The 57,671-nt window shown below is 61.6% G+C and carries 50 protein-coding genes (2 of these 50 cut by a window edge); 28 read left to right on the top strand and 22 right to left on the bottom strand.

The features are described 5' to 3' along the window. From C6382_RS18120 to C6382_RS18110, 3 genes are all read right to left on the bottom strand, one after another. A protein-coding gene (locus C6382_RS18120; protein WP_167335151.1) for a ScpA family protein crosses the window boundary here: on the bottom strand, positions 1-455 show its 5' portion. Its footprint begins 244 nt before the window's first position; only the first 455 of its 699 coding nucleotides appear in the window; it begins with the start codon at positions 453-455; the stop codon falls past the left edge of the window. A gap of 128 nt (positions 456-583) precedes the next feature. Then, positions 584-1,213, bottom strand: coding sequence for an L-threonylcarbamoyladenylate synthase (locus C6382_RS18115; protein ID WP_107025739.1), 630 nt, complete (start codon positions 1,211-1,213; stop codon positions 584-586). A gap of 13 nt (positions 1,214-1,226) precedes the next feature. After that, the gene (locus tag C6382_RS18110) at positions 1,227-2,090 is read right to left on the bottom strand and encodes a PHP domain-containing protein (protein WP_107025738.1); all 864 of its coding nucleotides are present in this window, start codon (positions 2,088-2,090) and stop codon (positions 1,227-1,229) included. Between the two features lie 66 nt (positions 2,091-2,156). Here C6382_RS18110 and C6382_RS18105 point away from each other — a divergent pair, with 66 nt between their 5' ends. From C6382_RS18105 to C6382_RS18080, 6 genes are all read left to right on the top strand, one after another. Beyond that, on the top strand, positions 2,157-2,753 hold the full coding sequence (locus C6382_RS18105) for a septation protein A (RefSeq protein ID WP_107025737.1): 597 nt from the start codon (positions 2,157-2,159) through the stop codon (positions 2,751-2,753). 1 nt (position 2,754) lies between these two features. Beyond that, positions 2,755-3,054, top strand: a complete 300-nt coding sequence (locus C6382_RS18100; RefSeq protein WP_107025736.1) for a YciI family protein — start codon at positions 2,755-2,757, stop codon at positions 3,052-3,054. Between the two features lie 119 nt (positions 3,055-3,173). After that, a complete protein-coding gene (locus C6382_RS18095; protein ID WP_107025735.1) occupies positions 3,174-3,578 on the top strand; it encodes a translation initiation factor 2 in 405 nt (134 codons plus the stop codon). Between the two features lie 7 nt (positions 3,579-3,585). Next, positions 3,586-4,263: a response regulator transcription factor gene (locus C6382_RS18090; RefSeq protein WP_107025734.1), complete on the top strand. Its 678-nt coding sequence runs from the start codon at positions 3,586-3,588 to the stop codon at positions 4,261-4,263. 119 nt (positions 4,264-4,382) lie between these two features. After that, the gene (locus C6382_RS18085) at positions 4,383-4,796 is read left to right on the top strand and encodes a Spy/CpxP family protein refolding chaperone (protein WP_107025733.1); all 414 of its coding nucleotides are present in this window, start codon (positions 4,383-4,385) and stop codon (positions 4,794-4,796) included. Between the two features lie 67 nt (positions 4,797-4,863). Then, entirely contained in the window at positions 4,864-6,180 is a 1,317-nt protein-coding gene (locus C6382_RS18080; protein ID WP_107025732.1) for a HAMP domain-containing sensor histidine kinase, read from the top strand. Positions 6,181-6,287: 107 nt separating this feature from the next. Here C6382_RS18080 and C6382_RS18075 read toward each other — a convergent pair whose 3' ends face one another. Beyond that, on the bottom strand, positions 6,288-6,842 hold the full coding sequence (locus tag C6382_RS18075) for an NAD(P)H nitroreductase (protein WP_107025731.1): 555 nt from the start codon (positions 6,840-6,842) through the stop codon (positions 6,288-6,290). Between the two features lie 100 nt (positions 6,843-6,942). Here C6382_RS18075 and C6382_RS18070 point away from each other — a divergent pair, with 100 nt between their 5' ends. Next, entirely contained in the window at positions 6,943-8,397 is a 1,455-nt protein-coding gene (locus tag C6382_RS18070) for a TrkH family potassium uptake protein (protein WP_107025730.1), read from the top strand. On the opposite strand, the gene C6382_RS18065 is transcribed toward C6382_RS18070, so the two are convergent. Beyond that, positions 8,354-9,445, bottom strand: a complete 1,092-nt coding sequence (locus tag C6382_RS18065) for an AraC family transcriptional regulator (RefSeq protein ID WP_107025729.1) — start codon at positions 9,443-9,445, stop codon at positions 8,354-8,356. The two genes, C6382_RS18070 and C6382_RS18065, sit on opposite strands and share 44 nt — an antisense overlap. A gap of 160 nt (positions 9,446-9,605) precedes the next feature. Here C6382_RS18065 and C6382_RS18060 point away from each other — a divergent pair, with 160 nt between their 5' ends. Further along, positions 9,606-9,917 carry a DUF962 domain-containing protein gene (locus C6382_RS18060; protein WP_107025728.1) on the top strand — a complete coding sequence of 104 codons (312 nt, stop codon included), beginning with the start codon at positions 9,606-9,608 and terminating at the stop codon, positions 9,915-9,917. A gap of 62 nt (positions 9,918-9,979) precedes the next feature. On the opposite strand, the gene C6382_RS18055 is transcribed toward C6382_RS18060, so the two are convergent. Next, entirely contained in the window at positions 9,980-10,798 is an 819-nt protein-coding gene (locus C6382_RS18055; RefSeq protein ID WP_107025727.1) for a UDP-2,3-diacylglucosamine diphosphatase, read from the bottom strand. Positions 10,799-10,934: 136 nt separating this feature from the next. Between C6382_RS18055 and C6382_RS18050 the strand changes: the two genes are divergently transcribed. Together C6382_RS18050 and C6382_RS18045 are read left to right on the top strand one after the other, a co-directional pair. Then, positions 10,935-11,699: an AraC family transcriptional regulator gene (locus tag C6382_RS18050; RefSeq protein WP_107025726.1), complete on the top strand. Its 765-nt coding sequence runs from the start codon at positions 10,935-10,937 to the stop codon at positions 11,697-11,699. A 77-nt stretch (positions 11,700-11,776) separates the two neighbouring features. Beyond that, complete coding sequence (locus C6382_RS18045) at positions 11,777-12,661, top strand: DMT family transporter (protein WP_107025725.1); 885 nt, start codon at positions 11,777-11,779, stop codon at positions 12,659-12,661. Positions 12,662-12,667: 6 nt separating this feature from the next. Here C6382_RS18045 and C6382_RS18040 read toward each other — a convergent pair whose 3' ends face one another. Next, positions 12,668-12,952, bottom strand: coding sequence for a SelT/SelW/SelH family protein (locus tag C6382_RS18040; RefSeq protein ID WP_107025724.1), 285 nt, complete (start codon positions 12,950-12,952; stop codon positions 12,668-12,670). A gap of 70 nt (positions 12,953-13,022) precedes the next feature. Here C6382_RS18040 and C6382_RS18035 point away from each other — a divergent pair, with 70 nt between their 5' ends. Next, positions 13,023-15,212, top strand: coding sequence for a patatin-like phospholipase family protein (locus C6382_RS18035; RefSeq protein WP_107025723.1), 2,190 nt, complete (start codon positions 13,023-13,025; stop codon positions 15,210-15,212). A gap of 6 nt (positions 15,213-15,218) precedes the next feature. Here the strand turns inward: C6382_RS18035 and C6382_RS18030 are convergent, their stop codons facing one another. Next, a complete protein-coding gene (locus tag C6382_RS18030) occupies positions 15,219-15,653 on the bottom strand; it encodes a MarR family transcriptional regulator (protein ID WP_107025722.1) in 435 nt (144 codons plus the stop codon). 117 nt (positions 15,654-15,770) lie between these two features. Further along, entirely contained in the window at positions 15,771-17,912 is a 2,142-nt protein-coding gene (recQ, locus tag C6382_RS18025) for a DNA helicase RecQ (RefSeq protein WP_107025721.1), read from the bottom strand. Between the two features lie 246 nt (positions 17,913-18,158). Here recQ and C6382_RS18020 point away from each other — a divergent pair, with 246 nt between their 5' ends. Both C6382_RS18020 and C6382_RS18015 read left to right on the top strand, forming a co-directional pair. Then, entirely contained in the window at positions 18,159-18,752 is a 594-nt protein-coding gene (locus C6382_RS18020) for a YecA family protein (protein ID WP_107025720.1), read from the top strand. Positions 18,753-18,762: 10 nt separating this feature from the next. Further along, positions 18,763-19,128 (top strand): YbaN family protein, encoded by a 366-nt coding sequence (locus C6382_RS18015; protein ID WP_107025719.1) that lies wholly within the window; start codon positions 18,763-18,765, stop codon positions 19,126-19,128. A gap of 12 nt (positions 19,129-19,140) precedes the next feature. Here the strand turns inward: C6382_RS18015 and C6382_RS18010 are convergent, their stop codons facing one another. Further along, complete coding sequence (locus C6382_RS18010) at positions 19,141-26,232, bottom strand: retention module-containing protein (RefSeq protein ID WP_107025718.1); 7,092 nt, start codon at positions 26,230-26,232, stop codon at positions 19,141-19,143. Between the two features lie 518 nt (positions 26,233-26,750). Here C6382_RS18010 and C6382_RS18005 point away from each other — a divergent pair. From C6382_RS18005 to C6382_RS17995, 3 genes are read left to right on the top strand one after another with little or no spacing between them, the layout of a single operon-like run. Next, positions 26,751-28,124: a TolC family outer membrane protein gene (locus C6382_RS18005; protein WP_107025717.1), complete on the top strand. Its 1,374-nt coding sequence runs from the start codon at positions 26,751-26,753 to the stop codon at positions 28,122-28,124. Positions 28,125-28,162: 38 nt separating this feature from the next. Next, positions 28,163-30,310: a type I secretion system permease/ATPase gene (locus tag C6382_RS18000; protein WP_371919633.1), complete on the top strand. Its 2,148-nt coding sequence runs from the start codon at positions 28,163-28,165 to the stop codon at positions 30,308-30,310. Positions 30,311-30,321: 11 nt separating this feature from the next. Then, a complete protein-coding gene (locus tag C6382_RS17995; protein ID WP_107025715.1) occupies positions 30,322-31,677 on the top strand; it encodes an HlyD family type I secretion periplasmic adaptor subunit in 1,356 nt (451 codons plus the stop codon). Between the two features lie 61 nt (positions 31,678-31,738). Here the strand turns inward: C6382_RS17995 and C6382_RS17990 are convergent, their stop codons facing one another. From C6382_RS17990 to C6382_RS17980, 3 genes are all read right to left on the bottom strand, one after another. Continuing rightward, positions 31,739-32,338, bottom strand: coding sequence for a tRNA-uridine aminocarboxypropyltransferase (locus C6382_RS17990; protein ID WP_107025714.1), 600 nt, complete (start codon positions 32,336-32,338; stop codon positions 31,739-31,741). Positions 32,339-32,416: 78 nt separating this feature from the next. Next, a complete protein-coding gene (locus C6382_RS17985; protein WP_107025713.1) occupies positions 32,417-33,982 on the bottom strand; it encodes a PAS domain-containing methyl-accepting chemotaxis protein in 1,566 nt (521 codons plus the stop codon). A gap of 135 nt (positions 33,983-34,117) precedes the next feature. Then, entirely contained in the window at positions 34,118-35,011 is an 894-nt protein-coding gene (locus C6382_RS17980; protein ID WP_107025712.1) for a LysR family transcriptional regulator, read from the bottom strand. A 224-nt stretch (positions 35,012-35,235) separates the two neighbouring features. Between C6382_RS17980 and speB the strand changes: the two genes are divergently transcribed. Then, entirely contained in the window at positions 35,236-36,186 is a 951-nt protein-coding gene (gene speB / locus C6382_RS17975; RefSeq protein ID WP_028943195.1) for an agmatinase, read from the top strand. A 144-nt stretch (positions 36,187-36,330) separates the two neighbouring features. Next, positions 36,331-37,710, top strand: a complete 1,380-nt coding sequence (locus tag C6382_RS17970) for a sodium:solute symporter (RefSeq protein WP_107025711.1) — start codon at positions 36,331-36,333, stop codon at positions 37,708-37,710. A gap of 55 nt (positions 37,711-37,765) precedes the next feature. On the opposite strand, the gene C6382_RS24415 is transcribed toward C6382_RS17970, so the two are convergent. From C6382_RS24415 to C6382_RS17960, 3 genes are all read right to left on the bottom strand, one after another. After that, positions 37,766-37,891 (bottom strand): PA1414 family protein, encoded by a 126-nt coding sequence (locus C6382_RS24415; protein WP_256589133.1) that lies wholly within the window; start codon positions 37,889-37,891, stop codon positions 37,766-37,768. Positions 37,892-38,112: 221 nt separating this feature from the next. After that, positions 38,113-39,039: a DMT family transporter gene (locus tag C6382_RS17965; protein ID WP_107025710.1), complete on the bottom strand. Its 927-nt coding sequence runs from the start codon at positions 39,037-39,039 to the stop codon at positions 38,113-38,115. Between the two features lie 195 nt (positions 39,040-39,234). Continuing rightward, positions 39,235-40,560, bottom strand: a complete 1,326-nt coding sequence (locus C6382_RS17960; RefSeq protein ID WP_107025709.1) for a DEAD/DEAH box helicase — start codon at positions 40,558-40,560, stop codon at positions 39,235-39,237. A gap of 141 nt (positions 40,561-40,701) precedes the next feature. Between C6382_RS17960 and C6382_RS17955 the strand changes: the two genes are divergently transcribed. Further along, positions 40,702-42,003, top strand: coding sequence for a mechanosensitive ion channel family protein (locus tag C6382_RS17955; RefSeq protein WP_107025708.1), 1,302 nt, complete (start codon positions 40,702-40,704; stop codon positions 42,001-42,003). Here C6382_RS17955 and C6382_RS17950 read toward each other — a convergent pair. Both C6382_RS17950 and C6382_RS17945 read right to left on the bottom strand, forming a co-directional pair. Then, the gene (locus C6382_RS17950; RefSeq protein ID WP_107025707.1) at positions 41,944-42,822 is read right to left on the bottom strand and encodes a carboxylate/amino acid/amine transporter; all 879 of its coding nucleotides are present in this window, start codon (positions 42,820-42,822) and stop codon (positions 41,944-41,946) included. The two genes, C6382_RS17955 and C6382_RS17950, sit on opposite strands and share 60 nt — an antisense overlap. A gap of 122 nt (positions 42,823-42,944) precedes the next feature. Beyond that, positions 42,945-44,819, bottom strand: a complete 1,875-nt coding sequence (locus C6382_RS17945; protein ID WP_107025706.1) for a sigma-54-dependent Fis family transcriptional regulator — start codon at positions 44,817-44,819, stop codon at positions 42,945-42,947. A 257-nt stretch (positions 44,820-45,076) separates the two neighbouring features. Here C6382_RS17945 and C6382_RS17940 point away from each other — a divergent pair, with 257 nt between their 5' ends. The 5 genes from C6382_RS17940 (at position 45,077) to C6382_RS17920 (ending at position 50,445) form a co-directional block, all read left to right on the top strand. Further along, positions 45,077-46,135: an ATP-NAD kinase family protein gene (locus C6382_RS17940; RefSeq protein ID WP_107025705.1), complete on the top strand. Its 1,059-nt coding sequence runs from the start codon at positions 45,077-45,079 to the stop codon at positions 46,133-46,135. 22 nt (positions 46,136-46,157) lie between these two features. Beyond that, a complete protein-coding gene (locus C6382_RS17935; RefSeq protein WP_107025767.1) occupies positions 46,158-47,135 on the top strand; it encodes a thiamine pyrophosphate-dependent dehydrogenase E1 component subunit alpha in 978 nt (325 codons plus the stop codon). 35 nt (positions 47,136-47,170) lie between these two features. After that, positions 47,171-48,190, top strand: coding sequence for an alpha-ketoacid dehydrogenase subunit beta (locus C6382_RS17930; protein WP_107025704.1), 1,020 nt, complete (start codon positions 47,171-47,173; stop codon positions 48,188-48,190). Beyond that, complete coding sequence (locus tag C6382_RS17925; RefSeq protein ID WP_107025703.1) at positions 48,187-49,293, top strand: acetoin dehydrogenase dihydrolipoyllysine-residue acetyltransferase subunit; 1,107 nt, start codon at positions 48,187-48,189, stop codon at positions 49,291-49,293. Before C6382_RS17930 ends, C6382_RS17925 begins: the two co-directional genes overlap by 4 nt. An 87-nt stretch (positions 49,294-49,380) precedes the next feature. Then, positions 49,381-50,445 (top strand): 2,3-butanediol dehydrogenase, encoded by a 1,065-nt coding sequence (locus tag C6382_RS17920; protein WP_256589138.1) that lies wholly within the window; start codon positions 49,381-49,383, stop codon positions 50,443-50,445. Positions 50,446-50,540: 95 nt separating this feature from the next. On the opposite strand, the gene C6382_RS17915 is transcribed toward C6382_RS17920, so the two are convergent. Next, a complete protein-coding gene (locus C6382_RS17915; RefSeq protein ID WP_038613578.1) occupies positions 50,541-51,140 on the bottom strand; it encodes an FMN-dependent NADH-azoreductase in 600 nt (199 codons plus the stop codon). 133 nt (positions 51,141-51,273) lie between these two features. After that, positions 51,274-51,588, bottom strand: coding sequence for a 3-phosphoglycerate kinase (locus tag C6382_RS17910; protein ID WP_107025701.1), 315 nt, complete (start codon positions 51,586-51,588; stop codon positions 51,274-51,276). 49 nt (positions 51,589-51,637) lie between these two features. Between C6382_RS17910 and C6382_RS17905 the strand changes: the two genes are divergently transcribed. From C6382_RS17905 to C6382_RS17890, 4 genes are all read left to right on the top strand, one after another. Beyond that, complete coding sequence (locus tag C6382_RS17905; RefSeq protein ID WP_038613582.1) at positions 51,638-52,561, top strand: LysR family transcriptional regulator; 924 nt, start codon at positions 51,638-51,640, stop codon at positions 52,559-52,561. Positions 52,562-52,575: 14 nt separating this feature from the next. Then, positions 52,576-53,388: an alpha/beta fold hydrolase gene (locus tag C6382_RS17900; RefSeq protein WP_107025700.1), complete on the top strand. Its 813-nt coding sequence runs from the start codon at positions 52,576-52,578 to the stop codon at positions 53,386-53,388. Beyond that, positions 53,382-53,939: a peptidylprolyl isomerase gene (locus C6382_RS17895; protein ID WP_107025699.1), complete on the top strand. Its 558-nt coding sequence runs from the start codon at positions 53,382-53,384 to the stop codon at positions 53,937-53,939. Before C6382_RS17900 ends, C6382_RS17895 begins: the two co-directional genes overlap by 7 nt. 65 nt (positions 53,940-54,004) lie before the next feature. Beyond that, a complete protein-coding gene (locus C6382_RS17890) occupies positions 54,005-55,837 on the top strand; it encodes an ABC transporter ATP-binding protein (protein ID WP_107025698.1) in 1,833 nt (610 codons plus the stop codon). A gap of 12 nt (positions 55,838-55,849) precedes the next feature. Here the strand turns inward: C6382_RS17890 and C6382_RS17885 are convergent, their stop codons facing one another. After that, a complete protein-coding gene (locus tag C6382_RS17885) occupies positions 55,850-56,974 on the bottom strand; it encodes a GNAT family N-acetyltransferase (protein ID WP_107025697.1) in 1,125 nt (374 codons plus the stop codon). An 84-nt stretch (positions 56,975-57,058) separates the two neighbouring features. Then, positions 57,059-57,671, bottom strand: the 3' portion of a protein-coding gene (locus tag C6382_RS17880; RefSeq protein WP_107025696.1) for an OprO/OprP family phosphate-selective porin. The gene runs 701 nt beyond the window's last position; only the last 613 of its 1,314 coding nucleotides appear in the window; the start codon falls outside the window, past its right edge — the gene reads right to left on this strand; its stop codon occupies positions 57,059-57,061.

Raw genomic sequence — 57,671 nt, 5'->3', positions numbered from 1 at the left:
TCGCCGCGGCGCAGCACCTCGGCCATCGACATCAGCAACTCTTCCAGGCTGACTTCCGGCAACAGTTTGCGCGCCTTGGCTTGCGGCGCATCAAGGCGCGGCACGATGATCTCGCGCCCGACCCGACTCAGGCCATCAATGCCCTCGGCCGCCGCCTTGAAGCGCTCGTACTCCTGCAAGCGGCGAATTAGCTCGGCGCGCGGGTCACCCTCCTCTTCCTCGATCTCGGCCGATCGCGGCAAGAGCATGCGCGACTTGATCTCCGCCAGCATCGCCGCCATCACCAGGTATTCGGCAGCCAGCTCCAGGCGCACGGTTTTCATCAGCTCGACATAGCCCATGTACTGACGCGTGATCTCGGCCACGGGAATATCGAGAATGTCGACGTTCTGCTTGCGGATCAGGTACAGCAACAGGTCCAGCGGCCCTTCGAAGGCTTCGAGGAACACTTCCAGGGCGTCCGGCGGAATGTACAGGTCCACCGGCATTTCGGTCATAGCCTCGCCATAGACCAGTACCAGCGGCAATTCCTGCTGTGCGCCTGCTTGCGGGTCGCCGCTCGGCTCGGTAGTGGATGCCTGGCTCACGCTTCGACCATGAAGGGTGCCGGATCACCGCAACCGACGCGGATGACTTCAGGCTCATCACCGGCCAGATTGATCACGGTGGAGGCCTTGAGGTCACCAAAACCGCCGTCGATGATCAGGTCGACGTGATGCTCCAGGGCCTGGCGGATCTCGTAGGGGTCGGTCATCGGCTCGTCTTCGCCCGGCATGATCAGGCTGACACTCATCAGCGGCTCACCCAACTCCTCCAGCAATGCCAGGGCAATCGGATTGGACGGCACGCGCAAGCCGATGGTGCGGCGCTTCTCATGCAGCAACAGACGCGGCACTTCGCGGGTGGCGTTGAGAATGAAGGTATAGGGCCCCGGCACGTGAGCCTTGAGCAGGCGGAAGGTGGAAGTGTCGATCTTGGCGAACAGGCCCATTTGCGACAGGTCGCAACAGATCAGCGTGAAGTTGTGGTTCTTGTCCAGCTGTCGCAGGCGCCGAACGCGCTCCACGGCATTTTTATCGCCGATCTGACAACCCATTGCGTAGGAGGAGTCGGTTGGATAGATCACCACGCCGCCCTTGCGAATGATGTCGACGGCCTGCTTGATCAGGCGCGGCTGCGGATTCTCCGCATGAATCTGGAAAAACTGACTCACATTCTCTTCCTGTTCAGACGGCCGCGATAGGCTGCTCATGTTTGAATCGACGCCACAAAGGTGGCAGATCCTCTGGCAATGGCCGGTAGGCACCAATCTCACCCCAGGTGCCAGGGCCATGGAAGTCACTGCCGGCACTGGCCAGCAGACCGAACTCACGGGCCAGGATGGACATCGTGCCCACCTGTTCAGCCGGCATCATCCCGTTGACCACTTCCAGTGCCTGGCCGCCTGCTTGAATATAGTCGGCAATCAGCCGGCGGCGCTTGCTACGTGTTAATTCATAGTGCATCGGGTGCGCCAGGCTGACCCAGGCATCGGATTTGCGCAGGGTTTCCACGGTCTCATCGAGGGTTGGCCAGTGCAGCTTGACGTCCCCCAGCTTGCCGGCGCCCAACCACTTGCGAAAGGCCTCGGCGCGATCTTTGACGTGGCCTGCACGCACCAGGAACTCGGCAAAATGCGGACGTGCCGGGGCGTTCCCGCTGTCGCCCAGCTCCTGCTGGATGGCTCGCGCGCCCTCCAGCGCCCCCGGCATGCTTTTGAGCGTCAACCGCCGGTCGATTTCCTCGGCGCGCAACCAGCGCCCGCGGTGCAGCGACTCGACAGCTTCAAGCAAAGGCGCGGCGTCCAGGGCAAAGTTGTAGCCCAGCACATGGATGGTCGCGCCACCCCAGGTGCACGACAGCTCGATCCCGCTGACCCACTGCATGCCCAGGGCCTGCGCGGCGGCGCGGGCCTCAAGTTGCCCTTCAAGGGTGTCGTGGTCGGTCAGCGAGAGTATCCGCACGCCGTGCTCATGGGCCCGGGCGACCAGTGCCGTCGGTGACAGGGCACCGTCGGAGGCCGTACTGTGGCAGTGCAGATCAACATTCATAGGTGGCGCTTTCGCTGTCATTGATGTTTGTTATTATGCCGTCACATCCTGCTTCTGGCTGCCACTGTGAAACAATTCATCGATTTCATCCCGCTGCTCCTGTTCTTCATCGTCTTCAAGCTCGAACCTCGCGCCGTCGAATTTGCCGGTCACAGCGTCGAAGTCGGAGGCATCTTCAGCGCCACAGCGATGCTGATCATCAGTTCCCTGGTGGTTTACGGCGCGCTGTTCATCCGCCAGCGCAAGCTGGAAAAAGGCCAATGGCTGACCCTGCTCGCCTGCCTGGTGTTCGGTGGCCTGACCCTGGCCTTCCACAGTGAAACCTTCCTCAAATGGAAAGCGCCGGTGGTCAACTGGCTGTTCGCGCTGGCGTTCACCGGTAGCCACTTTATCGGTGACCGGGTGCTGATCAAGCGCATCATGGGCCATGCCATCAGCCTGCCAGAAGGCGTCTGGATACGCCTGAACGTCGCCTGGATCGCCTTTTTCCTGTTCTGCGGCGCCGCCAACCTGTTCGTCGCCTTCACCTTCCAGGACATCTGGGTCGACTTCAAGGTGTTCGGCAGCCTGGGCATGACCGTACTGTTCCTGGTGGGCCAGGGTGTCTACCTGTCCCGCCACCTGCACGACAGCGACCCCACCACCCCCAAGCCTGAGGATTGACATGCTCTACGCCATCATCGCTACTGACGTTGCCGAGTCCCTGGAAAAACGCCTGGCCGCCCGCCCGGCGCATATTGAACGCCTGCAGCAACTCAAGGAACAAGGTCGCGTGGTACTGGCCGGCCCGCACCCGGCCATCGACAGCAATGACCCTGGCGCCGCCGGCTTCACTGGCAGCCTGATCGTCGCCGAGTTCGACTCCCTGGCTACGGCTCAAGCCTGGGCCGATGCCGACCCGTACATTGCTGCGGGCGTGTATGCCAATGTCATCGTCAAGCCGTTCAAGCAAGTCCTGCCGTAATCCGCTGCATACGGTGCGCCGTTGTGCGCACCGCATTCCCGCCCTTTGCTGACGCAACTGCTCATTATTCTCGTCTGCCAGCCGACAACCTGCTGAATCGACAAGAATCAGGAGTTCCAATGCGTCAAGGTCCGTTGCCCCTGCTGCTGTGCCTATTGTTGCTGACCCCGCTCGCCCAGGCCGAAGAGCCCAGCGCCTCCAGCACCCCGCTGTCGCTCAGTGCCGGCAGCCAGATCACCGAGTTGCAACAGCGTCTGCAGGAAAGCGAGCGCCTGCGCGAAGCGCTGACCCAGCAACTGCACAATGCCGACAGTGAACGCGAAAGCGCCCAGCTCACCCGCCTGCGCCAGGAGAACCAGCGCCTCAAGCTGGCGCTCAAGGAACTGCAGGCCAATGCCCCCGAACGCCTGATCAGCGACCAGCAACAATGGTTTTTGATTGGTGGCGCAGTTGCCCTCTTGGCCGCACTCTGCGGTATCTTTGCCAGCGGCGGACACAGAAAGCGTCGGCAATGGTTGAATTGAGTGAGTCATGAGCGAGTTGTTACTGATTGATGATGACCAGGAACTCTGCGAGCTGCTCGGCAGCTGGCTGAGCCAGGAAGGTTTTGTCGTGCGTGCCTGCCACGACGGCCAGAGTGCCCGTAAAGCCCTGGCCGAGCAGACGCCAGCCGCCGTGGTGCTGGACGTGATGTTGCCCGATGGCAGCGGCCTGGAGCTGCTCAAGCAACTGCGCAGCGAACATGCCGAGCTGCCGGTGTTGATGCTCTCGGCCCGGGGCGAACCGCTGGACCGGATTCTCGGCCTGGAACTGGGCGCTGACGACTACCTGGCCAAACCCTGCGACCCGCGCGAGCTAACCGCCCGCCTGCGGGCGGTGCTGCGTCGTAGCCACCCCAATACCACACCAAGCCAAGTCGAAGTCGGTGATCTGTGTTTCAGCCCGGCCCGTGGCGTGGTCAGTATCGATGAACATGAACTGGCCCTGACCCTGTCCGAGAGCCGCATTCTCGAAGCCTTGCTGCGCCAGCCTGGCGAGCCACTGGACAAGCAGGAACTGGCACAGATTGCCTTGGGCCGCAAGCTGACCTTGTACGACCGCAGCCTGGACATGCACGTGAGCAATCTGCGCAAGAAGGTCGGCCCGCACCCCGACGGCCGCCCGCGCATAGTTGCCCTGCGCAGCCGCGGCTACTACTACAGCCTGTAATCTCAGCACGGTGCTCGGCCATCTTTACCTAAGCTTTACCCTTGCCTGACCGCCATTGACCTTGATCTCCCTAAACTGGGCTCATCCGGTAATCACCGGCCCCAGAAAGGAGAGACACCATGCGTAAGACCCTTATCGCCCTGATGTTCGCTGCCGCACTGCCGACCGTCGCCATGGCCATGCCCGAAGGCGGTCCGCACCACGGCGATCACCACCGCGGTGGAGCGCCTTTCGCCCAGCTGGACCTGAGCCGCGAACAGCGTCAGCAGATCGGCAAACTGATGGGCGAGCAGATGAAGAGCCGCCAGGAAATCACCAAACGCTACCTGGAAAAACTCCCGGCAGCGGATCAGAAAGCCCTGGAAGATGAGCTCAAAGCCAAGAAGGACAAGACCCAGGCCGATATCCGCGCCCTGCTCAAACCGGATCAGCAGAAGAAATTCGATGAGCTGAAGAAAGAGCAGGAGCAACGCCGCGCCGAATGGGACGAGTTCAAAGCCTGGAAAGCTGAAAAAGCCACCAAGGCTCAGTAAGCTGTCAGCCACCCCACCCGGCCTGCCCTTGTGCAGGCCGGGCTTTTTGTCGTTGAAGGAGCCTCCCTTGCGTTCATTGTTCTGGCGCATCCTGGCCAGCTTCTGGCTGGCCATTGCCTTGGTCGCGGGCCTGTCGATCCTGCTCGGGCATATGTTGAATCAGGATGCCTGGATCCTCAGTCGTCACCCGGGCCTCAGTACCCTGGCGCAGAAATGGACCCAACGCTACGAACAGCAAGGGCCGGATTCTGCGCAGCACTTTCTTGAACGGCGCAAACACCACTACAACATTGACGTACAGGTACTCAACGACAGCGGCGAAGCGGTGGTTCCGGGCACCTTCCCGCGTCGTGCGGCAGCCTTCGAGGCGCGTCGGCACAACGACGACCGACGCCTGCCCTGGCGGCGTCTGACCGAGGAGTACACCAGCCCCGACAGCGGTGAAACCTATCTGCTGATCTACCGTATTCCTCACCCTGAGCTGGATGCCTGGCACCGTGACAGCCTGCTTTGGCCACTGAGTGCGCTAGGTATTGCCCTGGTGGTACTGACCTTGTTCAGCCTGCTTGTGACGCTCTCCATCACCCGGCCATTGAGCCGCCTGCGGGGCGCGGTGCATGACCTTGGGCAGACCACCTACCAACAGAACAGTCTGGCGCGACTGGCCAATCGCCGCGACGAGTTTGGGGTGTTGGCCAACGACTTCAACCGCATGGGCTCGCGCCTGCAGAGCCTAATCGGCAGCCAGCGCCAACTGTTGCGCGATGTCTCCCATGAACTGCGTTCGCCGCTAGCCCGCTTGCGCATCGCCCTGGCCCTGGCGGAACGGGCTGAGCCGGAACAGCGCCAGGCGCTGTGGCCGCGCCTGACCCGCGAATGTGACCGCCTGGAGGCGTTGATCAGTGAAATCCTGGTGTTGGCACGGGTCGATGCCGAACAGGCGCGTGCCGAGCCGGTGGACCTGGATGCCGTGCTACAGTCGGTGCATAAGGATGCCCAGCACAGCGCACCGGAGCAGCAAATTCTGCTCAATCACGAAAACGGACTAAGCCTGCAAGGCTGGCCAACCCTTATCGAACGGGCGCTGGACAACCTGCTGCGCAATGCCCTGCGCTTCAATCCACCCGGGCAACCGATCGAGATCACTGCCGTGCGGGACAACGACCGCATCGTGCTCAGTGTGCGTGACCACGGGCCGGGAGTGGCTGAAGAGTACCTGGCGCAACTGGGCGAGCCGTTCTTCCGCGCGCCTGGACAGAGCGCGGCAGGTCATGGCCTGGGGCTGGCCATCGCGCGTAAAGCGGCAGAGCGACATGGTGGGAGTCTGACGCTGGAAAATCACCCACAGGGCGGGTTTGTTGCCAGGCTGGAGTTGAGTGCCTGACATGGAGTCGCATCGCGGGGCAAGCCCACTCCCACCGGCTCCAGGCAATCCCTGACCTTGGGGACAGTCCAGACTGTGGGAGCGGGCTTGCCCCGCGATAAGGCCGGTCAGCCCCAGGCAGTAACGAAGTCAGCCGTGGCCAGCACCGGTGCCGTACGCAGCTCGGTCTGTGGCGTCCCAAGGTACAGGAAGGCAATGATCTCTTCGTTGTCAGCCAACCCCAGTCCTTTGGCCACATGCTTGCTGTAAGCCAGCTCACCGGTACGCCAGACCGCTCCAATACCTTGGGCATGAGCCGCCAGCAGAATGCCATGAGCCGCGCATCCGGCCGCCAGACGCTGCTCCGAGGCGGGCACCTTGAAGTGATCGTGCAAACGCGCAATCACCACCACCAACAGCGGCGCACGCAATGGCATGGCCCGGGCCTTGTCCAGTGCAGCCTCGCTGGCGTCACCCTCGAGTTTCACCGCTTCGGCCAGCAGCGCACCCAGTTTTTCACGCCCCTGCCCCTCAACCGTCAGAAAACGCCACGGTCGCAACTGGGCATGGTCCGGCGCCCGCAACGCAGCCTGAAACAGAGCCTCACGCTGCGCCGCATTGGGCGCGGGTTCCACCAGGCGTGGTACGGAAACACGGTTGAGCAATGCGTCGAGAGCCTCCATCGGCTACCCCCTAAAAAGAAATGTGCAGCTATTCTAGCGTTTACTTAAAAAGGTCCATAGGTAGAATGGCGCCCTTCCGTTACGAGTCAGAGCAGATCACATGGCGTTGCCGACCTTAAGGATCATTGGTTTCATCATCGGCATCTTCCTGATCACCCTGGCGATCAGCATGGTCGTGCCGATGGCCACCCTGGTGATCTTCGACCGTACCGGCGACCTGCCGTCGTTTCTCTGGGCCAGCATGATCACCTTTGTCGCCGGCCTGTCTCTGGTCATCCAGGGGCGCCCGGAACATGTGCATCTGCGCCCGCGGGACATGTACCTGCTGACGGTCAGCAGCTGGCTGGTGGTGTGCATCTTCGCTGCCCTGCCGTTTCTGCTGACCCAGCACATCAGCTACACCGACGCCTTCTTCGAAAGCATGTCCGGTATCACCGCAACCGGCGCTACGGTGCTCAGCGGCCTGGACAGCATGTCGCCGGGTATCCTGATGTGGCGCTCGCTACTGCACTGGCTCGGCGGCATCGGTTTTATCGCCATGGCCGTGGCAATTCTGCCACTGCTGCGCATCGGTGGCATGCGCCTGTTCCAGACCGAATCCTCGGACCGTTCAGAAAAAGTCATGCCGCGTTCGCACATGGTCGCCAAGTCGATCGTCGCGGTCTACGTCGGCATCACCGCCCTGGGTGGCGTGGCGTTCTGGCTGGCGGGCATGAATGTGTTCGATGCGATCAACCATGCCATGTCGGCAATCTCCACCGGCGGTTTCTCCACCTCCGACCAGTCCCTGGCCAAATGGGACCAGCCGGCGGTGCACTGGGTTGCAGTGGTAGTGATGATCTTCGGCAGTCTGCCCTTCGCACTCTACGTGGCCACCCTGCGTGGCAACCGCAAGGCGCTGATCAAGGACCAGCAGGTCCAGGGCCTGCTGGCCATGCTGGTGGTCACCTGGCTGGTGCTCGGCACCTGGTACTGGGCCACCACCCAACTGCACTGGCTGGATGCCTTGCGTCACGTGGCGCTGAACGTCACCTCGGTGGTGACCACCACAGGCTTTGCCCTGGGTGACTACAGCCTGTGGGGAAATTTCTCGCTGATGCTGTTCTTCTACCTGGGTTTTGTCGGTGGTTGTTCCGGCTCGACCGCTGGCGGGATCAAGATCTTCCGCTTCCAGGTGGCCTACATCCTGCTCAAGGCCAACCTCAATCAGCTGATTCACCCCCGGGCGGTGATCAAGCAGAAATACAACGGCCACCGTCTGGATGAAGAGATTGTCCGCTCGATTCTGACCTTCTCGTTCTTCTTTGCCATCACCATCTGCATTATCGCCTTGCTATTGTCGTTGCTTGGCGTGGACTGGATGACCGCGTTGACCGGAGCGGCCAGCACGGTTTCCGGCGTCGGCCCGGGCCTGGGTGAAACCATTGGCCCGGCCGGTAACTTCGCCCCCCTGCCGGATGCGGCCAAGTGGATCCTGGCGGGCGGCATGCTGCTCGGACGCCTGGAGATCATTACGGTGCTGGTGCTGTGTATGCCGGCGTTCTGGCGTCACTGACCGACGCTTCATCACCCTCTGCACAGGTTGGGGCCACTGCACTGGCCCCCATCCGTGTCCGGTACTCGCCGGGAGTGGCATCGAACCAGCGGCGAAACGCCCGGAAGAAATTGCTCGGATCGGCAAATCCCAGCAAATAAGCAGTTTCCAGCAGGGTCATGCTGGGCTGCGCCAGGTACTGCTCGGCAAGCTCCCTGCGAGTATCGTCGAGCAGGGTCTGAAAACTGGTGCCTTCTTCCTGCAGACGTCGCTGCAAGGTGCGCTGGGAAAGATGCAGGGCCTGAGCCACTGTCTCGCGCTTGGGCTCACCCTGCGGCAAAATCCGGCACAGCACCTGGCGGGCACGGTGAGTCACGCGGCTTTCGGAAAAGCGCGCCAGGTACTCACCGGCAAAGCGATCATGCAAGGTGGCCATGGCTTCATTGGCTGTCGGCAGCGGCGCTTGCATGTCGGCAGGTTGGAAAATCAGCGCGTCATGGGCCGCGCCAAACACCAAGGGCGCATGAAAGGCGGTCTTGTAGGGCGTCACGTCCAGTGGCTGTGGCCCCTGGATCAACACCCGCCGCGGTTGTATCACCCGCCCACTGAGCCAGCTGCACAACGACAACGCACACGCCAGCGAGGCTTCGGCGCTGTGCCGGGTGGGCGGTAGATGGTCGCCGTGAACAGTGAGAATCAACGCGTAACCGTCAGGCTCCAGGCGGAAACTCAGATCGGAACTCTCAGCAATGATACGCTGGTAACGCACCAGTCGTTCAAACCCTTCGGCCAGGGTGCGGCTCGACATCAAGGCGTAACCGACCACATGGAATGAAGCCGGCCGGACCACCCGGGCCATGTTCAAGCCAATGGCCTGGTTGCCGGAAAGATCGACCGCCAGTTGCCATAGACGGGTCATGGAGTCTTGGGTAAAGCGTGCGTCGGGGTCGTCCAGCGCGGCGAAATCCAGACCGAGTTGTTTGAACATGGCACGGCAATCCAGCCCTTCCAGCTCGAGTGCCTTGACGATCCCTGATGCCCAGCTTGCTGACGTGGTTCTCTCGCTCATGGCTGGCTTCTTATGTTCGAACTGACCGCTCCTGCGGCGAACTCAAAGGATATTCAATTGGCGCTTATTGTCACTGCGCGGCAATTTAACTCACTCTAGACTCAGTTCAGGCTCCACGCCGTCCACCTTCATCAATATCGAGCGCTTCAGGAGCTGCGTTGTGAACAGTGATCAGCCATTTCGCAGCTTTGCCGAGTTCTATCCATATTACCTGGAAGAGCACAGCAACCCGACGTGTCGGAGGCTGCACTTCGTCGGTACTACCCTGGTCATCGCCCTGTTCGCCTACACCCTGGGCAGTGGCAAGTGGGTCGTATTGTTGGCGCTGCCGTTTGCCGGCTACGGATTTGCCTGGGTCGGCCATTTCTTTTACCAGAAAAACCGCCCCGCCACTTTCAAACACCCGCTCTACAGCCTCATTGGCGACTTCGCCATGTACCGCGACATGTTACGCGGCAAAGTATCGTTTTGATTTCGGCCCGCAAGGCCAGAAACGCGTCCTCAGCAGCCACTGTTCCGACAGGCGGCAAGGCGTCAACGCGGCTCGAGCCATTGCAGGTCAGCCAGACGCTGCGCTTCGCGCGCCTGGGCGTCGGCCAGGCGGTACAGTTCGATATTGCCATCCCAATGCTCGATCAACGCCGTGCACGACTCGACCCAGTCACCACAGTTCAAGTAGTCGACTTCGCCGACCTTGCGGATTTCGGCATGGTGAATGTGCCCGCAAACTACGCCATGAAAGCCACGCTTGACACACTCATGGGCGATCGCCTCTTCGAAATCGCTGATGAAACTGACTGCCGTCTTGACCTTGTGCTTGAGGTACGCCGACAACGACCAGTAGCCGTAGCCATAACGGGCGCGCCAATGGTTGAGCCAACGGTTGAGGGTCAGGGTGAACTCGTAGGCTGAATCGCCGAGAAAAGCCAGCCAGCGGTGGTAACGGGTGATCACATCGAACTGATCACCATGAATTACCAGCAAACGCCGACCATCGGCGGTCAAGTGCTCGGCCTGATCGACCAGGCGGATATTGCCCAACACCAGCTTGGAGTAACGCCGCAGGAATTCGTCGTGATTGCCGGTGACATAGATCACCTCGGTGCCCCGCTTGCTCATGGTCAGCAAGCGGCGGATAACGTTGCTATGCGCCTGCGGCCAGTACATGCCACCGCGCAGTTTCCAGCCATCGATAATGTCGCCGACCAGATAGATCTGATCGGCCTGATAGCCCTTGAGGAACTGCGACAAGTGCTCGGCCTGGCAATCGCGCGTTCCCAGGTGCACGTCAGAGATCCACAAGGTACGCACACGTTGCTTACGCGAGGGTTTGACTAGCTCGGCATGGCTCATGGGCTGGCTCCGGGGCAGTTTTGCCGAGCGTGCCAGCGGGCAATGAAACGAACGTGACGAAAACACGTCGATCTGATGACACCCCAGCACCTTGCCTGACCCTGTACACTGCGGCCACTGCCTGGAGGACACGGCAATGAGCAGCGGCTCGATTCTCTCCCTGCGTCACTACACACACGACCTGATCGCCCACAGCCATGAGCATCCGCAACTGGTGTTCGGCTTGCGCGGGCAACTGGACTTCGAACTTGACGGTCGCGGCGCGCGGATCGAGCGTCAGGGCTTGATCGTGGTGCCGGGCGGCGCCCACCATGCCTGCGGCAGTGTCAGTGGTAGCCATTGCCTGGTCTTTGATGTACCGGGTGACGCCTGGCTCGAACGCAGCCTGGGCGAACAGGCCGCGGCCAGCCAGCGGCTGCTGGAGCACTGCGGCTCGCTGATGCTGAACAACCACCAACAGCAACTGGTCGACTGGCTGGCGGCCGGCCCGGTGACCGACCCGCTGATTGCCGAGCAGGGCGCAGTGTTGCTGCTGGCGAGCCTGAGCAACGCACCAGACCCGGTCACCGTACAGAAGCAACTGCCCTTTGCCAGCTTCGACGCCTACATCGAGCAAAACGCCGCTTACCCGTTGCAGGTTGCCGACCTGGCCTGTCTGGCCGGGCTTTCCTGTGCACGCTTGCATGCGCGCTTCATCGCCGAAGCGTCGATGACGCCCATGGACTACATCCGCCAACGTCGGCTGCTCAAAGCTCGCGGGTTGCTGGCCGAGACGGACCTGGCCATCGGCGAAATCGCCAGCCGGGTCGGCTACAGCTCGCAAAGCGCCTTCTCCGCCGCCATGCTCAAAACGTTCGGCCGTGCACCTCGGGCACTGCGCCGCGAGTCTGGCGACAACTAGCGCGAGGCGTGCGACAGACAGCCACTACCGCCGCCTCGTACACTGGCTGAGCTGTCCTGCCTAAAACAAGGATCACCATGAACCATCGCACCGCCCTCGGCGCCCTGCATATCGGCGCGCTGTTCTTCGGCCTGACTGGCGTCCTCGGCAAACTGGCCCAGGCGGCGCCGTCGATCATCGTTTTTGGCCGCGCGGTCTTCGCCGTACTGGCGCTTGGCCTCTTCGCCCGTTTTGCGCAAAAAGCCTGGCAACCGCTGCAAGCTCAGGACTGGAGTCGTCTACTGTTAGGAGGCGTGTTGCTGGCCGGGCACTGGGTGAGTTTCTTCCTAGCCGTCAAAGTCGCCGGCGTGGCGATTGCCACCTTGGGCTTTGCCAGCTTTCCGGCCTTTACCGTGATCCTTGAAAGCCTGCTGTTTCGTGAACGGATTCGCAGCAACGAAATCATTCTGGTGCTGCTGGTAAGCATCGGACTGATATTGGTCACCCCCGACTTCGACCTGGCCAGCCAGGCCACGGGCGGCCTGCTCTGGTCTTTGCTGTCAGGCTTGCTGTTTTCGTTGTTGTCCTTGACCAACCGGGCGTCCAGCCCCCGCATTCCGGCTGTGCAGGCAGCGTTGTGTCAGAACGCGGTGGTCGCCCTGTGCCTGTTGCCAGCCGCCGCGCCGGCGCTAACCGAAGTCGCGGCAATGGACTGGCTGTGGATCGGCTTGCTCGGCGTGTTCTGCACCGGCGTTGCCCACAGCCTTTTCGTCGCCAGCCTTGCAGTGATCAAGGCACGCACTGCGGCGGTGGTGTTCGCCCTGGAGCCGGTCTACGGTATCGCCCTGGCCTGGCTGATCTTCGCCGAAGCGCCGACCCCGCGCATGCTCCTCGGTGGCGCGCTGATCATCCTCGCCATCATCATCTCCAGCCGCCTGGCCGCCAGCACCCAGGCCAACAAGGCGGCTACCGTCGAAGGCTGATGCTGATTATGGGCGGTCGTTGTGACCCAGGTCGCGCTGCGGATCGATCTGGTCGCGCACTCGCTGTTTGAGGACCTTGGCTTCAGGGAAGCCACCATCGGCCTTACGCTCCCAGATCTGCACGCCGTCGCAAGTGATCCGAAAGGTACCGCCGGTGGCGGGCTCAAGGGCCACCCGGGCAAGGTCGTCACTGAACGTGCTGAGCAGTTCCTGGGCCAGCCAGGCGGCACGCAGCAGCCACTGGCACTGGGTGCAATAGGCAATGACAATTTCGGCTTTATGGGCATTCATGGGGTGACAGACTCCAGACAGGCGGGGGCGCTTATACTAGCGGTCTTTAGCCTTAGCTCCGAGAGCCAAGATGCACCGTTTGCTGTTGAGTCTGTTGCTGATCGTCTTTTCCTTCCCGCTGCTCGCCGCCGAACCACCACGACCGAAAATAGGCCTGGTGCTGTCTGGCGGTGCCGCCCGTGGCCTGGCCCATATCGGTGTGCTCAAAGCCCTGGAAGAGCAAGGTATCAAGGTCGATGCCATTGCTGGCACCAGCATGGGCGCGGTGGTCGGCGGCCTGTATGCCTCAGGCTATAAGGTCGACGAGCTGGAAAAACTCGCCCTGGGTATCGACTGGCAACAGGCGCTGTCCGATGCCCCGCCACGCAAGGACGTGCCGTTCCGGCGTAAACAGGATGACCGCGACTTCCTGGTCAAACAGAAACTCAGTTTCCGCGACGACGGCAGCCTCGGCTTGCCGCTGGGGGTGATCCAGGGGCAGAACCTGGCCCTGTTGCTGGAAAGCCTGTTGGCCCACACCAGCGATACCCGCGACTTCGACAAGCTGCCGATCCCGTTCCGCGCCGTGGCTACCGACATCGCCAGCGGCGAGAAAGTCGTGTTCCGCCGTGGTCACCTGCCTCAGGTGATTCGCGCCAGTATGTCGATTCCCGCAGTGTTCGCCCCGGTCGATCTGGATGGCCGGCTGCTGGTCGATGGCGGCATGGTTGATAACATTCCCCTGGATGTCGCCCGCGAGATGGGCGTGGATGTAGCGATTGTGGTCGACATCGGCTCGCCGCTGCGCGATCGCAAGCAACTGACAACCGTGGTCGATGTGCTCAACCAGTCGATCACCCTGATGACGCGACGCAACTCTGAGGAACAACTGGCCCAACTGCACCGCGACGACATCCTGATCCAGCCGCCGCTGGCCAGTTTCGGCGTCACCGATTTTGGCCGCGCCAAGGAAATGATCGACGCCGGCTACCGCGCCGCCCGTGCTCTGGACCCGCGCTTGGCGGTACTCAAACGCCCCGACAGCAGCGATGCCGAACTGAATGTCGCCCGCTCACCGAGCCAGCGCACGCCGGTCATTACCGCCATCAGAATCGAGAACGACTCGAAGGTCAGTGACGACGTAATCCGCTTCTACATTCGCCAGCCGCTCGGCGAACCCCTGGAGCTGGGGCGGCTGCAGACCGACATGGGCACCCTCTACGGCCTGGACTACTTCGACCGGGTTCAATACCGGGTTGTACACAAGGGCAGCGACAACACCCTGGTGATCAACGCCCGCGGCCGCCGCGGTGGCACCGACTACCTGCGCCTGGGCCTGAACCTGTCGGATGACATGCGCGGCGACAGTGCTTTCAATATTGGCGCCAGTTATCGGGTCAACGGCATCAACGAACTGGGCGGCGAGTGGTTGACCCGTGCGCAGATCGGCGATCAGCAAGAGCTGTACAGCGAGTTCTATCAACCACTGGATGCCGGCTCCCGCTACTTCATCGCGCCTTATCTGGACCTCGGCTCGCAGAACATCGAAGCCACACTGGACGAAGACCCGATTGCCGAATACCGCCTTGAACGTTACGGCTTCGGCCTGAACCTGGGGCGCCAGATCGGCAACAGCGGCGAAGTGCGCTTCGGGGTCGGCCAGGCCTGGGGCAATGCCGAAGTGCGCATTGGCGATCAGGATCTACCGCACTTCAACTTCAACGAAGGCTTCTATGAGCTGAAGTATTCGTTCGACACCCTGGACAATGTCTATTTCCCGCACAGCGGTGAAGACATCAGCCTGACCCTGCGCCAGTTCGAACCGGAACTGGGGTCCGACCAGCGTTATCGGCAATGGAACTTCAAACTGGACAAAGCCCTGAGCAGCGGCGCCAACACCTGGGTGCTGGGCACCCAGTATGGCCGGACCCTGGATGAGGCCGAGGTGGTGACCTCAAGCTTTGTCCTCGGTGGCGCCCGGCAACTGTCAGGCTTCCGCCAGGACTCGGTGTCCGGGCAGAACATAAGCCTGATGCGCATGGTTTACTACCGCAGACTGACACCACGCGCCTATCTGCCACTGGACTTCCCGCTGTACCTGGGCGGGTCGCTCGAGCGCGGACGGGCCTGGAACAATGACAACGAATTCGACAGCGGCTACATCAATGCCGCCAGTGTTTTCGTCGGTTTCGAGACGCCGCTGGGCCCGCTGAACTTCAGTTACGGGGCCAACAGCGAAAATCAGAAGGCGTTGTACCTCAACCTGGGTCACACCTTCTGAGCCCGGTCAGGACTTTTCCAGGTTGGCCAGGATGCGCGCGTGGACCTTCATGCACACGCGCAATTCCTCTTCGTCGACACCGGTGAAGAGCTCGGCGCGCAAGGCATTGGCGATGGTTTCGATCTGCTCGATCAATGGTTTGGCCGGAGGACACAGGTGGATCTTTTTCGCCCGCCGATCTTCCACCACAGCCTGACGCCGTACCAGCCCCTGGGACTCGAGGCTGTCGAGCAAGCGCGCCAGGGTTGGCCCCTCGACCCCCACACTCTGGGCCAGTTCGCGCTGGGTCGGTGCTTCGTCGAATCGGGCCAGGTGCAGCAACACCAGCCAGCGTGCCTGGGACAAATTGAGGCCGGCGAGGCGGCGGTCCAGTTCGGCGCGCCACCCCCGCGACATCTGGGCCAGCTGCATTCCGAAGCGGTGGTGATCGGTCAACGGCATAGAAAACTCATCATCAGAACTAATTATTAGTCAGCTAACCATGCTCCTGCACAACAGGCAAGGCTCCTCACGGTTCAATCTGCCTGACAATCGTTATAAAAGATGACAAAACACCGTTTACATTTCGAATTCAGCGGCTAATGCCGCCCGAACGCAGTACAGAACCCCTTCCGGCACACGGGCACCGAACTGCTCGGCAATGGCCGATACCGGTGGTAGTTCGCCTTCGCCATCAAGGAAGGCATCCTGCACTTCGGCGAGCAGGTCCTCCGGCAAGTCCAGGGCCTGCTCCAGCGACAGCTGCTGGCGGCCAATGGCTTCGGCGAGCATGCTGTAAACGTTCTTTTCACTGCAGTTCAACTGCCCAGCTATTTGCGCCGGGGTCATGCCAGCACGGGCCAGGCTGGTCAGCTCGTGGCGCAGGTCGGCAACCTGCGGTGGTGCCTCGGCGGCACCGCCCAATACATCGAGGAACGCCGCGCCGTAGCGCTCCAGCTTGCGCGCACCAACGCCACTGACCTGAGCCATTTCACTGAGACTGCCCGGCTGGCTGCGCAGCATTTCCAGCAACGTCGAGTCAGGGAAGATGACATAGGGCGGTACGCCATGCTCCTCGGCCAGCTTGCGCCGCAGCGCACGCAGCGCCTCCCATTGTTCGCGCTCGTCGCCACGCACCAGCTGGCTGGCCGGGCTGCCACCGCTGCCGCTACCCGTGCCCTTGCTGCTGGTTTGCGGTTTGAGGTCACGGCGCAACTCCAGGCTCACTTCTCCGCGCAACAATGGCCGACAACTGTCGGACAGGCGCAAACCGCCGTAACCCTCCAGGTCGATATCGGCCAGACCGCGAGCGACCAACTGGCGGAACAGCGAACGCCAATCGCCCTCGGAACGAGCCTTGCCGACGCCATACACGGCCAATTTCTGATGGCCGAAGTTGCGGATTTTCTCGTTGTCGCGCCCCAGCAACACGTCCACCAGATGACCGACACCATAGCGCTGGCCGGTGCGGTACACCGCCGACAGGGCCTGGCGCGCCGGCTCGGTAGCGTCCCAGGTCTGCACGCCGTCGATGCAGTTGTCGCAATGCCCGCAAGGTTGCGGCAGTTCTTCATCGAAGTAGTTGAGCAGAATCTGCCGGCGGCAACGGGTTTCTTCACAGAGGGCGAGCATGGCGTCGAGCTTGTGTTGCTCGATGCGCTTGTGGCGCTCGTCACCCTCGGAGTTCTGCAACATCTGCTTGAGCATCACCATGTCCTGCAGCCCGTAGGCCATCCAGGCATCGGCAGGCAGGCCATCGCGTCCGGCGCGGCCGGTTTCCTGGTAGTAGGCTTCCAGCGACTTGGGCAGATCCAGGTGGGCAACGAAGCGCACGTTGGGTTTATCAATACCCATGCCGAAGGCGATGGTGGCGACCATGATCAGGCCCTCCTCGTTGAGGAAGCGGCGCTGGTTGGAGGCCCGGGTCTCGGCAGGCAGGCCGGCGTGATACGGCAGCGCCGGGAAGCCCTGGTCGCACAGGTAGGCGGCGACATCGTCGACCTTCTTGCGTGACAGGCAATAGACAATACCGGCGTTGCCGCGTCGTTCGCCGAGGAACGCCAGCAACTGCTTGCGCGGCTGCTCTTTGGGCACGATACGGTAGAAGATGTTCGGCCGGTCGAAACTCGACAGGAAACGCTCGGCGTTCTGCAAGTGCAGGCGCGTGACGATTTCTTCGCGGGTGCGCATGTCCGCCGTAGCGGTCAGGGCTATGCGCGGCACATGGGGGAACAGTTCGGCCAACTGCCCCAGTTGCAGGTACTCGGGACGGAAGTCATGCCCCCATTGCGATACGCAGTGGGCCTCGTCGATCGCGAACAAGGCGATATCCAGGGTACGCAGAAAATCCAGCATGCGCGGCTGCACCAGGCGCTCCGGTGCCAGGTAGAGCATCTTCACCTCGCCCCGGCGAATGCGTCCGGCCAGCTCACGCTGCTGCTCCGCGCTCAGGGTCGAGTTCAGCGACGCTGCGGCCACACCCAACTCGTCGAGGGTCGCCACCTGGTCTTCCATCAGCGCGATCAGCGGTGACACCACCACCGCCAGGCCCGGACGCAACAGCGCCGGCACCTGAAAGCACAGGGATTTGCCGCCCCCGGTGGGCATCAGTACCAGCGCATCGCCACCCTTGGCCACGCATTCGATGATCGCCCCCTGGCGCCCTCGAAAGCTGTCATAGCCGAAGATGTCCTTGAGGACGCGCTGAGCCTGTTCGAGCATAAAAACTCCATAAATCGCAGAACCATCCTGGCCACAGGCTGGATGAAAACCTTCCCCGCCACACCTGAAAATGCGTAAGCGGCTTTTACCCGACCTGCCGCTTCAGCATGGCCTGGTACAAAAGCCGGGCATTATACCCGAGCGTCACCTCGCACAGGGCGCTCTGCGATAGGCGTCATCCTTTGCCTCGCAAGCGCCGCAAGATGCTAGAATTCGATCATCGTTTATTCCCAAGGTAGCCCTGTAATGTCCTTCGCCGAGCAATTGAACCGCCTGCAAGCCTTCCTCGACGCCGACGAGCTGCACGAAGAAGCGCTGGACTACGTTGCCGCCCACGGCTACCTGACCGCATTGTCGATTGGTACCGAGGCGGTTCCCGAGCGCGAATGGATCGACGCCCTGTTCGCCGAAGAGCCGCATTACAAAGACGCCGCCCAGCGTGAGGAGATCGAAGCCACGCTGATCCAGCTCAAAGCGCACATCGCCCGTCAGCTGGCCAGCGATGAGGAGTTCGAACTGCCTTGCGACCTGGATCTGGGCGATGAGCCGGACGATTCCGACCTGCGCGGCTGGTGCATCGGCTTCATGGAAGGCGTGTTCATGCGCGAAGAAGCCTGGTTCGAAACCGCCGAAGAAGAAGTCAGCGAGATGCTGCTGCCGATCATGGTCGGTTCCGGCCTGTTCGACGAACAGCCGGAATTCGCCGACATCGCCAGCGACGCCAATCTGATGGACGACATGATCGTGCAGATTCCAGAGGCGCTGACCGCGCTGTATCTGCTGCAGCATGCACCAGACGAAAAACCTGCACCTGCTTTGCTCAAGCCACGCCACCACTGAGTCGGCGTCAATGCGCTACCTGCTGCTGGCCACCGGCTGGCTCAGCGTCGCGCTGGGAGTGATCGGCATCTTCCTGCCGGTGTTGCCGACCACTCCCTTCCTGCTTCTGGCTGCGGCCTGCTTTGCCCGCAGCTCTCCGCGCTTTCACCATTGGCTGGTCAGTCATCCACATCTTGGGCCGTGGATTCGTGATTACCTCAGTGGTGAAGGCATCCCGCTCAAAGGCAAGCTCTACGCGATCGCCTTGATGTGGCTGAGCATCGGTCTGTCCTGCTACCTGGTGCCGATGCCTTGGGCGCGCGGATTCATGCTCACCAGTGCGGTACTGGTGAGCATTTACATCTTGCGGCAGAAAACCCTGCGTCGACCGTCCTGACCTGCCCCGCCGTTACACCGTATCCACCTTCAACGAATGATCATTGAGCATCCCGTTGATGATGGTCGCGGTATCCTGCCCGGCAGCAATCACGCCGCCCGCTCCCGCCGTCACCCCATAGTGCTGAGCCAGGTTGACCCCCGCCAGGTCAATGATCTGGGTCGGCGCAGCTCCCGCCACCGCACTCACCTCAATAGTCGATACCACCCCGGCGCCACTGCCGGTAACCTTGAAGTGCAGATAGTCATCCAGTGACGCCGATGTCGCGTTTTCTCCGTGGAGCAACTGCGACAGGTCAAGCCGATCTGTGCCCGGGGTGAAGTCAGTGACAACATCACGCCCGGTATTACCCTGTTGCCAGAGGAAAATATCGTTACCGTCACCGCCCGTGAGGGTGTCGTTGCCCGGCCCGCCGATCAGCACATCGTTACCGTCATCTGCGTTCAAAGCATCGTTACCCAGGCCACCACTGAGCAGGTTGGCATTGCCATCGCCGGTCAAGTTGTCGTTGTAGTCCGAGCCGATCAGGTTCTCGATACCGCTCAAGATATCCCTCCCCGCCCCTCCGGTATTCTGCTCCGCAGCACTCGCCAGGCTGACGCTCACCCCACCGCTGGCACCGGTGTAACTGGCAGTATCGATGCCGCCACCGCCATTGAGCTGATCATTGCCGCTGCCGCCGTTGAGCAAGTCATTGCCATCGCCGGCGTTGAGGATGTCGTTACCGTTGCCACCGGTCAGCACATCATTGCCGGCCCCGGCATTGAGGGTGTCGCTGCCCGTCCCGCCCAGCAAGGTGTCGTGGCCATCAGTCCCGGTCAGGACACTACCTTGCTGGTAAGTGATATCGACGTTGCCAGTGCCGGTGCCACCATGCCCATCACTGACCGTATAGGCGCCGTTGTAGGTTTGGTTCTGGGCGTTGGCGTAGTCGACCTTCATGGTCAAGGCATATCGCTCCCATCCGTCGGCATTGCCCCCGGCAGGATTGAGCAGGTTGACCATGTGGATGCTGTACACACCGTCATGACTGGCAGTGAAACTACTGCCATCGGCAATGGTTTGATAAACGCCATTCTCACCCTTCCACTCCATCAGGATGTTGCCAGCGGGGCGGTCGTGATCAAGCTTGAGCGTCTCACCTTTTTTCAGCGTAACAGTCAGTACGTCCTCAGCATTGGCCCCACTTGAAAGCGCGCCCAGGTAGCCACTGACCAGCAGCGCCGCAGTGGTGGTGTTCGAAGCGGTGCGAAACGAACTGCGCGGCAAATCCTTCGACTGGTTGGCCAAGTTGCTGGTAGTTCCCGAGAAACCGACCGTGGGCGTGCCGTTACCCACCGTGAACCCAGCCCCTTTGGCTGCCCAATTGGTCGTGAAGCTAATCGGCGATGCGCTGAGCAAATCGTTGTTGGCATCGCTGTCGTTGGCCAGCAGCGCTTCGACCGGTACGGTGATGGTGCTGGAGAGGATATTGGTGATGATATGGTCAGCACCGGCCACTGGCGCGGCGTTGGAGTAGACATTGACCACCAGGTTGGCGCTGCTCAGGTCACCATCATTGTCACTGGCGGTGAAGCTGATGTTTTCGGCCAGGGTGGTGCCGGAGTCTTTCGGTGGCGTGTAGGTGAACTCGCCAGTATCCATGTCCACCAGCAAGGTACCACCCTTGATGGTTTTGATGTTGAAGGTATTGGTTGCGGTGTCGAAGGAGCCGCGATCGACACCACTGGCGCTGTAGCTGCCCTGCCCTTTCGGGTCATAGGTGTAGGTCGTACCATCGACCAGCAATGCTTTGATAAAGCCGCCATCGGCACCGAAAATGCCGCCGTTCATCAAGCTGCCGGTAATGGGTGCACCTTGCACCGTACCGGACAACACCTGATTCAACGCATTGAGATCGGTGACCACCACAGCGTTGGTATCGGTATGCGTGCGGCCGTCATAAGCCAGCGGGTCGAGATTGCTGGCGTTGACGCCGTTACCCAGGCCAATGGCGTAGGACTTGATCCCGTTGTTGTCGAGGAAGGATTTCCAGGCAATCTCGTCGGAGGCATCTATGCCTTGTGAGGTTGAGGATGGGTTGCCGTCGGAGAAGAAGTAGCCAATGTTCTGCGCACCGGTCAAACTGCCGCCGTTGGCGAAGGCCGACTTCGCCTCGGCCACCGCATCATCGTAGTTGGTACCACCACCCGCCGACAGCCCGGCAACGATCTGCTTGGCCTGGGCGACCGATACCCAGACGCCCGATTGCTCCGATGCAGATGAGTTGAAGGTAACAATCTGGACTTTGACGTCGCCCATCTCGTCGTACTTGTCGAGCAAGGCGTTGATGGCATCCTTGGCCAGTTCTATACGGGTCTTGCCCTGGACTCCGGACTGATCGTTCATGCTGCCGGATACATCGATGATCAGCAGCAGGTTGGAATCGATCTGCCCCGGCGTCACCGAACGCTCGGCGCCCACCACTGCAGGTACGTCGTCAACGATGTTCACGTCCAGGGTTGCATGGGCAGTGCTGCCGTCTTTATCGGTCGCGACCACCTCGACTTGCTCGACGAGGGTGTTGGTGCCTTGGCCGGTTGCATGGTTTTCATTGTCCAGCAAGGTGAAGGTGCCGACGACCAAGCCGGTGCTCGGGTCGTAGCTGTGGATGGTCATCGAGTTGCCCAGCGGCGTGGTGCCGGTCAGCGGTAATGCGCTAACGACACCGCCACTGACCAGCGTGATGCCACCGATGACCAGCGATTGCAGGCCGTCCGGTGCGACCACGGTAAAGGTGCCGCCCTTGGTCAGCGCCCACTGGTCCGGGCTGCTGCCGTCGCTGAGATTTTGCTCGTAGAAGGTCAGCTCGCCGCCGCAGAGGTCCAGGCCATGGATCTCCACCGGGTCGTTGAGATTGCTGACATCGATCTTCAACGTCGCCGTGCTGCTGTCGCCGTCGGCGTCCTTGAGGGTGTAGGTGAAGCTTTCGACACCACTGCCGCCTTTCAGGTTGATGAAGTCCGCATCGTTGGTGTGCAGCGTGTAGGTGTAGGAACCATCAGCAGCCAGCACCAGGGTGCCGTAGGTGCCGGTGATGGTTTGCGGGATGATCGGGCCGCTGGCGATGCGGTCAGCACCCTGCACATCGTTGCTCAACACATTGCCAGTCAGGGTCAGTTGAGCTTCCGTGGCCGTAGTTGTGTGGGTGTCGTCGTTCGCCTTGGGCGCATCGTCGACGATATTGATATCAATGGTGGCACTGCCCGTGCTGCCATCGCTATCGGTGGCGACCACCTCGATTTGCTCGACGAGGGTGTTGCCGCTGGTGTGGCTTTCATTGTCAAGCAAGGTGAACGTGCCGACGACCACGCCGGTGCTCGGGTCGTAGCTGTGGATGGTCATCGAGTTGCCCAGCGGCGTGGTGCCGGTCAGCGGTAATGCGCTGACGACACCGCCACTGACCAGCGTGATGCCACCGATGACCAGCGATTGCAGGCCGTCCGGTGCAACCACGGTAAAGGTGCCGCCCTTGGTCAGCGCCCACTGGTCCGGGCTGCTGCCGTCGCTGAGATTTTGCTCGTAGAAGGTCAGCTCGCCGCCGCAGAGGTCCAGGCCGTGGATCTCCACCGGGTCGTTGAGATTGCTGACATCGATCTTCAACGTCGCCGTGCTGCTGTCGCCGTCGGCGTCCTTGAGGGTGTAGGTGAAGCTTTCGACACCGCTGCCGCCGCCTTTCAGGTTGATGAAGTCCGGGTCGTTGGTGTGCAGCGTGTAGGTGTAGGAACCATCAGCAGCCAGCACCAGGGTGCCGTAGGTGCCGGTGATGGTTTGCGGGATGATCGGGCCGCTGGCGATGCGGTCAGCACCCTGCACATCGTTGCTCAACACATTGCCAGTCAGGGTCAGTTGAGCTTCCGTGGCCGTAGTTGTGTGGGTGTCGTCGTTCGCCTTGGGCGCATCGTCGACGATATTGATATCAATGGTGGCACTGCCCGTGCTGCCATCGCTATCGGTGGCGACCACCTCGATTTGCTCGACGAGGGTGTTGCCGCTGGTGTGGCTTTCATTGTCAAGCAAGGTGAACGTGCCGACGACCACGCCGGTGCTCGGGTCGTAGCTGTGGATGGTCATCGAGTTGCCCAGCGGCGTGGTGCCGGTCAGCGGTAATGCGCTGACGACACCGCCACTGACCAGCGTGATGCCACCGATGACCAGCGATTGCAGGCCGTCCGGTGCAACCACGGTAAAGGTGCCGCCCTTGGTCAGCGCCCACTGGTCCGGGCTGCTGCCGTCGCTGAGATTTTGCTCGTAGAAGGTCAGCTCGCCACCACAGAGGTCCAGGCCATGGATCTCCACCGGGTCGTTGAGATTGCTGACATCGATCTTCAACGTCGCCGTGCTGCTGTCGCCATCGGCGTCCTTGAGGGTGTAGGTGAAGCTTTCGACACCACTGCCGCCGCCTTTCAGGTTGATGAAGTCCGGGTCGCTGGTGTTCAGCGTGTAGGTGTAGGAACCATCAGCAGCCAGCACCAGGGTGCCGTAGGTGCCGGTGATGGTTTGCGGGGTGATCGGGCCGCTGGCGATGCGGTCGGCGCCCTGCACATCGTTGGTCAACACATTGCCAGTCAGGGTCAGTTGAGGTTCCGTGGCCGTAGTTGTGTGGGTGTCGTCGTTCGCCTTGGGTGCATCGTCGACGATGTTCACATCGATGTGGCCGCTGGCACTGCTGCCATCGGTGTCGATAGCAACTACGCTGAAACTTTCACTCAAGGTGGTGCCGTTACCGCTGCTATGCGCTTCGTTGCCGAGCAACGTGTAGGTGTAAGTCACCACCCCGGTGCTGGCGTTGTAACCGGTGATGGTCAGGGTGTTGCCTTCCGGCGTGCTAACCGATTGCGGGAAGCCGACCGCATTGCCGCCAGAGACCACGGTGATACCGCCGACGGTCAGGGTTTGCAGGCCATCCGGGGCGCTCACGGTGAAGCTGCCGCCCTGAGTCAATGCCGAGCCGTTCGGGCTGCTGCCGTCGTTGAGGCTTTGCTCGTAGAAGGCCAGTTCGCCGCCTTCGACATTCAGGCCGTTGAGGGTTACCGGGTCGTTGAGGTTGCTGACATCGATCTTCAACGTCGCCGTGCTGCTGTCGCCGTCGGCGTCCTTGAGGGTGTAGGTGAAGCTTTCGACACCACTGCCGCCGCCTTTCAGGTTGATGAAGTCCGGGTCGCTGGTGTTCAGCGTGTAGGTGTAGGAACCATCAGCAGCCAGGACCAGGGTGCCGTAGGTGCCGGTGATGGTTTGCGGGGTGATCGGGCCGCTGGCGATGCGGTCGGCGCCCTGCACATCGTTGGTCAACACATTGCCAGTCAGGGTCAGTTGAGCTTCCGTGGCGGCGGTGGTGTTGGTGTCGTCGTTCGCCTTGGGTGCATCGTCGACGATGTTCACATCGATGTGGCCGCTGGCACTGCTGCCATCGGTGTCGATAGCAACTACGCTGAAACTTTCACTCAAGGTGGTGCCGTTACCGCTGCTATGCGCTTCGTTGTCGAGCAGCGTGTAGATGTAAGTCACCACCCCGGTGCTGGCGTTGTAACCGGTGATGGTCAGGGTGTTGCCTTCCGGCGTGGTAGCCGATTGCGGGAAGCCGACCGCATTGCCGCCAGAGACCACGGTGATACCGCCGACGGTCAGGGTTTGCAGGCCATCCGGGGCGCTCACGGTGAAGCTGCCGCCCTGAGTCAATGCCGAGCCGTTCGGGCTGCTGCCGTCGTTGAGGCTTTGCTCGTAGAAGGCCAGTTCGCCGCCTTCGACATTCAGGCCGTTGAGGGTTACCGGGTCGTTGAGGTTGCTGACATCGATCTTCAACGTCGCCGTGCTGCTGTCGCCGTCGGCGTCCTTGAGGGTGTAGGTGAAGCTTTCGACACCACTGCCGCCGCCTTTCAGGTTGATGAAGTCCGCATCGCTGGTGTTCAGCGTGTAGGTGTAGGAACCATCAGCAGCCAGGACCAGGGTGCCGTAGGTGCCGGTGATGGTTTGCGGGGTGATCGGACCGCTGGCGATGCGGTCGGCGCCCTGCACATCGTTGGTCAATACGTTACCGGTCAACGTCAGCTGGTTTTCGGTGGCCGTCAGCGCATTGCTGTCCGCTACCGCCCGCGGCATATCATCGATAACGGTAACATCCAGCGAACCACTGGCCACATCACCATCGGTGTCGCTGACCAAGACACTGATACTTTCGCCCTGTCCATTGGCTCCACCGCCGTTCGGATGTGCCTCGGTGATGCTCAAGGTGTAGCTGTAACTGACCACACCAGTCGCAGCATCGTAGCCGGTGATGGTCAACACGTTGCCCAACCCGGTAGTGATGGATTGACCCACACCGGTCACAGCGCCAGCCGTGACGACGTTGATGCCACCGACATTCAGGTTGAACACACCATCTGCCGCGACCACAGTAAAACTGCCGGTTTGGATCAAGGCGGCGGGATCACTGGCCGAGCCTTGGGCCAGGTTGGCTTCGTTGAGGCTCAGCTCGCCCCCCTCCACCTGCAAACCGTCGATAATGACCGGGTTATTGACCACTGGTAGCGGCGCCAACAGCGCGTCATTGTTGTTATTGAGATCGCCAACATCCAGCTCCGGCACTTCGACAAAGCCGTTGAAACCCGCAGTCGGGAATCCTATGACCGGGTCAACCCGACCGCCCACTTCGCTGAGCATGACAAAGGAGTGGCCGCCGCCAATTGCCCCCGGGGCACCGCCACTGCCGGGACCGGCCGCCGTCGGATCGGCATCCTGGCTCGGGTCGGCGCCCGAGGCGATGGCTTGCTGGAGTTTTTCCACATCGGTGAGTTGCGCCTGACTTGGCGTCAGTGCCTGCGGCGCATCGACATGAGGTGCCTGGTTGGCCAGCAACTGCGGGGACAGCTCCAGACTGCTGTCACGGCCCAAGGTCAATTCGGCACCATTTTGCAGATGCACGGCCACCGCACCGGCGGCACCAGTCTGCAACTGCTCGCCGGCAAATAGCCGGTCACCTTCGGCCAGCGCCCGACGAGTCCCGTCACTGGCGACAGCGAAGACCTCTCCGACTACTTTGCTGACAATACCGATTAACTTGGCCATGAGCGCTCTCCTCCGCTGCGGAACGGTTTTTCGCAGAAAAGCACCCTGATTCTCGCGTAGTCGGCCTACGGTGCCTGCCCCGAGCCAACACCTGGAAAGCGCTGAAGGCGCAGGTGGATTTCATTGAAATCAACACTTTCGCCTGACAGGCACCCAGTGAACGTGGAAAAACAAGCTGGCGATTTGGCATATGCCAAAAAATTGTCGCCAGCAACTGATCTTCCTCCATCCCCTCCGCTACATCCGTGCCCTTTGCCGCAAAAAATTCTGAACTTTCTCTGGCGCCCGAAAAATGCACCCTAGCGCGGTATCGACGGGTCGCCCGATATGAACAATGTCGCGGATTCCTTAGATCGCATAAGTTTTTTTTCGCATAACTCTTATGATAATTTCTTCTTAGCTCGCCTTATAAATGTTCTTAGCTCTGTTGTTACAAGCCTGAAACGGTTTGACCTTAAAAGTTCGTCAAAAATATGACGACAGCAACACCAAAATTTGAGATCAGGGAGAAGTACCCCATGCGCGTTTTGACCCCCATCACCAGCGCAATTCTATTGGCCATGGCATGTGCCAATGCTCAGGCGATGTCGCTTACGGAAGCTGTTCAAAGCGCCGTGGACCAACATCCGGAAATCAACGCCAGCCGCAACAATCGCTTATCCGCAGACGAAGATGTCAACGTTGCCAAGGGCGGTTGGTACCCGCGTGTGGACCTGGTTGCCGGCTATGGTCGGCAGAAGTCAGACAACACCAACACCCGCGGTTTCAACGCCGACGGCACTCGCAATCACAACACCGAAACCCTGAACTACACCCAGTCCGATCTGCGCTTGCGGCAGATGCTGTTCGACGGTTTCAACACCTCGAACGAAGTCGGTCGTACCGAGGCGGTGGTCAACTCCCGCGCCTATTACACCCAGGCAACCGCCCAAAGCGTCAGCCTGCGCGCCATCGAGGTGTACCTGGAGGTGCTCAAGCGCCGTGAACTGGTGACCCTGGCCAAGAACAACCTGCAGGCCCACCTGCGCGTCAACGACCAGATCGGCCTGCGTAGCGAACGCGGCGTGGGCAGCACCGCCGACCTTGACCAGTCCACCGCTCGTCGCGCGCTGGCGGAAAACAACCTGTACACCGCCGAAGTCGACCTGGCTGATGCCGAAGCCAACTTCTTCAGTGTCATCGGCCGGGTGCCCGACGAACTGGAAACGCCGGTCACCATCAAGGGTGAAATGCCCGCCAGCCTGCTCGACGCGCGTCAGGACATGCTCGAGCACAACCCCTACTTGAAGTCGGCCCAAGCCGATGTACAAGCCGCCGAGCAGCAGTACGAAGTGGCCAAGTCGCCGTTCTATCCACGCCTGGATGCGGTGTTGGCCACCGGCGCCAACAACAACACCGCAGGACAGGTCGGTCATGACAATAACGACTGGCAAGCCGGCGTCGAGCTCAGCTACAACCTGTTCCGCGGTGGCAGCGACAAGGCCCGCCTGCAGTCGGATGCGCACAAGATCAACCAGGCCATGGACATCCGCAACAATGCCTTGCGCACCCTCAACGAGGACCTGGCACTGTCTTGGAACGCCATGACCAACGCCCGCAAGCAAACCCCGACTGCCCGCGAGTACGCTGACACCACTACCCGTGTGCGCGCCGCCTACCAGGATCAGTTCGGCCTCGGCCAACGTACCCTGCTCGACCTGCTCGACAGCGAAAACGAGCTGTACAACGCCAACCGCCGCTACACCGAGGTGCGCTATATCGAGGAGTTCTCGATGTACAGGGTTCTGGCCAACATGGGTGAATTGCTCAGCAAACAACGCATCTCACTGCCGCCTGAGGCCATCGCCAAGAGTGAAGTGAGGAGCGAAGCACGTCTGCCCGATATGCGCTAAGCCTCGATCTGCTGCAGGAGTAGGCCATTGTGACCAGCATGCAACCTGTGAGCTCGGCGGCAGATCCGCGCCTGAGTTTCGATGACCCGTTACTCGATGGATTGCTGATTCTCTGCAAGCTGCACGGTTGCACGCTCAGCCGTGCCGGCCTGAGTGCCGGCCTGCCCTTGGCCCAGCAGCGTCTGAGCCTCGACCTGCTGCCGCGAGCCGCTGCCCGCGCCGGTTTGCAGGCGCGCGTGCTGCGCCGGGAACTGGAGGCGATTTCGGCGCTCAACTTGCCGGTGCTGTTGTTGCTCAAGCAGGGCCGCTGCGCCGTGCTACGGCGCTGGGGCGATGACGGCAAGGCACTGATCCTGCCCAGCGAGGCGGAAGGTGGCGAACAATGGGTCAGCCGCCAGGAGCTGGCCGAGGCCTATAGCGGCGAAGCACTGTTCGCCCGCCCCCGGCATGAGCTCGAAGACCTGCGCGCACCGTTGATGCCTCGGGTCAATGCCTGGTTCCGCGACACCCTGAAACTGTCTCGCTGGCTTTACAGCGATGCGGTGCTGGCCAGTTTGTTGATCAACCTGCTCGGCCTGATGGTGCCGTTGTTCGTCATGCAGACCTACGACCGGGTCGTGCCCAACCAGGCCATCTCAACCCTCTGGGTGCTGGTGGTTGGCCTGTTGATCGGCAGCCTGTTCGAATTGATTCTGCGCGTGGTGCGCGCCCACCTGCTGGACCAGGCCGGGAAAAAGACCGACCTGATTCTCTCGGCTACATTGTTCGAACGCATCACCGGGATGTCGATGAAGGCCCGCCCGGCCACCATCGGTGGTTTTGCGCAAAGCATTCATGACTTCCAGGGCCTGCGCGAATTTCTCACCGCCGTGACCCTGACCAGCGTCATTGACTTGCCGTTCGTGGTGCTGATGCTGCTGGTGATCGGTCTGCTCGGCGGCTGGCTGGTAGTGATTCCACTGATTGCCTTTCCAGTCACCATTATCTTCGCCCTGTTCATTCAGATACGCCTGCGTGACACCGTGCAAAAAAGCCTGGCCTTGGGTGCGGTGCGCCAGGCCCTGTTGATCGAGACCCTCGGCGGCCTGGAAACCCTCAAAGCCTGCAGTGCCGAAAGCGAGCGTCAGTACCAATGGGAAAGCACCCACGGCGCCCTGACCCGCCTCGACGCCCATGCCCGCAACCTGTCGGCCCTGGCCACCAACGGCACCTTGTTCATTCAGCAGTTCTGCGGCATGGCGACCATCGTTGCCGGGGTCTACAGCATCATTGCTGGCAATCTCAGCGTGGGTGCCCTGGTCGCCAGCTACATGCTCGGCAGCCGCGTACTGGCGCCGCTGGGCCAGATCGCCGGACTGATTACCCGTTATCAGCAAGCGCAGCTGACCATGCGCAGCACCGACGCGTTGATGGCGCTGCCACAAGAGCGCCAGGCCGGCCAGCAACCGCTGGAGCGCACCCAGCTGCACGGTGCCCTTGAGGTCAGCCATGTCAGCTTTCGTTATACCGGGCAGAATGCCGCAGCGCTCAATGCCGTAAGTTTCAGCGTCAAACCCGGCGAGCGCATCGGCATCATCGGCCGCAGCGGTTCGGGCAAAAGCACCCTGGCCCGCCTGTTGATGGGCTTTTATGCCCCGGACGAAGGGCAGATCCTGCTCGACAATCTCGACCTACGCCAACTCGACATCGCCGACCTGCGCAACCAGATCGGCTATGTCGCCCATGACCTGCCGCTGCTGGCCGGCAGCCTGCGCGACAACCTCACCCTCGGCGCGCGCTATGTGAGTGACGCACGCATGCTGGAAGTGGCCGAGCTGACCGGCGTCAGTGAACTGGCGCGCCAACATCCGCAAGGCTTCGACCGCCCGGTGGGTGAACGCGGCCAACTGCTGTCCGGTGGACAACGCCAGTCTGTGCTGCTGGCCCGGGCGATGCTGTTGGAGCCGCCGATCATGATCCTTGACGAACCCACCAGCCACATGGACAACGCCAGCGAAGACCAGTTGCGCCAACGCCTGCATGGCTGGGTCCAGGGCAAGACCCTGCTGCTGGTCACCCACCGTACCTCAATGCTTAGTCTGGTCGACCGCCTGCTGGTCCTGGACAACGGCAAGGTGGTGGCCGACGGGCCGAAGGAAGCGGTTATCGATGCACTGCGCAAAGGCCGGGTTGGTTCGGCCATCTAGGGGATCTCGTCATGTCCATCAGCCAAGGCCTGCGCAGTTACCTCCAGAGTTTCGGCAAAACTGCCGAACGCGACTACATGCCGGATGTGGCCGGCGCCACGTTACAGGACTCGCCACGCTTGTCGCGCATCACCGTGTGGCTGGCTGCCGCCTTGTTGCTGGTAGCCGTGCTGTGGGCCTGGTTTGCAGTGCTGGACGAAGTGACCATGGGTGAAGGCAAGGCGATCCCGTCGAGCAAGGTGCAGGTGATCCAGAACCTGGAAGGCGGCATCGTCACCGAGATCTTTGTTCGCGAAGGGCAAATGGTCAACAAGGGCGATACCTTGCTGCGCCTGGACGACACCCGCTTTCTGTCCAACAAAGGCGAGAGCGAAGCGGATCGCTATGCCCTCACCGCCCAGGTCGAACGTCTGTCGGCCGAAGCCGAAGGTCGCCCCTTCGAAGTCTCTGAAGAAGTGCGCAACAAAGCACCACAGGTGGCCGAGGACGAGTTGTCGTTGTATCAGTCCCGGCAACGTCGCCTGAGCAGCGAGAAACAGACCCTCAACGAACAACTGCGGCAGAAGACCCAGGAGCTGGCCGAGTTTCGCTCCAAGGCCGAGCAGTACCGCTCAGCGCTGGGCCTGCTGCAGCAAGAACTGAATATGTCGACACCGCTGGTGGGCACCGGCGCGATTTCCCCCGTGGAGATCTTGCGCCTCAAGCGCAGCACCGTAGAAGCCCGTGGTTCGCTGAATGCCACTACGCTGGCCATTCCCCGTGCAGAGGCGGCGGTGGCGGAAATAAAAAGCAAGATCGAGGAGTCGGAAGCCGGTTTCCGTTCGGAGGCGGCCAAGGAGCTCAACGAAAAACGCACCGACCTGTCGAAGATCACCGCGTCGAGCATCGCCATCGATGACCGGGTCACGCGCACCACCGTGGTATCGCCGGTGCATGGCATTATCAAGCTGCTCAAGGTCAACACCATCGGTGGCGTGGTCCAGCCGGGCAGCGATCTACTGGAGATCGTACCACTGGAAGACAACCTGCTGATCGAAGCCAAGGTGCGCCCGCAGGACGTTGCCTTCCTGCACCCGGGGCAGTCGGCAATGGTCAAGTTCAGCGCCTACGACTACACCATCTACGGCGGCCTCAAGGCCAAACTGGAATTGATCAGCGCCGACACCGTCACCGATGACAAGGGCAATTCGTTCTACCTGATCCAGGTGCGCACCGACAAAAACCACCTTGGTGGCGATAACAAACCTTTGCTGATCATCCCCGGGATGACTGCCACAGTGGATATCATCACCGGGCACAAGAGTGTGCTGGATTACCTGCTTAAACCGGTGCTCAAAGCGCGGACAGAGGCCATGCGCGAGCGTTGAGCATCGCGTGGCAAGCCCGCTCCCACCGGAGGGGGTTCTCTGCGGGCTTGCCACGCGATAATCAACGCAAATGATTACGCTCGTACGTCTCGCGCCCCATCGCCTCGATCTGCCCTTCGATCAAAGCCTCAAATGGTTTAAGCAACGCATCGAAACATACCGGCGCCTCCAGCACATTCAACGCCTGCACCACCGCCTCCAGGGTCGACAGCGCGCCATCAGCGGGCGCTTTGCGCAAGCGGTAGCGCGAAGGCTGCACTTGGGCCAGCGTTACCCGCGGCAAGGTGGCCAGCAGCGGGTTCAGGTGCAGCAGCTTGCTCGCCTTGCGCCAGGTGCCATCGGGCACCACCAGTAGCCACGGGCGCTGATCCTGCTCACCGGCATAGGCAGCCAGAGGCTGAGCCTGATCGCCAGGAAACAGCAACGCACTGCGATACCCCGGCGCCTCGATCAGCGCAGCCAGATCCTCAAACACCTCACCTACCCGCAGTTGGCTATTACGCAGGCCCAACGCCGCCAGTTTCGCGGTATTGAGGGCATGGCGCACCTCGCTCGGATGCTGCAACACCAGTACACGGGTGCGGCTATCGAGAGACGGGATCAAGGGGCAAAGGCAATGGGCTTGTGGGCGCAGGCAGCGCTCGCACTGGATTCTGGACATCGGGTTCTCCTGGGCGGGCAAAGTGTGCCACAGCAGTCCCGGAAAAAGCCCACTTCCCTGTGGGTGAGACGAAAGACGTCAGCGGTTGAAACGTTCAGCCAGGCTGTGCAGGTACTCGGCCATGCGCTCCAGGTCCTGACTGATCTCGGCGCCCTGCTTGGCCTGTCCGGCGCTGTGATCGCAGAGCTGGGCAATGCGGGTGATCTGCTGATTGATATCTTCAGCGACATTGCTTTGCTGTGCAGACGCCGTGGCCATCTGCTGACTCATGCCAGTAATACGGCTAACCGCCTGAGTGATCCCCACCAGTGCCGACTGCACCGCTTCGACACGTTGCACGCTGTCTCTGGAGATCTGCTCGCCCTTGCTCGCCGAAGATACCGCACGCTGTGCGCCGTCACGCAGCGAAGCGATGATCTGGTGGATTTCCTCGGTGGAGGTGCGGGTGCGCTGGGCCAACGATCGAACTTCGTCAGCCACCACAGCAAATCCGCGCCCCTGTTCACCGGCCCGCGCTGCTTCAATCGCTGCGTTCAGAGCAAGCAGATTGGTCTGTTCGGCGATTGATGTGATCACATCCACCACACTGCCAATGGACTGAGTCTGTTCGGCCAGGGCGTTGACCGCCTGACCAATGTCATTGACCGCATCACTCATGCTACCCATGGCCCGCAGGCTTTGCTGTGCCAGGTCACTCCCCTGCTGAGCCAACTGATCGACGTCCGCAGCGGCCGAGGCAGTATTTTGTACGTTGTGGGTGACCTCCTGGATGGTCGCAGCCATCTGCGCGATAGCCGTGGCCGACTGGTCGGTTTCGCTGCGCTGGCGGTCGAGCATCTGCGCCTGGGCACCGGACAGGTCCGAGGATTGTGCAGCCCGCGCCTTGACCCCGACACCTGCGTCGACCAAGCGGGTCAGCGCGGTCTGCAGCCGCGCTTCCTCGCTGAGGATGGCCAGGTCCAGTTGCCCTTGCAAACCTTTGTTGTCGCTGTAGGTCAGGGCTACAAGCGGGCTGGTGAACGCTTTCGGATGCTCGGCCAGGGTTCGCTTGATCACTCGGTTCTGCCGCGATTCGATCAGGTACCAGGCGCTGAGCAGGCTGCTCATCAGCACGCCAAGCGCCGCGTATTGTGGTAGCCAAAGGTAACCTGCCGCTGAAAGCAGACCGGCGCCGAGCAACGGCCAACCATGCTCAACCACCTCACCTACACGCGCAGCCCACGGCACAGCTGCTCGCCCCTGATGCAAGCGTGCATACAGCGCGGTGGCACGACGGACCTGCTCGCGGCTCGGCACTGAGCGCACCGATTCGTAGCCACTGATCCGACCATTCTCGTAGATCGCCGTCACATAGGCACTGACCCAATAGAAGTCACCGTTTTTGGCGCGGTTCTTGACAACGCCCATCCACGGCTTGCCTTGCTTGATGGTTTCCCACATATGACTGAACACCGCAGGCGGCATATCCGGATGGCGTACCAGGTTATGCGGCTGATCGAGCAATTCTTCGTAGGTGAAACCGCTGATGGCGACAAAGGCGTCGTTACAATAGGTGATACGGCTGTTGAGATCGGTGGTAGAAATCAGTCGTTGTTCGCTGGGGAAGGTTCTTTCGTGCTCAGTGACGGGCAAATTCATGCGCATCTGTGCGATACCTGCCGATGGATGATGGGAAAATGACATCAACGCAGTACAGGTTTAGCAGAGCGTTTGCTGGAAAGTAGTTCGCTTACTTAGAAAATTTCCGGTTTGATTTGAATTTTTCACAGGTCATTTCGGTCAGGCCGGCGTGAGCTGCGCCTTGAGCAAATCGCGGAAGGTCTGAATCAAAGGTTCGCGGCTGCGTCCGCGACGAATGATCATGGAAAACGGCGCCTGATAACCGAAGGTCGCTGGTGATAACACGCGCAAATCGCCCTTGTCGGCCCAAGCCTGGGCATAGTGTTCCGGCAGGTAACCGATATAGGCCCCGGACAACACCAGAATCAGTTGCGCCTCCATGCTTTCCACCGTCGCCGCACTGTGTTTGAAACCGTGTCGGGCCAGTTCCGCCTGACTCCAGTAGCCGCGCCCGACCATGCGCTGTTGGGTGATGACCTGTTCAGGAATGCGTCGCTCGTGAAACAGCGGATGGCGGTTACTGCAGTACAACCAGTGCTGCTCACGATACAGCGGTTGATAGACCAGCCCACTCATACGTGTCGAGAACGCACCGATGGCAAGGTCCAGGCGGTTATCCTGCACCCCCAACTGCAACTCGTAGGGGCTGGATACCGACAGATGCAGGTGCACCGCCGGATGTTCCTGGCTGTAGGCGCCAATGGCTTCGGCCAGCGGCAGCGCACGATCGCCTACGGTCGAGTCGATTACCCCAAGATTCAGGGTGCCGCGCAACTCGCCCTTGAGCGCTGCGGCGTATTGCTCGAAGCCGTCCATTTCGGCCAGCAGGCGCAGGGTTTCCTGATGGAACAGTTCGCCCTTGCTGGTCAGGCTGAAGCCCCCCCGCCCGCGGTGACACAGGACGATGCCCAGCGCCGCTTCCAACTGGCTCATGTAGGTGCTGATGGCAGAGGTCGAAAGATTGAGTTCGCGCTGGGCGTTGGCGAACCCCTGATGGCGTACGACGCTGACGAAAATGCGCAGGAGTTTCAGGTCAGGCAGTGCACAAGCCATGGCTTACAGGGTCCAAAAAGACAGCGAATGGCAGAAGTCTAACCAGATTCCCGCCGATAGTTTAGAAAAACCTGAACTAAGTATTTGCCCGTAGCGATTCTTTTTGCCCACTACCTTTTGCAGACTCTGCCGCAATGCACCTGCTTGCCAGCACTTCAGGGTTACTAGCCGCCCCGCAAGACAGGTTCCAACAACTAAAACAATCGAATCAATGAGGCCCGACCGTGGACAAGATTCTGCACCAACCACTGGGCGGCAACGAAATGCCGCGTTTCGGCGGCATCGCCACCATGCTCCGTCTCCCTCACCTGCAAAGCGCCGAAGGCCTTGATGCCGCCTTCATCGGCATCCCGCTGGACATCGGTACTTCGCTGCGCTCCGGCACCCGTTTCGGCCCACGGCAGATCCGTGCCGAGTCGGTAATGATCCGCCCTTACAACATGGCCACTGGCGCTGCACCCTTCGATTCGATGTCGGTAGCCGATATCGGTGATGTGGCGATCAACACCTTCAACCTGCTTGAAGCTGTGCGCATCATTGAAGAAGCCTACGACGAAATCCTCGAACACAATGTCATCCCCATGACCATGGGTGGCGACCACACCATCACCCTGCCGATCCTGCGGGCGATCCACAAGAAGCATGGCAAGGTAGGCCTGGTGCACATCGATGCCCACGCTGACGTCAACGATCACATGTTCGGCGAGAAGATCGCCCACGGCACCACCTTCCGCCGCGCCGTGGAAGAAGGTCTGCTCGATTGCGACCGCGTGGTCCAGATCGGCTTGCGCGCCCAGGGCTATACCGCCGAAGACTTCAACTGGAGCCGCAAACAAGGCTTCCGTGTCGTCCAGGCCGAAGAATGCTGGCACAAATCACTGGAACCCTTGATGGCTGAAGTGCGCGAGAAAGTCGGCGGCGGCCCGGTGTACCTGAGCTTCGACATCGACGGCATCGATCCCGCCTGGGCCCCAGGCACCGGCACCCCGGAAATCGGCGGTCTGACCACCATCCAGGCCATGGAAATCATCCGTGGTTGCCAGGGCCTTGACCTGATTGGCTGCGACCTGGTGGAGGTCTCGCCACCTTACGACACCACCGGCAACACCTCCTTGCTCGGTGCCAACCTGCTCTACGAAATGCTCTGTGTCTTGCCGGGCGTTGCTCGCCGCTGACCGACAGGCACCAGGAGCTACAACGAGGCAGGAGCCATGATCGCCGGATCGCCCAGGCGGCCGGCAAAGTAGACGAATGACCGGCGTCGGGCTTGCCTGGCGTCAGGATCGATCTCACCATAATAAAGATAATCGGAGACACCCATGGCCTTAGACTTATTCGTTGTCTTGATCTACGCGGCCGGCATGCTCGGGCTCGGCTGGTATGGCATGCGCAAAGCAAAAACCCACGAAGATTACCTGGTGGCCGGACGCAACCTCGGCCCCAGCCTGTACATGGGCACCATGGCAGCCACCGTGCTCGGCGGCGCCTCGACAGTAGGTACCGTGAAACTGGGTTACGTCCACGGTATCTCGGGCTTCTGGCTGTGTGCGGCCCTGGGCCTGGGCATCATTGCCCTGAACCTGTTCCTGGCCAAGCCCCTGCTGCGCCTGAAAATCTTCACCGTGACCCAGGTGCTGGAGCAGCGCTACAACCCCATGGCCCGTCAGGCCAGCGCCGTGATCATGCTTGCCTATGCACTGATGATCGCCGTGACCTCGAGCCTGGCCATCGGTACCGTTCTGCAAGTGCTGTTCGATATGCAGTTCTGGGCCGCGATTCTGCTCGGCGGCGGTGTGGTTGTGGTGTACTCCACCATCGGCGGCATGTGGTCGCTGACCCTGACCGACATCGTCCAGTTCGTGATCAAGACCGTTGGCCTGATGTTCGTCCTGCTGCCGATCTGCCTGTACCGCGTGGGCGGTTGGGATGAGCTGGTCGCCAAGCTGCCGAGTGCCAGCTTCAGCCTGACCACCATCGGCTGGGACACCATCATCACCTACTTCCTGATCTACTTTTTCGGCATCCTTATCGGTCAGGATATCTGGCAGCGAGTGTTCACCGCCCGTGACGAGAAGGTCGCCCAACGCGCCGGCACCGTTGCCGGTGTCTATTGTGTGATCTACGGTCTGGTGTGTGCGGTGATCGGCATGGCTGCCCATGTGCTGCTGCCGGATCTGGGCAACGCCAACAATGCCTTTGCCGCCATCGTCAAATCCGCCCTGCCTGATGGCATCCGCGGTCTGGTGATTGCCGCCGCGCTGGCAGCGATGATGTCCACCGCCAGTGCCGGCCTGCTGGCAGCCTCGACCGTGCTGACCGAAGACCTGCTGCCCAAGCTGCGCGGTGGCAAGCAGTCGAGCCTGGCCATCAACCGCCTGTTCACCCTGCTCACCGGTATTGCCGTACTGGGTATCGCCCTGGTGGTCGAAGACGTGATCAGTGCCCTGACCCTAGCCTACAACCTGTTGGTCGGCGGCATGCTGGTGCCACTGATCGGTGCGATCTTCTGGAAGCGCGCAAGCACTGCCGGTGCAATCACCAGCATGGCCTTGGGCTTTGTCACTGCCCTGGCGTTCATGATCAAAGACGGGATGGATGCCAACACGCCGATCTACTACAGCCTGGCGGTCGCGCTGGTCAGCTTTGTGGTGGTAAGTGTGATGTCCCGCCGTCCGGTGGGTGCGGTAAACCTGGCCTGATCCAGGCCAACGACGGCCGTCGCATCTGCGTGATGCGGCGGCCCGGGCCAGGCGCCTAGCGACGCGGCTGGCGCTTGCGCTGCTCCTCATCGGTAGGGATCGGCACCGGCTGCAACGGCGGTGGAATCAAGCCCAGAGCCGCAGCCAGGTCATGAAGCCAGTTGAACAGAATATTTCTCATAACTCCCCCTCACGGGTCAGCCTGCACGGCGTTTCAATCCTGCGATGCTTCATACAGATCATAGCCCTATGTTTCCTATTGCGCATGCTCCAGGACTACAACTTGGGTCGAGTTTGATCTTAATCAAGCACTGACCGCCACCTCAGTAGCCCAGGCAACTGTTTCCCCTTGTTGCAAATCGATCCAGGCACTCAACTTCACACTGCTCTGGCGGCCGCAACTTAGCCAAGCAGACTGCGCAAACGTCGGCGCACCCACTGCTCAGCACTGACCAGCGTTACGCCGAGCAGAACCATGATGGCCCCGAGCACGAAGTTCAGGCTCAGCGGCTCACCCAACAACAGCACGCCAAAGGTCACCCCGAACAACGGGGTAATGAAGGAAAATACTGCCAGGTTCGACGCCAGGTAGCGGCGCAGTAACCAGAACCAGGTCAGGTAACTGAAGAACGACACGATCAGCCCCTGGAACAACAGGCTGCCAATAGCCAGCGGGGTAAAGTGCACCTGGGCGACCTGACCGCTGAGGACGGCGATCAACAACAGGCCGACGAAACCGACCGCCAGTTGATAAAACAAGGTCAGGGTCGCAGGTGCCTCTGACAGCCGGGAAGCGCGTACTACCACCGTGGTCGCGCCCCAGGCCAGACCTGCCAGTACGCCGAAGGCATCGCCCAGCAGCATGCGCCCGTCCAGGTCTGACAACGACACGCCGCCGGCGAAGGCATAGGCAATACCGCCAAAAGCCAGGACGATACCCAGCCATTGCAGAGGCCGCAGGCGTTCACTCGGCAGCAACCAATGCAGGCCCAGGGCAGTGAACACCGGCGCAGTGTAGAGGAACACCGACATGTGCGCCGCCGAGGTCAGCTTCAGGCCTTCGGCGATGAACAGAAACTCCACCCCAAACAGCGCGCCGGCCAGCAGACCGCCGCGCCAGGTGTGCGCCACCTGATCCCAACCGCCACGAAAGCAGATCAGCAGGCCGACCAATACCGCCGCCATTCCCGAACGCAGGGCCTGTTGCATCACCGGAGCAATGTCTGGCGCGGCCAACTTGATCATTACCTGCTGGATGCCCCAGATCAGGCACAGCACCAGCATTACTTGCAGGGCAAAGGCATCGGTATTGCGACGGGTGGCGCTCATTGCGGGCACCCGCTATCGGTTAACGGCATGGCAGAGTCTCGGCAGCTGTGGATCCAGCGCCGATTATCAGCGGCTGCAGGTGCTCATTGCCAGCCTTGTGTTGCCCTCGGGCAATTTGAAGTAGGTTTGAGCTATCGCGGGGCAAGCCCGCTCCCACAGGTGCACACTCAAGCCTGTGAGAGCTGATAAATGGCTTTACTCAGCAGCCGGAGCCGGCTTGCGACGCTTGAGCGGCGCCAGACCGTCGGCACTGGCCAACGGTGCATTAGGCTTCGGCTTGGCAGTCGGCTTGCGCTTGGCCACGACCTTCTTGTCGCCCTTCTTGTCGGTCTTTTTCTTCTTCACGCCAGCAGCCTTGCCCGAGGCCTTGACCTTTTTCGGTCCGCTGTAGGTGCCTTTGACTTCCTTGATGACACGGCGCTCGAAGCTCTGCTTCAGGTAACGCTCGATGCTCGACATCAGGTTCCAGTCGCCATGGCAGATCAGCGAAACGGCCAGACCTTCGTTACCGGCGCGACCGGTACGACCGATACGGTGCACGTATTCGTCGCCGCTGCGCGGCATGTCGAAGTTGATCACCAGGTCCAGGCCGTCAACGTCCAAGCCACGCGCCGCGACATCGGTCGCCACCAGCACTTTGGCACCGCCCTGCTTCAGGCGCTCGATGGCCAGCTTGCGGTCTTTCTGGTCCTTGTCGCCATGCAGAACGAAGGCTTTGACGTCCTTGGCCACCAAATGACCGTAGATGCGGTCGGCCATGACCCGGGTGTTAGTGAAGATGATCGCCTTCTGATACGTCTCGTTGGCCAGCAGCCACTGGACGATCTGCTCTTTATGCTGGTTGTGGTCGGCCGTGATGATCTGCTGACGAGTACCGTCGTTGAGCTGGCTGACGGTGTTGAGCATCAGGTGCTCCGGGTCTTTGAGCACTTTGCCGATCATGTCGCGCAGGCCGGCACCGCCGGTGGTGGCGGAGAACAGCAGGGTCTGTTCGCGGCTCGGGCACTCGCCGCACAGGCGCTCGACGTCTTCGGAGAAGCCCATGTCCAGCATGCGGTCGGCTTCGTCGAGAACGACCACCTGCACATGCTCAAGCTTGAGGTTACCGGCGTTCAGTTGCTCGAGCATACGGCCCGGGGTACCGACGAGGATATCCGGCACCTTGCGCAGCATGGCGGCCTGTTCCTTGAAGTCTTCACCGCCGGTGATCATGCCGGCCTTGATGAAGGTGAACTGAGCGAAACGCTCGATTTCCTTGAGGGTTTGCTGGGCCAGCTCACGGGTTGGCAGCAGTACCAGCGCACGGATCTCGACACGCTTTTGCTTGAGGTCGACCAGGCGGTTGAGCACCGGCAGTACGAAGGCTGCGGTCTTGCCACTACCGGTTTTCGCCGTTACTCGCAGGTCACGCCCCTGCAAAGCCAGGGGAATGGCGGCCGCCTGCACCGGAGTCGGCTCTTCGAAGTTCAGTGCAGCAACGGCTTTGAGCAGGCGTTCGTGCAGGGCGAATTGGGAAAACACGGGTGTACCTCGGGCATGTGCAGAAATTCAGCCGTATAGGGTAACGTTTTCCAGCGCCTACGCCGAATTTCTTTTGGCATTGATGCACCGTTCCGGGCTCTAATAACCCCTCATTTTCACTTCGGACACGTCAACTACCGCATGGCTATTGAACAGTTCTGGCAAAACGCCCTCGATCTCTGGGGCACTCTTGATCAACATCCTGTGCTGCACGCAGGCCTTGGGCTGAGCATTCTGCTGGTCGTCGCCCTGGTGCTGGGCCGGGTGGCACGCTTCTTGACGCTTCATGCCGTCAAGCTGCTGGGCCGACAGCCGGCACTGCACTGGGTCAATGACCTGCTGCAAAACAAGGTTTTCCACCGCCTGGCACAGATGACGCCATCGCTGGTGGTGCAGTTCGGCCTGAAACTGGTGCCGGAGCTCAATGCCCCCAGCCAGCACTTCCTCGGCAACGTCGCGCTGGCCTTTACCATTCTGTTCCTGATGCTGGCCATCAGTGCCCTGCTCGATGCCCTGCTGGACATCTACGCGCGCACCGAACACGCGCGCACCCGCTCGATCAAAGGTTATGTGCAACTGGCGAAGATGGTGCTCTACGTATTTGGCGCGATCATCATTGTCGCCACGCTGATCGACCGCTCACCGCTGTTGCTGCTGTCGGGCCTGGGTGCCATGTCGGCGGTGATCCTGTTGGTGTACAAGGACACCCTGCTGTCATTCGTGGCCAGCGTGCAGCTGACCAGCAACGACATGCTGCGGGTTGGCGACTGGATCGAGATGCCCCAGGTCGGCGCCGACGGCGACGTGGTGGATATCACCCTGCACACAGTCAAGGTGCAGAACTTCGATAAGACCATCGTCTCCATCCCTACCTGGCGACTGATGTCCGAATCGTTCAAGAACTGGCGCGGCATGCAGCAGTCAGGAGGGCGGCGGATCAAGCGCAGCCTGTATATTGACGCAGGCGGTGTACGGTTCTTGACCGACAACGAAGAACAGCGACTGAGCCAGGTTCACCTGCTGACCGACTACATCGCCCGCAAGCGTAGCGAGCTCAAAGCCTGGAACGAGGCTCAGGGTAATGTCGCCGAACTCTCGGCCAACCGTCGGCGCATGACCAACATCGGCACCTTCCGCGCTTATGCCCTGGCCTACCTGAAGAGCCACCCGGAAATCCAGCCGAACATGACCTGCATGGTCCGCCAGATGCAGACCACCGCCCAGGGCATCCCGCTGGAGATCTACTGCTTCACCCGCACCACCGCATGGGGCGACTACGAGCGCATCCAGGGCGATATCTTCGACTACCTGCTGGCGGTGATGCCGGAGTTCGGCCTGAGCCTGTACCAGCAGCCAAGCGGCAATGACCTGCGCGCCGGCCTGCTACCGGCGGGCCTGCCCCAACAGCAACGGACGCTGACAGCCGAGACGGCCGAGCCATAGCGAAACCAGAATCACCGCCCCGCCGATGAACAACCTGCCCAGGGGCTCGTGCTGATTCCAGATCAGCAAATTGAGCAGCAGTCCCACCGGCACGTGCAGGTTGTTCATCACCGCCAGGGTCGCACCGGAAACCAGGCACGCGCCCTTGTTCCACCAGTACAAGCCCAACGCCGTCGGGCACAGACCGAGGAACAGCAGCACCAGCCATTGCACATCGGTGCTGGGCAGGTGCTGGCGGTTGCCGAACGCCAGAAACGCCGGTAACACCACCAGCAAAGCACCCAGGTAAAAATAGCCAAAGCGCCGGTAATGCGGCAGGTCGCTGGGGTTACGGGCGATCAGGTGACGGTACAGTACCTGGCCGGCGGCATAGGTGAGGTTGGCCAGTTGCAGCAGCAAAAAACCCATGAAGAAGTCCGGGCTGATGCGATCGAAACGGATCACCGCCGCACCCGCCACCGCCACCAGGGCAGCCACCAGCGCCCAAGGGTTGAAGCGCCGGTTCAGAGCATCCTCGATCAGGGTCACATGCAGGGGTGTGAGGATGGTGAACAGCAGCACTTCCGGCACGGTCAGCACCCTGAAGCTCAGGTACAGACACACATAGGTAACGCCGTATTGCAGAGCACCGATCAGCAGCATCGAGCGCATGAAACGCGGCTCGACCTGACGCCAGCGGGTCAGCGGCAGGAACACCAGCCCGGCCAGCACTACCCGAGCCAACACCGCGAAATAGCTGTCGACATGACCTGCCAGGTACTCACCGATCAGGCTGAAGGAAAACGCCTGGATCAGTGCGACGATCAATAAATAGCCCATGGTTGCCCCTTATTCTAGAGGCGGCGACATTAGCGGTTCGGGATATGCCCGGCAACTGCTGCGGACAAGACAGGCATGCAACCTGTAGAAGCGGATGAATCCCCACTGGGTTGAGTAGATAGTCAGCCCTTACCCATCCGCGGCATCTCTATCCGGTGCTCATGCACCCGCCGATACAAGGTCGCCCGCGAGATCCCCAGGGCCTTGGCGGTTTCCCCCGGCTTCCAGCGATGGCGAATCAACGCGTCGAGCAACTGCTGACGCGCTGGGCTGACACTGGCCTGAAGCTGCGCCTGGACCTGGCCACCGCGTATCTCCAACGGCAAGTCATCCAACTGCAAGGTGCTGCCGGAACAGATCGCACAGGCATAGCGCAGCACCTGGCGTAGCTGGCGCAAGTTACCCGGCCAGCGGTAATTGAGCAGTGCCTCCAGCGCATCGCCACTCAAGCCAACATCAACACCACAGCCCTTGGCCTCTTCGCCCAGCAATTGGTTGATCAGCGCCAGCCGGTCACTGCGCTCACGCAGTGGCGGCAGTTCGAAGCGGGCATTGGCCAGGCGAAAATAAAGGTCTTCGCGAAAGCTTCCGGCAGCGACCATCGCCGTGAGGTCGCGGTGGGTGGCGCAGATCACCTGGATATCCACCCGTTGTCGCGCCGAGGCGCCCAACGGCGCCACCTCGCCCTCAGCCAGCACACGCAGCAAGCGGGTTTGCAGGTTCAGCGGCATATCGCCGATTTCGTCGAGAAACAGGGTGCCGCCATCGGCCTGTTGCAGCAGGCCCTGCATGCCCTTGCTCGAGGCGCCGGTAAAAGCTCCGGCGACATAGCCGAACAGCTCGCTCTCGATCAGGTTCTCAGGGATGGCGGCGCAGTTCAGCGCCACGAACGGTTTGCCGCAACGCAGGCTCATGGCATGCAACTGGCGGGCGAACACCTCCTTGCCCGAACCGGTTTCGCCCAGCACCAGCACGGCCAGGTTGCAGTCCTTGACTCGGGTTGCCAGGCGCAGGCTGTGCTCGACCCGCTCATCAATCGGCTGGCGGGCAATGGCCGCGACCCGGCACCCAGGCTTGCGCCGCGGCGAGCTGATACGCACATGCAGCTCGCCGCTTTCACCGCGCCAGCGCAAGCGTTGGGCCGATTCATCGGTAGCAGCGCGCAGGGCATCAAGGTCGAACAGCTCACCGATATGTTCCGGCAGCTGGCCATAGCGTTCCAGCAGCGCCTTGCGGGCCAGGCTGTTGAGGGCCTGTAGACGGCCATCGGCATCCCAGGCCAGCAGGTAATCCGGCTGGCTGTCGACATAACCCGGCGTACTGTGGGCGCGCAAGACCCAGTGCGGCTCGGCACTGTGCATGAAGAATGCGTTTTCGATTTCCCGTGCGCTCTGTACCACCATTTGCCGGATCAGGTGCTGGCTGCGCCGGTCATCCGGCGATTGCAGCGCCGAGACATCGACTACGCCAAGCAGCTCACCTTGCGGGTCGAACACCGGTGCCGCCGAGCAGGTCAGGCCGATGAAGGCGGCGCGAAAATGGTCGCGCTTGTGCACGGTCGCTGGCGCCTTGCTGGTCAGCACCGCCGCCACCCCGCAGGTGCCTTCCTCGCCCTCCGACCAGCAGGTGCCCAAGTACAGCCCGGCCTTGCGGCAGTCGTTGCGGATGGCCGACTCGACCCGGTAGTCGATGGTCCGCCCCAGGGCATCGGTCAGCAGCACGCAGTAGTCAGCATCGCGTACCCGCCCGTGCAGGCGCGCCACGGCATCACCGGCAATGCGCAGGAACAGCTCGGAACGCTCGCGACACTCGTCGAGCAGGCTTTGCGAAAGGATGCGCGGCCCTTGCTGGGACGCGGGATCGAGCCGGTGCTGCTCCATCGAGCGGCGCCAGGAGTCGAGGATCAGCGGCGGCACCGGCGCCTGGGGTAGACGTTCGGCGTTCTTCAGCACGCGGCTAACACAGTCGACGTGGGCTTTGGAGTTCGCGGCAAGCATGGGGCCTCCGGTGCTCGTGTTCTTGTCGTTATGGGCCTCATTAAGCGCCGAATGCCGGGGGTGGACAAGCACTCTGTGGATTCCTGCCGGGCTGAGACGCAGCGTCTCAGCGTCTCGCCAGGTGGCGTGCAACAGTGACACCGAGCGTCTTGCCACAGCCCCGGCCAATACCGCAGAAACCGCTCTGCAACGCACATCTGCACGACTTGGCACCGGCCTTGCTCCTGCCCCTGGCAAACAAGAACCAGAGGTGTGCCATGCGCCAACCCGCCCTGACCGTGGGGATCATCGCCAATCCGGCCAGTGGCCGCGACTTGCGCCGACTGACTGCCAATGCCGGGCTCTACTCCAGCACCGACAAGGCTTCGGCAGTACAGCGCCTGCTCGCGGCGTTTGCCGCCACCGGCGTCGAACAGGTGCTGCTGCCGCCGGACATGACCGGTATCGCCGCCGCCGTGCTCAAGGCCAGCCTCGGCCCGCATGCCGAGCAACAGCGCTGGCCGCAACTGACCATCCTCGACATGCCGCTGCGCCAGACCGTCGAAGACACCCGCCACGCCGCGCGCCTGATGGCCGCCGAGGGTGTGGCCCTGATCGCCGTGCTCGGCGGCGACGGTACGCACAAGGCGGTGGCCGCCGAAGTCGGCGACATCCCGCTGCTGACCCTGTCCACCGGCACCAACAACGCCTTCCCGGAACTGCGCGAAGCCACCAGCGCCGGCCTTGCCGGCGGGCTGTTCGCCAGCGGCCGCATTCCCGCCGCGATTGCCCTGCGCCGCAACAAGCGCCTGGTGGTGCGGGTGGCGGAACAACAGCTCTGCGAATGGGCCCTGGTGGATGTCGCGGTGTCGCCGCAACGCTTCATCGGCGCTCGCGCCATCAGCCGCGCCGAGGACCTGGCGGAAGTCTTCGCGACCTTCGCCGAACCCCACGCCATTGGCCTCTCGGCGCTGTGCGGGTTGTGGTGCCCGGTGTCGCGCGCAGCCCCCGAAGGCGCCTGGATTCGCCTGCACCCTGAGGCCGAGCACGCACTGCTGGCACCCCTGGCCCCAGGCCTGCTGCAAGGCTGCGGGGTGACTGCCTCGGGGCCGTTGACGCCTGGGGTTGCCTACTCCCTGAGCCTTTCCAGCGGCACCCTGGCGCTGGATGGCGAGCGCGAAATCGAGTTCAGCGCAAGCGACCGGCCAAGCATCACCCTCGACGCCTTCGGCCCCTTGAGCATTGACGTCGAGGCGGTGCTGGCCCATGCCGCACGCCATCGCCTGCTGGCGGTCGGCCGCGAACACCCGCAACACCCTGCGAACCAACCGTGTTGAGACAACCCCGGAGAACAACAAGATGTCCACTCACCTGTCTACCGAGCAATTGCTGCATGCCTATGAAGTCATGCGCACCATTCGCACCTTCGAAGAACGCCTGCACGTGGAATTCGCCACCGGCGAGATTCCCGGCTTCGTCCACCTCTACGCAGGCGAAGAGGCCTCGGCCGCTGGCGTCATGGCCCACCTGCGCGACAGCGACTGCATCGCCTCCAACCACCGCGGCCACGGCCACTGCATCGCCAAGGGCGTTGACGTGTACGGAATGATGGCCGAGATCTACGGTAAGAAAACCGGCGTCTGTGGCGGCAAGGGCGGTTCGATGCACATCGCCGACCTTGAGAAAGGCATGCTCGGTGCCAACGGCATTGTCGGCGCCGGTGCGCCATTGGTGGCCGGGGCGGCGCTAGCGGCGAAAATCAAAGGCACCGATGACGTCGCCGTGGTGTTCTTCGGCGACGGCGGCTCCAACGAAGGCGCGGTGTTCGAGGCGATGAACCTGGCCTCGATCATGAACCTGCCATGCATCTTCGTCGCCGAGAACAACGGCTATGCCGAGGCGACCGCGTCGAACTGGTCGGTGGCTTGCGACCACATCGCCGACCGCGCCGCCGGCTTCGGCATGCCCGGGGTGACCATCGACGGCTACGACTTCTTCGCCGTGTTTGAGGCAGCGGGCGCGGCCATCGAACGTGCGCGCTCGGGCCAGGGCCCGTCTCTTATCGAGGTCAAGCTGACTCGCTACTACGGCCACTTCGAGGGCGACGCGCAAACCTACCGCGCCGCCGATGAGGTGAAGAACCTGCGTGAAACCCGCGACTGCCTGATGCAGTTCCGTCAGCGCAGCACCCGCGCCGGCCTGCTCAGCACCGAACAACTCGACCAGATCGACGCCCGGGTCGAGGACCTGATCGAGGACTCGGTACGCCGGGCCAAATCCGACCCGAAACCCGACCCTGCCGCCCTGCTCAGCGACGTGTACGTGTCGTACCCCTGAGCCTGCCTGACAACAAGAACAAGTGGAGAAGCATCATGGCGAGAAAAATCAGCTACCAGCAGGCCATCAACGAAGCCCTGGCCCAGGAAATGCGCCGCGACAGCAGCGTGTTCATCATCGGTGAAGACGTCGCCGGCGGCGCCGGCGCACCCGGTGAAGAGGACGCCTGGGGCGGTGTACTGGGTGTCACCAAAGGTCTGTACAAACAGTTCCCCGGCCGCGTGCTCGACGCGCCGCTGTCAGAAATCGGCTATGTCGGTGCGGCGGTCGGCGCCGCCACCCAGGGCCTGCGTCCGGTGTGCGAACTGATGTTCGTCGACTTCGCCGGCTGCTGCCTGGACCAAATCCTCAACCAGGCGGCGAAATTCCGCTACATGTTCGGCGGCAAGGCGGTTACCCCGCTGGTCATGCGCACCATGGTCGGTGCCGGCCTGCGCGCTGCCGCCCAGCACTCGCAGATGCTCACCTCGCTATGGACGCACATTCCCGGCCTGAAAGTGGTCTGCCCGTCCTCGCCGTACGACGCCAAGGGCCTGCTGATCCAGGCGATTCGCGACAACGACCCGGTGATCTTCTGCGAACACAAACTGCTCTACAGCATGCAGGGCGAGGTGCCGGAAGAGCTCTACACCGTGCCCTTCGGCGAGGCCAATTACCTGCGCGAGGGCGATGACATCACCCTGGTGACCTACGGGCGCATGGTTCACCTGGCCATGGAGGCCGCCGCCAACCTGGCGCGCCAGGGCATCGACTGCGAGGTCCTCGACCTGCGCACTACCAGCCCGCTGGACGCAGACAGCATCCTTGAAAGCGTGGAAAAAACCGGGCGCCTGGTGGTGATCGACGAAGCCAACCCGCGCTGCTCAATGGCCACCGACATCAGCGCCCTGGTGGCGCAAAAAGCCTTTGCCGCCCTCAAAGGGCCGATCGAAATGGTCACCGCACCGCACACCCCGGTGCCGTTCTCCGACGCCCTGGAAGACCTGTACATCCCCACCGCAGCGAAGATCGAGGCAGCGGTGCACACAGTGATTGCTGCGAGGACTGCCGCATGAGCCAGATCCATACCCTGACCATGCCCAAATGGGGCCTGTCGATGACCGAAGGGCGCATCGACACCTGGCTCAAGCAGGAAGGCGAGCAGATCAACAAGGGCGACGAGGTGCTGGATGTCGAAACCGACAAGATCTCCAGCAGCGTCGAGGCGCCGTTCAGCGGCGTGCTGCGCCGCCTGATCGCCCAGCCGGATGAGACCTTGCCGGTGGGCGCACTGCTGGCGGTGGTGGTCGACGGCGAAGCCGATGAGGCGGAAATCGACGCAGTGGTGCAGCGCTTTCAGGCCGAGTTTGTCCCCGGCGGCGACGGCGAGCAGGACAGCGGCCCGGCGCCACAGAAAATCGACCTGGGCGGGCGCACGGTGCGCTACTTCGACCTCGGCGAGGGCGGCACGCCTCTGCTGCTGGTGCACGGCTTTGGCGGCGACCTGAACAACTGGCTGTTCAACCATCAGGCCCTGGCCGCCGAGCGCCGGGTCATCGCTCTCGACCTGCCCGGGCATGGCGAGTCGGGCAAAACCCTGCAACGGGGCGACCTGGACGAACTGAGCCAGACGCTGATCGAGCTGCTCGACCACCTGGATATCCAGCATGCCCACCTGGCCGGTCACTCCATGGGCGGTGCAGTGTCGTTGAACCTGGCGCGTCTGGCGCCGCAACGGGTGCGCAGCTTGACCCTGATCGCCAGCGCCGGTCTCGGCCGCGAAATCAACGGCGACTACCTGCAAGGCTTCGTTGACGCCAACAACCGCAACGCACTCAAGGCGCCACTGACACAGCTGTTTTCAGACCCCGGCCTGGTGACCCGGCAAATGCTCGAAGACATGCTCAAGTTCAAGCGCCTGGAAGGTGTCGACAATGCCCTGCGCCAACTCGCCGCAGCCATCGCCGACGGCAGTGTGCAGCGCCACGACCTGCGCGCGGTAGTTGCCCAACAGCCGAGCCTGGTGATCTGGGGCGCCGCCGACGCGATCATCCCGGCCAGCCATGCCGAAGGCCTGCAGGCCGAGGTCGAGATCCTGCCGGGCCAGGGCCATATGGTGCAGATGGAGGCCGCCGAGCGAATCAACCAGCGGCTGTCGACCTTCCTCGCCAGCCAATGAACCCACCCGCGCCGTCACCACGGCGGCGCTTTTGTGTACACCTGGGAGATAACAACAATGAATGATCTGACCAATCCCACCGCCAGCATGCGTGCGGCGGTCTGGCATGGCCGCCAGGACATCCGCGTCGAAGATGTGCCCTTGCCCGCCGACCCGCCGCCTGGCTGGGTGCAGATCAAGGTCGACTGGTGCGGTATCTGCGGGTCCGACCTGCACGAATATGTCGCCGGTCCCGTGTTCATTCCGGTAGAGGCGCCGCACCCGCTGACCGGCATTCAGGGCCAGTGCATTCTCGGCCATGAGTTTTGCGGCGAAATCCTCAAACTTGGCGATGGTGTGCAGGGTTATGCCGTGGGCGACCCGGTGGCTGCCGACGCCTGCCAGCACTGCGGCACCTGCTACTACTGCACCCACGGCCTGTACAACATCTGCGAACGTCTGGCCTTTACCGGGCTGATGAACAACGGCGCCTTCGCCGAGCGGGTCAACGTACCGGCCAACCTGCTGTACCGCTTGCCCGAAGGTTTCCCGCGCGAAGCCGGGGCGCTGATCGAACCGCTGGCGGTCGGCATGCATGCCGTGAAAAAGGCCGGCAACCTGCTGGGCCAGAACGTCGTAGTGGTTGGTGCCGGGACCATCGGCCTGTGCACCATCATGTGCGCCAAAGCAGCCGGTGCGGCGCAGGTGATCGCCCTGGAAATGTCCAGCGCGCGCAAGGCCAAGGCCCTGGAAGTCGGCGCTACTGCTGTGTTCGATCCCAAGCAGTGCGATGTGCTGGCCGAGATTCGCGCCTTGACTGCTGGCCTGGGTGCTGATGTCAGTTTTGAATGCATCGGCAACAAGCACACCGCCAAGCTGGCCATCGATCTCATACGCAAGGCCGGCAAGTGCGTGCTGGTGGGGATTTTCGAGGAGCCCAGCGAGTTCAACTTCTTCGACCTGGTGTCCACCGAGAAGCACGTGCTCGGCGCCCTGGCCTACAACGGTGAGTTCGCCGACGTGATCGCCTTCATTGCCGATGGGCGGCTGGATATCAGCCCGCTGGTTACCGGGCGTATAGGCCTTGAGGCCATTGTTGGCCAGGGCTTTGAGGCGTTGGTGAACAACAAGGAGGAGAATGTGAAGATCATCGTCTCCCCAGCCAGGCTCTAAGGCCTCTGTCACAAAAAAGCCCGGTCATGCGCAACGCAGACCGGGCAGCTACACCCAAAGGAGCAACAGGTGTCAGGCGGGAAAATTCAGTGCAGTCACGCCACCGCAGCCAGCTGGGCCTTAGCCTGATTCAAGCCTTTCTCATGGAAATCACCGCCCATGTTCAGGCCTTCGGCATGGATGAAGGTCACGTCATGGATACCGATGAAGGCCATCACCTGACGCAGGTACGGTTCCTGATGGTCGCTCGAGGCGCCAGCATGGATGCCACCGCGGGCCGTGAGGATGTAGGCCTTCTTGCCGGTCAGCAGCCCCTGCGGGCCGGTTTCGGTGTACTTGAAGGTGATGCCGGCACGCAGCACATGGTCCAGCCAGGCCTTCAAGGTGCTTGGAATGGTGAAGTTGTACATCGGCGCAGCCAGTACCAGTACATCGGCGGCCAGTACTTCGTCAGTCAGTTCGTTGGAGCGGGCCAGCGCCTGCAGCTCGTCGCTGTTGCGCTGCTCTTCGGGCTTCATCCAGCCACCCAGCAGGTTGGCATCCAGGTGCGGCACCGGGTTGACGGCCAGATCACGCAGAGTGACCTGATCGCCAGGATGGGCGGCTTGCCACTGGCTGACAAAGTCACTGGTCAGTTGCCGGGAGATCGAACCCTGCTGGCGGGCGCTGCTTTCGATTACGAGTACACGGGACATGGGTTGCCTCCATCGGCGAATGCGGTAGGTCGATGGAGACAAGATTAAACAGTAGCTGATCGATTAAAAAGCGTAAAATCTGGGTGCAATCTATCAGTTTATTTGTTTTATTGTGCCGGTGCGCTAGCCTCACTTATTGCGGCTTGCAGTCCAGGTTGATGCGCAGCTTGATGATCTCGCGATTGAACTTGGCGGTGACATCCTTGCTCTGCCTGGCCGGCACTTGTACCCGGCGCACCCTGGGGGCTTCCGGACCGTTGCGGAACAGCACCTTGCACTGGGCCGGCACCTCGCCGTAGTTGTTCAGGGTGATCGAACCCATATCACGGTCGGTGTCGTAGGTGGTGTAGTCGAGCTTGACGCCGTCGAGGGTCTTTTCCACATCAATGGGATAAGCCCAGGCTGTGAGCGGAAGCAGGGCCAGCAGTACAGCACAACATTTCTTCATACGACGCTCTCCATGAAAGAGCGCCAGCTTAGGACAACAGGAGCCGAAGATGAAAGCGCCGCGCGTTACCCTGGATCAGTGGCGGACCCTGCAAGCGGTGGTCGATCACGGCGGTTTTGCCCAAGCGGCCGAAGCGCTGCACCGTTCGCAATCCTCGGTAAGCTACACCGTAGCGCGTATGCAGGACCAATTGGGTGTGCCGCTGCTGCGCATCGACGGACGCAAGGCGGTGCTGACCGAAGCTGGCAACGTGCTGCTGCGCCGTTCCCGGCAACTGGTCAAGCAAGCCAGCCAGCTGGAAGACCTGGCCCATCACATGGAACAGGGCTGGGAAGCCGAAGTGCGCCTGGTGGTCGATGCCGCCTATCCCAATGCCCGCCTGGTCCGCGCCTTGAGCGCCTTCATGCCGCAAAGTCGCGGTTGCCGCGTGCGCCTGCGTGAAGAAGTATTGTCCGGGGTCGAAGAAGTGCTGCATGAGGGCATTGCCGACCTGGCCATCAGCGGCTTCAACATTTCCGGCTACCTGGGTACCGAACTCAGTTCGGTGGAGTTCGTCGCCGTTGCCCATCCGGATCACAGCCTGCACCGGCTGGGTCGCGAGCTGAACTTCCAGGACCTGGAAAGCCAGCTGCAAGTGGTGATCCGCGACTCGGGGCGTGCGCAACCGCGCGATGTCGGCTGGCTGGGCGCTGAACAACGCTGGACCGTCGGCAGCCTGGCTACCGCGTCCACCTTCGTCAGCAGCGGCCTGGGCTTTGCCTGGCTGCCACGTCACCTGATCGAGCGGGAACTGCGCGAGGGTGTGCTCAAGCCCTTGCCGCTGGATCAGGGTGGCAGTCGCCATCCACTGTTCTACCTTTACTCCAACAAGGACAAACCCCTGGGCCCGGCCACGCAGATCCTCATCGAATTGCTGCGCAACTTCGATACCGCGCCGCTGGACGTGCCCTTCGCCGCTCCCGCCCAAGCCTGACAGGAATCATGCCCATGGCCTATTTCGAACATGAAGGTTGTTCGCTGCACTACGAGGAATACGGCCAGGGTGATCCGCTGGTGCTGCTCCATGGCCTGGGTTCCAGCTGTCAGGACTGGGAGATGCAAGTACCGGCGCTTGCCCGTCACTACCGGGTGATCCTGATGGACATCCGTGGCCACGGCCGCTCCGACAAACCCCGCGAGCGCTACAGCATTCAGGGTTTCAGCGCCGACCTGCTGGAACTGCTCGAGCAGCTGCAGACCGGCCCGGTGCATCTGGTCGGCCTGTCGATGGGCGGCATGGTCGGTTTTCAATTCGCGGTCGATCACCCCGAGTGGCTGCGCAGCCTGTGCATCGTCAACAGCGCCCCAGAGGTCAAGCGCCGCACCCGCCAGGACTGGACCTGGTGGGCCAAGCGCTGGGCCCTGGCCCGTACGCTGAGCCTGGAAAGCATCGGCAAGGGCCTGGCTGCGCGGCTGTTCCCTGAGCCGCAACAGGCCGACCTGCGCCGCAAGATGGCCGAACGCTGGGCAAAAAACGACAAGCGCGCCTACCTTGCCAGCTTCGATGCCATTGTCGGTTGGGGCGTCCGCGAACGCTTGGGGCAGATCGGCTGTCCTACGCTGGTCATCAGCGCCGACCACGATTACACCCCGGTAGCCCTGAAGGAGCGCTATGTGAGCCTGATTCCCCAAGCGCGACTGGCGGTCATCGAAAATTCCCGGCACGCTACACCACTGGATCAACCGCACATTTTCAATCAGACGCTGCTGCAATTTCTAGCGGCGTCCACCACCTCTCAAGGAACATTGAGCCCATGCTGAAAAAACTCCTGCTCGCCACTTGCTCGGTCGTCTTCGCCACCAGCCTGATGGCTGCCGAGAAGGCGCCGCACGTATTGCTCGACACCAGCTTCGGCCAGATCGAAGTGGAACTGGACCCGGTCAAGGCGCCGATCAGCAGCAAGAATTTCCTCGAATACGTGGACAGCGGCTTCTACAACAACACCATTTTCCACCGGGTAATCCCGGGCTTCATGGCCCAGGGTGGCGGCTTCACCGAGCAGATGGTGCAAAAGCCCACCAAGGACCCGATCCGCAACGAAGCCAGCAACGGCCTGCACAACACCCGTGGCACGCTATCGATGGCGCGCACCTCGAACCCCAACTCGGCCACCAGCCAGTTCTTCATCAACGTGGCTGACAACGCTTTCCTCGACCCGGGTCGTGACGCCGGTTACGCGGTATTCGCCAAAGTGGTCAAAGGTATGGACGTCGTCGATCAAATCGTCAACTCGCCAACCACCGTCAAGAAAGGCATGCGTGATGTGCCGGTCGATCCGGTCTTCATCAAGTCGGCCAAGCGCCTCGACTGACCCCGGGCTTCACAGGGACGTGAGCCAAGGCCTGAGGGTCTGACTGAACAGGAGTTACCTTTTTCATGCTGTTTCGCCGTTTCGAAAAGCTGATCGATATCTTTCGTGAAGCACCCAGTGCCTCACCACCCAGTACGGTACTGCCGTTCTATCTGTACTACTTGCGCCAGGTCTGGCCCAGCTTTGCCGCGCTGCTGGTGGTCGGTCTGATCGGCGCGCTGATCGAAGTGGCGCTGTTCAGTTACCTGAGCCGGATCATCGATCTGGCCCAGGGCACCCCCAACATCAACTTTTTCAGTGAGCACGCCGGTGAGCTGATCTGGATGCTGGTGGTGGCGCTGCTGCTGCGCCCGGTGTTCGTCGGCCTGCACGACCTGCTGGTGCATCAGACCATCAGCCCCGGGATGACCAGCATGATCCGCTGGCAAAACCACACCTATGTGCTCAAGCAGAGCCTGAATTTCTTTCAGAGCGATTTTGCCGGACGTATTGCCCAGCGCATCATGCAGACCGGTAACTCGCTGCGCGACTCGGCCGTGCAGGCAGTGGACGCCCTCTGGCATGTACTGATCTATGCCATCAGCTCGCTGGTGCTGTTTGCCGAGGCTGACTGGCGCTTGATGCTGCCGCTGATCAGCTGGATCCTCTGTTTCATCGGCGCGCTCTACTACTTCGTGCCGCGGGTCAAAGCCCGTGCGGTGATTTCTTCCGATGCCCGCTCCAAACTCATGGGCCGCATCGTCGATGGCTACACCAACATCGCCACCCTGAAGCTCTTCGCCCACACCGACTTCGAGCAGCAGTACGCGCGTGAAGCGATCAGCGAACAGACCGAAAAAACCCAGCTGGCCGCCCGCGTGGTCACCAGCATGGACGTGGTCATCACCAGCCTCAACGGCCTGCTGATCGTCACCACCACGGGCCTGGCCCTGTGGCTGTGGACCCAGTCGCTGATCAGCGTCGGGGCAATTGCCCTGGCCACTGGCCTGGTCATTCGTATCGTCAACATGTCCGGCTGGATCATGTGGGTGGTCAACGGCATCTTCGAGAACATCGGCATGGTTCAGGACGGCCTGCAGACCATTGCCCAGCCGGTCACCGTGACCGACCCAGCAAATGCCCCGGCCCTTAAAGTCGATCGTGGTGCGGTGAAGTTCGAGAATGTCAGCTTCCACTACGGCAAAAGCAGCCGGATTATCGATGGCCTGAATCTGGACATTCGTGCTGGTGAAAAGATTGGTCTGATCGGCCCCTCCGGCGCGGGCAAGTCAACCCTGGTCAACCTGCTGCTGCGTTTGTATGACCTGGAAAGCGGACGCATCCTCATCGATGGCCAGGACATTGCCCAAGTGACCCAGGCCAGCCTGCGCGCGCAAATCGGCATGATCACCCAGGACACCTCGCTGCTGCACCGTTCGATCCGCGAGAACCTGTTATACGGGCGCCCGGATGCCAGCGACGAAAGCGTTTGGGAAGCGGTCCGTCAGGCCCGCGCCGATGAGTTCATCCCGCTGCTGTCTGATGCCCAGGGCCGCACCGGCTTCGATGCCCATGTCGGTGAGCGCGGGGTCAAGCTCTCCGGTGGCCAGCGCCAGCGCATCGCTATTGCCCGGGTGCTGCTCAAGAACGCGCCGATCCTGATCATGGACGAGGCCACTTCAGCATTGGATTCGGAAGTCGAAGCGGCGATTCAGGAAAGCCTCGAAACCCTGATGCAAGGCAAAACAGTGATCGCCATCGCCCACCGGCTGTCGACCATTGCCCGTATGGACCGCCTGGTAGTGCTGGAAAAAGGCCGGATTGCCGAGATGGGCAGCCATGCCGAGTTGTTGGCACAACAGGGATTGTATGCGCGCTTGTGGCATCACCAGACCGGTGGGTTTGTCGGGATTGACTGAAATCCGCGGCCCTCAGCCTTGCCGATAGGGCAAGGCTGTGCGCGCCTCCTCGGCATAGGCCAACACCCCTGCCCGCTCTTGCTGCAAAAACTCCACCACGGCCCGGCGCAATCCCGGATGCAGCAGGTAATGCCAGGACCGGGTGATCACCGGTTCAAAGCCACGAATCAACTTGTGTTCCCCCTGTGCACCGGCATCGAACCGCTGCAGTCCCTCAGCAATGGCAAAGTCCATACCCTGATAAAAGCAGGTCTCGAAATGCAGCCGGTCGAACTCGTCCAGACAACCCCAATAGCGACCATACAAACTGTCACCGCCTACCAGGCTAAAGGCCATGGCCACGTCACGCCCCGCCTGGCGCGCCATCACCACGCGGATCGCCATCGGCATGCGCTCGGCCAGCAGGCTGAAGAACGAGCGGGTCAGGTACGGCGCACGGCGACGCACGGCGTAAGTGTTGGCGTAGCAGGCAAAAACGAAATCCCACTGCGCCTCGCTCAGTTCATCACCACGGTACCAGCGAAACTCGATTCCCTGCCCTGCCACCTGCTCGCGCTCTTTGCGCATCTGCTTGCGCTTGCGCGAGCTGAGGTTGTCGAGAAAGTCCTGGAAGTCCCGATACCCCTGATTGCGCCAATGAAACTGACACCCCAGACGCTCCATCCAGCCTTCACGAGCGCGCACCACGGCGTCAGCATCGGCATCTGTGAAGTTGATATGAGCCCCAGACAACCCTTGCTCGACCAGCTCGTCAGTGAGCCGGTCAATCAGTTCGCCAGCTGCCTGTGGGCTGCCCAATAGCCGCGAACCGCCGACTGGCGAAAACGGCACGGCACACAGCAACTTGGGGTAATAGGCAATGCCCGCCCGCTCACAGGCATCGGCCCAACCGTGATCGAAGACGTACTCACCGAAGGAATGGGTTTTCACGTAGGCCGGCATGGCAGCCTGCAATTGCCCAGAAGCATCGCTCAGCAGCCGATGCGCTGGCGTCCAGCCGGTACGCTTGCTGACGCTGCCGCTGTCCTCCAGGCTACTGAGGAATGCGTGGCGCAAAAACGGTTGCTCGCCCGGCACCAGGGCATCCCAGGTGGCAGGTGTGAGTTCGGCAAGCTGTGACAGGATAAGGATAGGCATTGGCGCAGTCTGCCTCGTCGCGCCAACGAAAAAAAGCCCCGCAGGTGCGGGGCTGAAGATCTAACGGATGAGGAGCGGTGTTGCTTAGAACACGTACTGAGCGCGCATGACGAAACCGTCGCCGCTGTCGTCGCCGACATCGTTCTCGGCATTGTCGACTTTGGCTTTGACGTACACACCGCTGAGCTTGATCGACTCGTTGGCGTACCAGTTAACACCAACGTTGTGCACCTTGGCTTCGACGTCATCAACATCAGCAAACACGCCGTTGTCGTCTTCAGTGCTCAGATGGTCATAGCGGTAGAACACTTCCCAGGCACCGATCTGCTTGTTCTGCGGCTTGATCGCATCGAACTTGCCCAGCTTGTAGCCACGCGCTTCACCGGTGAGGGTGTAGGCCAGTTGACCGTAGTAGCCGTCAGACTTGATGTCAGAGAACGCTGCGTCGTCGGCTTGCGTGTCACGTTTGATGTACTCACCCTGAACCGAGAACGGCCCCAAGGCCCAGGCGGCTTCCAGGTTCCAGGCCTTGTCGGTGTCATAGGCACCGGCCGGAGTATTGTTGGCGCCGCCCAGAACCAGGCGATTGCCATTGGTGCCGGCATCCTGGCCACCATCGGTGCTCACGCCACGCATGCCCAGACGGCTGCGGATACGGCCATCGAATGCGGTGTCGGAAAGGTCGCGCTGGGCGTAG

The sequence above is a fragment of the Pseudomonas sp. BBP2017 genome (genome assembly GCF_003024385.1).
In the GTDB taxonomy this organism is placed as follows: domain Bacteria; phylum Pseudomonadota; class Gammaproteobacteria; order Pseudomonadales; family Pseudomonadaceae; genus Aquipseudomonas.
The sequence above is the reverse complement of the archived record's forward strand: the minus strand, read 5'-3'. Positions and strand labels throughout refer to the sequence as shown.

Bases quoted from the DNA above. Each gene is read 5' to 3' on its own strand.
- C6382_RS18110 (WP_107025738.1), bottom strand. From the start codon at position 2,090: ATGAATGTTGATCTGCACTGCCACAGTACGGCCTCCGACGGTGCCCTG.
- C6382_RS18100 (WP_107025736.1), top strand. From the start codon at position 2,755: ATGCTCTACGCCATCATCGCTACTGACGTTGCCGAGTCCCTGGAAAAA.
- C6382_RS18095 (WP_107025735.1), top strand. From the start codon at position 3,174: ATGCGTCAAGGTCCGTTGCCCCTGCTGCTGTGCCTATTGTTGCTGACC.
- C6382_RS18090 (WP_107025734.1), top strand. From the start codon at position 3,586: ATGAGCGAGTTGTTACTGATTGATGATGACCAGGAACTCTGCGAGCTG.
- C6382_RS18085 (WP_107025733.1), top strand. From the start codon at position 4,383: ATGCGTAAGACCCTTATCGCCCTGATGTTCGCTGCCGCACTGCCGACC.
- C6382_RS18075 (WP_107025731.1), bottom strand. From the start codon at position 6,842: ATGGAGGCTCTCGACGCATTGCTCAACCGTGTTTCCGTACCACGCCTG.
- C6382_RS18070 (WP_107025730.1), top strand. From the start codon at position 6,943: ATGGCGTTGCCGACCTTAAGGATCATTGGTTTCATCATCGGCATCTTC.
- C6382_RS18065 (WP_107025729.1), bottom strand. From the start codon at position 9,445: ATGAGCGAGAGAACCACGTCAGCAAGCTGGGCATCAGGGATCGTCAAG.
- C6382_RS18055 (WP_107025727.1), bottom strand. From the start codon at position 10,798: ATGAGCCATGCCGAGCTAGTCAAACCCTCGCGTAAGCAACGTGTGCGT.
- C6382_RS18050 (WP_107025726.1), top strand. From the start codon at position 10,935: ATGAGCAGCGGCTCGATTCTCTCCCTGCGTCACTACACACACGACCTG.
- C6382_RS18045 (WP_107025725.1), top strand. From the start codon at position 11,777: ATGAACCATCGCACCGCCCTCGGCGCCCTGCATATCGGCGCGCTGTTC.
- C6382_RS18040 (WP_107025724.1), bottom strand. From the start codon at position 12,952: ATGAATGCCCATAAAGCCGAAATTGTCATTGCCTATTGCACCCAGTGC.
- C6382_RS18035 (WP_107025723.1), top strand. From the start codon at position 13,023: ATGCACCGTTTGCTGTTGAGTCTGTTGCTGATCGTCTTTTCCTTCCCG.
- C6382_RS18030 (WP_107025722.1), bottom strand. From the start codon at position 15,653: ATGCCGTTGACCGATCACCACCGCTTCGGAATGCAGCTGGCCCAGATG.
- recQ (WP_107025721.1), bottom strand. From the start codon at position 17,912: ATGCTCGAACAGGCTCAGCGCGTCCTCAAGGACATCTTCGGCTATGAC.
- C6382_RS18020 (WP_107025720.1), top strand. From the start codon at position 18,159: ATGTCCTTCGCCGAGCAATTGAACCGCCTGCAAGCCTTCCTCGACGCC.
- C6382_RS18015 (WP_107025719.1), top strand. From the start codon at position 18,763: ATGCGCTACCTGCTGCTGGCCACCGGCTGGCTCAGCGTCGCGCTGGGA.
- C6382_RS18010 (WP_107025718.1), bottom strand. From the start codon at position 26,232: ATGGCCAAGTTAATCGGTATTGTCAGCAAAGTAGTCGGAGAGGTCTTC.
- C6382_RS18005 (WP_107025717.1), top strand. From the start codon at position 26,751: ATGCGCGTTTTGACCCCCATCACCAGCGCAATTCTATTGGCCATGGCA.
- C6382_RS18000 (WP_371919633.1), top strand. From the start codon at position 28,163: ATGCAACCTGTGAGCTCGGCGGCAGATCCGCGCCTGAGTTTCGATGAC.
- C6382_RS17995 (WP_107025715.1), top strand. From the start codon at position 30,322: ATGTCCATCAGCCAAGGCCTGCGCAGTTACCTCCAGAGTTTCGGCAAA.
- C6382_RS17990 (WP_107025714.1), bottom strand. From the start codon at position 32,338: ATGTCCAGAATCCAGTGCGAGCGCTGCCTGCGCCCACAAGCCCATTGC.
- C6382_RS17985 (WP_107025713.1), bottom strand. From the start codon at position 33,982: ATGCGCATGAATTTGCCCGTCACTGAGCACGAAAGAACCTTCCCCAGC.
- C6382_RS17980 (WP_107025712.1), bottom strand. From the start codon at position 35,011: ATGGCTTGTGCACTGCCTGACCTGAAACTCCTGCGCATTTTCGTCAGC.
- C6382_RS17970 (WP_107025711.1), top strand. From the start codon at position 36,331: ATGGCCTTAGACTTATTCGTTGTCTTGATCTACGCGGCCGGCATGCTC.
- C6382_RS24415 (WP_256589133.1), bottom strand. From the start codon at position 37,891: ATGAGAAATATTCTGTTCAACTGGCTTCATGACCTGGCTGCGGCTCTG.
- C6382_RS17965 (WP_107025710.1), bottom strand. From the start codon at position 39,039: ATGAGCGCCACCCGTCGCAATACCGATGCCTTTGCCCTGCAAGTAATG.
- C6382_RS17955 (WP_107025708.1), top strand. From the start codon at position 40,702: ATGGCTATTGAACAGTTCTGGCAAAACGCCCTCGATCTCTGGGGCACT.
- C6382_RS17950 (WP_107025707.1), bottom strand. From the start codon at position 42,822: ATGGGCTATTTATTGATCGTCGCACTGATCCAGGCGTTTTCCTTCAGC.
- C6382_RS17945 (WP_107025706.1), bottom strand. From the start codon at position 44,819: ATGCTTGCCGCGAACTCCAAAGCCCACGTCGACTGTGTTAGCCGCGTG.
- C6382_RS17940 (WP_107025705.1), top strand. From the start codon at position 45,077: ATGCGCCAACCCGCCCTGACCGTGGGGATCATCGCCAATCCGGCCAGT.
- C6382_RS17935 (WP_107025767.1), top strand. From the start codon at position 46,158: ATGTCCACTCACCTGTCTACCGAGCAATTGCTGCATGCCTATGAAGTC.
- C6382_RS17930 (WP_107025704.1), top strand. From the start codon at position 47,171: ATGGCGAGAAAAATCAGCTACCAGCAGGCCATCAACGAAGCCCTGGCC.
- C6382_RS17925 (WP_107025703.1), top strand. From the start codon at position 48,187: ATGAGCCAGATCCATACCCTGACCATGCCCAAATGGGGCCTGTCGATG.
- C6382_RS17920 (WP_256589138.1), top strand. From the start codon at position 49,381: ATGCGTGCGGCGGTCTGGCATGGCCGCCAGGACATCCGCGTCGAAGAT.
- C6382_RS17915 (WP_038613578.1), bottom strand. From the start codon at position 51,140: ATGTCCCGTGTACTCGTAATCGAAAGCAGCGCCCGCCAGCAGGGTTCG.
- C6382_RS17910 (WP_107025701.1), bottom strand. From the start codon at position 51,588: ATGAAGAAATGTTGTGCTGTACTGCTGGCCCTGCTTCCGCTCACAGCC.
- C6382_RS17905 (WP_038613582.1), top strand. From the start codon at position 51,638: ATGAAAGCGCCGCGCGTTACCCTGGATCAGTGGCGGACCCTGCAAGCG.
- C6382_RS17900 (WP_107025700.1), top strand. From the start codon at position 52,576: ATGGCCTATTTCGAACATGAAGGTTGTTCGCTGCACTACGAGGAATAC.
- C6382_RS17895 (WP_107025699.1), top strand. From the start codon at position 53,382: ATGCTGAAAAAACTCCTGCTCGCCACTTGCTCGGTCGTCTTCGCCACC.
- C6382_RS17890 (WP_107025698.1), top strand. From the start codon at position 54,005: ATGCTGTTTCGCCGTTTCGAAAAGCTGATCGATATCTTTCGTGAAGCA.
- C6382_RS17885 (WP_107025697.1), bottom strand. From the start codon at position 56,974: ATGCCTATCCTTATCCTGTCACAGCTTGCCGAACTCACACCTGCCACC.